This window comes from Microcoleus sp. S13C4, assembly GCF_036700865.1.
In the GTDB taxonomy this organism is placed as follows: Bacteria; Cyanobacteriota; Cyanobacteriia; order Cyanobacteriales; family Microcoleaceae; genus Microcoleus.
Map to the genome: position 1 here is coordinate 1 of NZ_JAUBPS010000044.1, position 57,671 is coordinate 57,671.

The window sequence follows — 57,671 nt, forward strand, 5'->3', positions numbered from 1 at the left end:
CGCGTCATTGGTTTTCTCACTGGATGGTCTTGGATTTTACATTCTTTATCTCTATCACATCTTTAAAAAAATGGTATAAGGTATGCGTCGAGAACTTCGACGGCAGAGACTTCGCGATCGCGAATCATTCGCGCTAGCTGATGGGCAGAGGCAAACGTCAGGCTACTCATAAGCAACAAACAGGTATTTCTCGATCGAGTCAATTATATTCACTTTTAGTTAATATAGTTAACTAATATCAAACGGCTTTGTCCCTAAATCGTGTTAATTGCAGAGACAAGGTAGATAAGGGAGATAAGCAACATAAGGATTTTAAGGAATTTAAGCCTTTTAAAAGTCCAAAACAAGCATTAAAAATTTTATTTTAAAAAACCGTATCTTCCCCGCCAAATAACTAAAATTCTTCAATAATGATTACATAAGTGAGGGAAAGAGCAAGTTGGGCAGGAATCAATTAGCCTATCAAAAGCTTAGTTCTCCTCAATAAAAAAAATGTGTAAATTGGAGAATCAAAAAATGTCTGTATTACATCGCATCAAATCCGGTACATCTGTTTTATTAACACTGGGAACAGTTGCCGGAACCGCAGCACCGATGCTAGCTCCCGCGCCTTCTTTTGCTCAGACAGCTTTTTCGGATGTTAATAATAACTACTGGGCAAAAGACTTTATTCAAGATTTGTCAGAAAGAGGCATTATCAAAGGATTTCCCGATCGCACTTTCCGCCCGGATGCACCCGTAACGCGGGCTGAATTTGCGGCAATGGTGCGTTCTGTGAAAAAGGCAAAAACCCGCGATGCTGTAAGGTTTGCCGATGTTCCGTCTAATTTTTGGGCAAGCGGGGCGATCGCCGAAGCTTACGAAATGGGATGGATGTCTGGCTATCCCGGCAATGTTTTCAGGCCGACACAGCAGATTCCTCGCGTTCAAGTTGTAGTCGCTTTAAATAACGGAATGGGCTATGAGCCTAGGTGCGATTTTCAAGATGTTCTCAGCTACTATAATGATGCGGGTGAGATTCAAAGTTATGCTGTCAAAAGCGTTGCTGCTGCTACTGAAAAACAGTTGGTTGTCAGCTATCCCAATCCTAAATCTCTCAAACCGAACAAGTCAGCAACGCGAGCTGAAGTAGCTGCTTTTATCTATCAAACATTAGTGAGTAGCAATCAAGCAAGAGCAATTAATTCTCCTTACATTGCTAAGATTGATGTTAACGAGTCTGTTGCTGTGAAAATTCCCAGTGGGGCGACTATTCCAGTCGAGTATGCAAAAGGCAAGATTTTGCTCGGCCCCAATGACAAATCTCCGATTACGCTGACTGTTGCTTCGGATATCACGGGTAATAATGGTCAAGTGCTAATACCCGAAGGCTCGAAAATTAATGGCGAATTGCGATCGACTGCTTCGGGGGTTCAGTTTGTGGCTCAAGAATTAAGTATCATCAACGGCAGCAGAGTGCCTCTCAATGCCACTTCGCAAGTGATTACTAGGAAAGAAACTGTTACTAAGGGCGTTAATGTTGGTAATCTGCTTAAGAATACGGCGTTGGGTGCAGCAGCAGCGGCGGCGATCGCAGGTGTTACGGGCGATCGGGCGATCGCGACTGAAGAGGTGCTCGGCGGTGCGGGAATCGGGACTTTGATTGGCGTGTTTTTGGGTCGAGATAAAGTTGATTTGTATGCTGTTAATCCCGACACCGATTTAGATTTGCTGTTGAATTCCGATTTGGTAGTTGGTACTGCCAGCACAGGAATTTGTCGCGCTCGATAGAGCCAATACTAGGAAATTTCCTCAAACCCCTCCCCTTGCAGGAGAGGGGCTTTAATTTGTGTATTTTATCTCGCTACAGGTGCATCTAATCAAATAATTAGCCAGGGATTTTCTTGAAGTGTGAATTCCTACGGACATCCCAAACTTTCTCGGGTAGAAACTCCCGTCACTGGATTGACACCATCTGCTTTCTCGCACAGGATACTCACTTGATAAGCGTCGATAATCGCGTCAGTAAAATCAGCGCCGGAAATTGCAGCATCAAAAAACCGAGTTCGAGTCATAATTGCCTCGGAAAAATTAGCATTTGTCAAATTAGCGCCGTCGAATGTAACTCTATCTGCCAAAGCACCGGAGAGGTTGGCACCTGACAAGTTGGCATTCAACAAAACTCCCTTAGTCAAAATCGCATTAGTTAAATCAGCACCTTGAAAATTTGTTCCCCGCATTTCCGCAGCGACAAATGTTCCCCCCGCTAAATCCGAGTTGGAAAAATCGCGATCGGACAAATTAATATTTGTGTAATTAATACTGGTTTTCGGCAGGGCAAATGCCGGAGTAGCACTCAGCAGCACCCACCCACAAGCCAAGACTAAACTTAAAATGAGGCTGAGGAAAATTCTGAAAACACCTTTCACAGATATTGCACTCATGGTAATTGACTCATGACTAATTAAAATCGTTTTACCCAATCTTCCCCAACGCGAAGCGTCAAGTCAGAATTGATTTCACCCGTAGAAGATGCTTCAATTTTACCGCCTCCTAATTCTTTTTGCAGTAGATTCGCTGCCTCTAAATCGCCTTGCTGAACAATAATTTGACTTTGACGCTGCTTGTCGGGCGAATCCTGCACTACAGATACATTAAAAAACCCCTTTTTTGTGAGAAAGTCAGCAACGTTTTTTGCGGTGGTCGGTTTGCTAGAAGCATTTTGGACGGCTATTTTGAGGTTTTTGGGCAAAACGGACTCGGCTGGATTGCGAAATCTTCCTTGTGCAAAATCCGGCACGCTCTGGTTGAAATATTGTGTCATAATGCGATCGAGCCCGATCGCATCTACCATCCAATAACTCCTCAAATCTCCTTGTTCTGAACTAGAACGTCCAGGCAACATTACCATTTTAAAATTATCTCGCTCCAATTGCAAACCGAAATTAGCCAGCGTTAATATTTCCTCATAATTGAGGTTTGTATCCACATATTTTTGCATCAATCGAACAATTTGTGGCAATCGCACCAATACTGATGGACTTGCTAGGCGGTTCCGAATAGCTTGAATTAAAGATTGCTGTCGCTGAATGCGACCAATATCTCCTAAACCATCGTTGCGAAATCGAGCAAATTGTTCTGCTTGTTCTCCGTTGAGAGTTTGCCATCCCTGAGCTAAGTTTATTTTTAACTTTTGGGCGGTATCTGTATAGGACATGGCGCGAGGTACAAATACCTCAATTCCGCCCAACAAATCGACTAATTCCCGAAACGCATTGTTGCTGACTCGCACGTATCGTTCAATTCTCGTATTGTTCAGCATACTGCTAACCAATCGCGTCGCCAAAGCTGCTCCTCCCGTAGCATTGGCTTCGCTAATTTTGCTTAAGCTAATTCCGGGAACTTCGACTTTAGTATCTCGTGGAACAGAAAGTAAACTAATAGATTTATCTCTAGGATCGAGGTGAAATAAGAGTATTGTATCGCTGCGACCCTCAAAAATCTTAGGGGAATTGGCTGCTGCTTCCGGCACGCCGTCAATTCCCAATATCAAGATATTAACTGACCGCGACAGTCGGTATCCAGAGCGGTTGGAGGATAGATAGTCAAAGCCAGTCGCCTCTAATACTCTATTGATAATTGGAGGTTCCACGGGAGCTAACAGGGCAGTAATTGCCCCCATTGTGGCCGAGATGGCAGCGGTGAAGACTAGGAAAAATAGCCCCACTATATACAGGAAGAATTTAGGCTTTTTTCGAGATGTTTGATCGACTGGTGTAACAAAGTCTCTTTTAAAAATTGACAAGTTTTTCATTGACTTGCTGTTGGTTATTGCAGTTTTTCAGCTTTGCAGTAAAACTTGGGCGGTGCTTCTGGAAAGTATTTGAGCATAGCCGGACACAGCCAGCCTTCGAGATTTTTCGATTCCCACCGATACCAGTTACCCCCGTACTCTGCTTTCAACCACAGCATTTCTGCTTGATATCCGGGAAATGGATTGGCTGAAAATAAAAGTCGGAAACCTTGAGCGGCATTGGGAATGTCTGCGACAAGCGCGTTAATCATTTCGGGGACGCCCTGAACAAAAGGTTCTCGGACAAGTCCGACTCTCTCGTCGTCAAAAACCCAGGTGTACTGTTCGCGATAGGGGTAAATTACCATCATGGCATTGGACATGGTATTCGCCTCTTTTCATTTCCTTTGTTTTGTCTGCAAAAATGCAAGTGTTGATACATTATATTCTGTTGCACGGAAGTTGTGCGCTATCCGCTTTGACAACCCTGTTTTAACTTAGGAATTTTCGCGGGTTATTTACAAATTTTATGCGGTTGGGGCGGATGGGCGAAATTTAGGGTCATGGGGTTTTAGAGCTGTTTTTTTTTGAGCTTTTTATTTAAGGTAAATAGTAGCAAAATTAAATAGGAATCAAGATGATTCATTGCAGAATTTTTACTCTTATTATGCCTATTTCTATAACCTTTACTACCTTTATAGTAAGGACAACTACTCTGTATTCATCCAAACTATGAGAACCGACACTCTAACTACAAACATATAACTGTTTGTAGCTGGGTGTGATGTTTCTTTTCTGGAAGCTCCAGCTCAAATTCTAGTCAGCTCAACTAGCGCCTTAGCTAAATATTGATACTGTGGCAAAGTATTGTACAACTGAGCCGAAATCCTCACCAACTGCTTACTAGAATCAGGCCAAGGAATCACCGGAACTTCTATTTTAAAAATCTCCCACAGCGCCTCTTGCAAAGGTGGAATTCCTCCCTTTGCAACCACATCAGACTGAGAGTCTGCCAGTGGCACAACAGCCATTGAACCCACCATATCATCAGGACAAGGCAGCGGCAAATCTAATTTCTCCGCCAATATTTTTCTGCCCGCCAATGCTAAAGCATGATTTTTTGCCCTCAATTCCGGCCAGCCGCCGCTTAACAAAGAACCCAGAAAATCAATAGCTATAGGCACGCACAAATAGGGACTGGGATCGACAGTTCCCATCCAGTCAAATTCTAATTGAAAGCGCGATTTATCAGCGCGGGGCGAATTAGCACCGTGACTGATCGTAGTTGGTCGAATGGCATCTTGCTTGTCGCGCCGCACGTACAGAAAGCCCGCACCTTTCGGCGCGCACAGCCATTTGTGGCAATTTCCGGTATAATAAGCCGCGCCAATTTCATCTAAATTCAGCGCTACCATTCCCGGCGCATGAGCTCCGTCTACTAATACATCGACGCCACGATTAGCTAACTCGCCGACTAATTGTTTGATGGGAAATATTAAACCTGTTTGGCTGACAACGTGGTCTAATAAGGCTAACTTTGTTTGCGGTGAAACGCACTTAATTATTGCTTCAATAATTTGCTCGGGTGACTCAATTGGAAAGGGCACTTCGGCTACTATTACTTTAGCCCCCGTACGTTCCGCTACAAAATTAAGTGTGTTGCGGCAAGCGTTGTATTCCTGATTTGTAGTTAGCAATTCGTCGCCCGGAGCAAAACAGAGCGATCGCAAAACTGCATTTACTCCCGTCGTCGCATTCGGCACAAACACCAAGTCATCCTCAGCCGCACCGATAAATGTTGCTAACTGATTTCTTGCATTATCCAACAAGGGTTCAAATTCCCGCAGTAAAAAACGCAATGGTTCTCTTTCCAGTTGTTCTCGAAAAGCGGTTTGCGCTTCCAGTACGGGAATTGGGCAGGCCCCAAAAGAGCCGTGATTGAGGAAAGTTATATTGCGATCGAGCAACCAATATGCGTTAATCATTAGTAATTAGTCATTAGTCATTAGTCATTAGTCATTAGTCAGTTAACTGTCAACTGTCAACTGTCAACCATTTTACCTTTTAATTGCTCAAACTCTTCTAATGTATTGCAATTCGATAACATTACTGCTTCTCGTTGCCCTACAGGTAGAGGGCTTGCGGAGATTTGATTTAACCACACTTGAAAGGAACGTCCCCCTTTGTCAATAAAACTTTGCAGACTGGGCAGAGATTGTTGGCGGTAGAAGCCACACAAAGGCTCCCAGCGCGAATTTTGATAAGGCACAACTGCTAAAGTTGATGAGGGAAATTCTGTTAACTGACTTGCCCAATTTTGAATAATCTGGGTATCCAACAAAGGCAAATCGCAAGCTAACAGTAAAATCCACTCGGCTGCTACTTCTGTCAATCCCTGAGTCAATGCAACCAAGGGCCCGGAGCCCGGATTGTACTCTACCAGAAATTGGGATGTTTCGCTTAAGGTCGATCGATAGCGATCGGGCCAAGCAGTCAGAACATAAACTGCTGGCGTTACAACTTCGGCAACTTCCAACGCCCGCTGCAATAGGGATTTGCCCTCAATTTCCAGCAGAGCTTTATCCCTACCCATCCGCGAACTTTGGCCGCCTGCAAGCACAATTACAGCAATTTTAGGATTTGTCATTGGGAAGAAGGAAGAGGGAAGAAGGAAGAAGGAAGAAGGAAGAAAAATTTCTCCATGTAGGGTGGTGTGTACAAAACCTGCTCAATGTAGATGCCCACTGCACACAAAACCTGATTAATCATTTTCAACTAAAAACACTAACGGCTTGGCTAACTTCCTCAAGCTTTTGCACGACTTGACCGCTACTCAATAAAGTTTCTGCCTGAATCAAACCCGAGTGCATATCTAAACAAACTCCGCTGCGCCACAGATAAAAGCCGCCGTTCCAGATAGCAGACTGCATCAATTCCGACGGTTTTCCCAACAACACTTCCTGCATTTGTTTGAATAACTCAGAGGCTGATTCAAAGGCAGGATTGGTGCTGCTAAAACCGTAATCTCCGTGGGCTAAAAGCACTCGCTCGAACTCGGCATCCGGCTTAGCAATGCCGATAATCGCAGTACGATCGCGCGGCAAATCGCAGCTTCCCTCCAATCCCTTGACAGTGGTATAATTTTTGATTCCCCGCAACTCAAAGGCTTTTTGAAACATACCTTCTGTCGGCGGGTGGACGTAGCCGGAGATGACGTTAACGTCGCCGGCATAGGGACACCACATCAACTCCATTGTCGAAAAAGGTGGTCGTTTGCCGATTTCGCGGCGATAGGGAACTAAAGCGGCGGCTTGAGGAAAATGCTTGGGGAGGTAAACAAAACCCAAACCCGTACTGTCAAAAACTTGCTGGACTTTTTTTAAACTCAGTTTTCTCCAGTCAACTCCCAAACCACGCCAAATTTCAATCAGGGGAATGCCTTCTTTGGTTGGCATTGTATCCCCCCCGTGCATGAGGGTTGGCACGCCAGAGGAGGCTAAAATTAGGGCTGTTAAAGGGCTAATGGGAGCCGTGCGCGATCGCCCGTCGTAAGCAACGCCAAACACGGCGACGGTAGAGACGGAAAACCCTTTTTCTCGGTTTGGGGGGGCAAGCATAGGCCCCAATTCTTCATAAGCATCGAGCATTCCCGCTAATTCTTCGCCGGTGGGCCGTTTAATGCGGTGGGAAATCATAAAAGCTCCGATTTGAGCCGGTGTTGCTTCTTGCAGCAGCATCATCCGCGTGGCTGCTGCTGCTTCGGAACGAGTTAAGTTTTCTCCTGTGTGTATTCCGCTGCCAATTTTTCGCAGCAATTCTCTAAATGCGTCACTCATAACTTTTGAAGTTGGTAATTGGTAATTGGTAGTTGGGAGTTAGTAATTGGTAGTTAGTAATTGGTAATATTTGAATCCGTTTAAATTTAAAATTCCCAAAATTCAATTCAAAATTATCGAATTAACTCCCTGATTTTTCTAGCTTGATTACATCCAATGGCGGCACAAATTCGCGTACCAGATTCCAGAAATGGGCGATCGGCGGAATTTGCATTCGATCGTGAGTTGTCACCAACACGACTTCGCGAGTCCAAGTCGGATCTGCTGCCAATTGACCGATCGCGGAAACCTTGGAAGTTGACCGATCTTGGGCGATCGACCGAATTGCTAAAGTGCGATCGCCCTTCGCGTCCACCAAAGCTGAATGCGGCAGCAAAGCAATCAATTCTCCCTGTCGCACCACACCCCGAAAAGCATCAAGAGTGTTGAGCTCCAAAACAGCATGAAGTTTAGCACCGATGCGTCCAAATTGTTCTTGCACCATCCGCTGCATTCCGTACCCGTCCTTAAACACCACTTGCGGGTAACAAATCAATTCCGGCCAAGGTACTCGATCGTACTGGGCCAAGGGATGACCAGCCGCCATCAACACCTCGATCGGCTCATTGTAGAGCACCTCAACCAACATTTCCGGGGCTTGAGTAAAATAGCGGTTGTTCATCACCACCGCTATGTCCACCAAACCGTCTTTGAGGACTTTCAGAGCTCGATCGCTCCCGAGGGAAGTCACCCGCAACTGCACGTCTGGATAGTCGCGGCAAAACTTTTGCAGCACAGGCGGCAAATAAGCAGCGCAAACCGAGTGAATCGCAGCCACGCAAAGTTCCGGCTGCTTTCCCGCCCGTAAGTCTCCCAATTCTTCAGCAGCATTTTGCCAAGTCTGACAGATTTTGCGAGCGTGAGGTAGGAGGCATTCTCCTCCCACAGTCAGTTTCGCGTGGGCTGTGCGGTGAAACAGCGACAAACCCACTTCCGCTTCTAATCCCTGCACTTGGCGGCTAATAGTCGATTGGGTAACGCCACACTTCCGGGCCGCTTGCTGAAAGCTACCAGTTTCAGCAACTGAAAGAAATGCTTGAAGCTGCTCTAAGCGCATGGAGGTTTAATTCGAGATGGTTTCAGAAATTTTACTGGAAGATAATCTGTGACATTAACCGATTTAGTAGCAGAATTTAGTAGACTTTGATACAGGTACAGATTAGTTTTGATTCCGTGCGAGACGCGGGGATGCTTCGCTCCAAGCATCAATTTCCTCCGGCAGGATTTCTGAGCCTCCAAGTAGAGGTCGATTCTCTTATGTTGAAGGGATTTCTGAATCGGCAAACTTATCAAAAAATAGATTCAATAAAGATGAGTTTATCGAATATTGCCAGCTTCTAGCTAAACTGTTTCCATGAACGTCACTCTAGTAATCTTCATCAAGGGAGTTCAATTGCTCTGTTTTTCCGTAAGTTGTGAATTCAAAAGATAGCCTTAAATTTCGTACCTCCTTGGGAATTATAGTACCTCACTCTCCCTAAACCTCTCAATAAATGTACGAATATTGCAGCCAGGTTAAAGCCTGCTCTGAACTTTCCTTCCCGGACTAAAGTCACTCTTGTTTTATGTTTTTTGTGTATAAACTAGAAATTAGCGGGTCAGCAACACAAGTGCAACTAGGATTGATCGCACAGGAAAGCCGAAATGCTGCCATTTATTAAGATTATGTCATTTAACCACAATTTTATTCCGCAAGATGGCTGTTGCCAGTGGCAACCCCAGTTGATGGGACTGCAGGCGGTCAGCGATGTGTTAATTGCCCTGGCTTATTATTCAATTCCAGCACTTCTGACATACTATGCCCGGAAGCAGCGGGACGTGCCTTTGAGCAAGGGGTTTCTCCTATTGGGAGCCTGGTTTTTCTGCGGTGGGACAACTCATTTGATGCAAGTTTGGATGCTGGTGCATCCCAGCTACTGGCTGTCAAGTTTGAGCGCCGCCTTGACCGCTATCATCTCTTTGTGGGCTTTAGCGTCCCTGATACCCGGCATTTCTCAATTCTTGGCTATGGGTGGAGCGGCCTCTTTTGCAGGAAATACGCCGCTGGGAACTGAAAAGGTCGATCGACCGCAAGCCGACTCTGCTATTACAAATTCCGTCCCATTGCCCACAACCGAACTCCAGCAAATTAACCAGCGATTGCTCGCAGAAATAACACAGCGCGAGCGAGTCGAGGAACTCCTGCTTGACGCTGTAGACAAGTTGCAAGAAAGTGAAGAACGCTTCCGCGTTTTTCAGGAATTATCCCTAGACGGATTTAACGTGTTCCGCAGCATTCGCGACGAATCCACAATTGTGGATTTTGAATGGGAATACGTCAATCCCGCAGCGGCAAAAATTCAACAACATACACCTGAAGAATTAATCGGCAAGCGATTGCTGCAAGTGCTGCCCGGCCATAAAGATAGCGGTTTGTTCCACCGTTACGTCGAAGTTCTAGAAACAGGAATTCCCCTCGATACCGAGATTTATTACAACAGGGAAGGCATTGTCGGCTGGTTTCGGATTATGACCGTTAAATTGGGCGATGGCATTGCTATTTCTTTTGGCGATATTACTAAGCGCAAGCAAGTAGAAGCATCCCTGCGCGAGGCGCTGCAAAAACTCACTTCTCATTTTGAAAATACGCCCCTAGCGGTGATTGAGTGGGATGAAAACTTTCGTCTCAGCGGGTGGTCGCCGGCGGCACAGAAGATTTTTGGGTGGGAAAAAATAGAAGTTTTAGGCAAGCATTTTAGCGAATGGAACTTTATTTCTAAGGGCGATTTGGAAGATGTAGAATCGGCAATTTATAATTTAAAAAAACCAGAAAATCGCTGCAATGTAGTTCGCAACAGCAATTATAATAAGTACGGTTCGTTGGTACACTGCGAGTGGTACAATTCGGCTTTTTACAGCGATTCTGGACAGTTGATATCGGTGCTGTCTCTGGTTTTGGACGTGACGGAACGCTTTAAATTTCTGGAAGTGCTGCGACAGTCTGAAGAGCGGTTTCGGATTGCAGCAGAAAGTGCCAGCGATTTGATTTATGAATGGGATATCGAGACCGACATCGTGCTGTGGTTCGGTCACGTAGACGAACATTTGGAGTACGCAAAAGGCGGATTTCCAAGGACAAGAGCAGCTTGGAACAGTATCTTGCACCCGATCGACCGCGATCGAGTTTTGGCTGCGGTCGATCGGTATTTGAGTGCGCCAGACAGTTCGGCCGCCCCATTTTTTCAGGAATACCGTGTTCAGTGCCAGCGGGGTGGCTTGCTCCACTGGATCGATCGGGGCAAAGCAGTGCTTGACAAACAAGGTAATCCCTGCAAATGGATCGGCGTGATTAGCGACATCACCGCTCGCAAAGAAGCCGAAGAACAGCGGAATTGGGCCTTGGTGCGGGAACAGGCCGCCCGTCGCCAAGCCGAAGCCAGCGAACAGTTGTACCGCGTCCTCGCTGAAGCCATCCCGCAAATAGTTTGGACTGCCAGAGCCGACGGCTGGTTCGACTACTACAACCAGCGCTGGTTTGAATATACTGGCTTGACCCTGGAGGAAACTCAAGGCTGGGGGTGGCAGTTAGCCCTCCATCCAGATGACCTGGAAGATGCTGTAGAAAGCTGGAAGACCTCGGTGGAGACAGGGAAGACTTACGAGGTGGAATACCGCTTTAAACGGGCATCTGACGGAGCTTACCGCTGGCATCTGGGCAGGGCATTGCCCGTGCGGGACGCTGAGGGGAAAATCCTCAAATGGTTCGGGACTTGTACTGATATTGACGATCGCCAGCGATTGGCCCAAACAGCCTATTTTAGCGCTCAAGCTTTGGCTTTGCTGTCGTCGGCTTCCCTGGATTACGAGAAGGCGCTGCAAGGTTTGGCAGATTTAACAGTACCTGGGCTGGGAGATTGGTGCTGTGTGCATTTGCTCGATGCCGACGGCTCGATCCGCTTGCAAGCAGTTGCTCACTCAGATCCGAGCAAAGTCGCTCTGCTGTGGCAAATCGATCGGCGTATGCCACTAGACCCCCAGGGACGGCACGGAGTAGCAAAGGTGCTGCGGACTGGTGAGTCGAAGCTCTACCCAGAAATACCGGAATGGGTGATCGAGGCGATTGTGCCGGACAGGGAACTGCAGTTGGTACTGCGCTCCCAATCCCAGGTGCTGTCGGCAATCTGCGTGCCGCTGATCGCTCGCGGGCGGACGCTGGGAGCGATTTCGTTGCTGTGCGGGGAGTCGGGCCGCCGCTGCGGGGAGAGCGATTTGGTTTTGCTGGAGGATGTGGCGCGGGATGCGGCGGTGGCGATCGACAATGCGCGGCTTTACCGGGAAGCAGCGGAGGCTAACCGGATTAAAGATGAGTTTTTGGGAACGCTTTCTCACGAGTTGCGGACGCCTCTGAACGCGATTTTGGGCTGGGCCCAGATGCTGCGCCAGCGCAAAATGAGTCCGGAAAAAACGGCTGTGGGTTTGGAGACTATTGAGCGAAACGCGCGGTTGCAGACTCAGATGATAGAGGATTTGCTGGACGTTTCCCGGATTGTAAGTGGCAAAGTGTGTTTGAAGCTGTGCCCGGTGGATTTGGCACGGATTGTAGAAACGGCGGTGAAGGCGCTGAGCCCTGATGCTGAAGCTCGGGGAGTTGAATTGGCGAGTTTTTGTGGCGAAGGGGTGAGCTTGGTGAGGGGCGATGCTACTCGTTTGCAGCAGGTGGTGTGGAATTTGCTCTCGAATGCTATTAAGTTTACGCCGCCGTCGGGTCACGTGGAAATCAAGCTCTCGGAGGATGGGGAACCGGGAGCAGCGGGTGGCGCCATATTGTCTGGGCCGTCTCCGGCGCACTCTGTTTCGATCGTTGTCAGCGATACGGGAATTGGCATCAGCAAGGAGTTTTTGCCGTTTGTGTTCGATCGCTTCCGCCAAGCTGACAGCACTTCTACGCGCAATTACGGCGGGCTGGGACTGGGATTGGCGATCGTCCGCCATCTCGTGGAACTCCACGGCGGCAGTGTCTGGGCCGAAAGTCCTGGGGAAGGACTCGGCTCGACTTTCGGAGTGCGGCTGCCAATAATCAATAACAACAGTTAACTGTTAACTGTTGTTATTGATTACTGGTTATTCGTTATTTTATTGATGCCAGGACTCTGCTCTTGAGTGTAAGATTCATTGGTAAAATAGTAATGGCTGTGCGGTTCGTTTTTAGGACTTACTCCATTCACCACTAAGCCCAGAACGTGCTGACTTGATTTCTTCAATAGCTCCTTGGCAAAAGCCACAGTACCAGAATTAAGAACACCAGGCCGCACTACCAATAAAATCCCATCTGCTTTATTCCCCAGAATCAGAGCATCAGCAGCAACATTCAGAGAAGGAGCATCAATAATCACTGCATCATAAGTAGCCGAAAATTGCTTAATCAATAAAGTGATCCGCTGTGAATCCAAGAGAGCCATTGGATTAGGCGGAATCACCCCGCAAGTCAGCACATCTAAATTATCCATGACTTGGGCTATCGCATCCCCAAACCCAGCTTGTCCGACTATGACATTGCTCAAGCCTACTTGATTGGGAAGTTCCCAAATCCGATGTTGAACAGGACAGTGCATATCCGCATCTACCAGCAAAACCTTCCGTCCTAATTGAGCTATAGCTACAGCCAAATTAGCGGATACAGTAGACTTGCCTTCTTGCGGTAGCGAACTACTGACAACAATCACTTTCAGCTCTTTATCAGAACTCAGGAACCTCAGATTTGCCTGAAGCATTCGGTAAGCAGCACTGCTCGAAGTATGAGGACTATCTCTAACAACAATCTGTCGGGGAGATAGCTCTAAATCCTGCGAAGCAGACTTAAGTAGCCAGGAATTGCGACGAGGATTTTTTTCAGGCTTTCTATGAAAAGGAATCACCCCCAGCAAAGTAAACCCAAATAATTCCCTCGCCTCTTCAATAGTTTTCACGGACTTATCTTGAGATTCTAAAACCAGCGCCGCAGCTACCGCCAGCAGAGTTCCCAACAAGCTGCCCGATACCAGCAATAAAGACTTGCGAGAAGCCACTGGTTCTTCGGGAACGCTCGGCTTTTGGATAATCCGAGCATTCCCCACTTGCTGATTTTCTGTAATCCGAATTTGCTGGAGTTTTTTTTGCAATTCTTCATAATCAGCTTCGGCTTCTTGAAGTTTTCTTTCTAGTTCCCGCTTTTCCTTCTCTAGCTTCGGCAAAACTTTTACCCGCTGCTTGTAGGCAGCTAGAGAATTTGATAGAATAGTAACTCGCTCCGCCAAACCCTGGCGTTCTACATCGACCTTGATAAATTCTTCTATCAGTTTGGGTTTCACGTCTCCTATCTGTAAACTTTGGTTGGGCAACGGCTGTTGGCCACCTAAAACTTGTTGTATTTGTTGGTCGAGTAAAGCTTTTATGGTAGCTTTTTTAGTTTCTAACCTAGTTATTATAGGCGAATTATCCACGTAGATATTTTGCTCAATTGCTAACTGCCGCTCTATTTGTTTGTATTCTTTGAGAGCTTCCTGCACAGTGCTAGATTGGCTGAGATTGCTGGCGGTCAATGCTTGCTGGGGATTCATTTGTAATTCGTCTTCAAATGCTTTAGACTTAGCACGGGCGTTGAGCAAATCAGACTTAGCTTGGTCAATTTGACTTTCTAGTCCTGCCATAACTGCAACTGCTGATTTAGCTTCTTCTTCAAGATTGACAACTTTATTATCTTCTTTAAATTTCCTCAATTCTGCCGCTGCTTTCCGCATAGCTTGGTCTGACTTAGGCAGTTTTTTTTCAATAAACTGTCGAACAGACACAGCTTCTAGGCGATTCACTTTTTGATTGTTATCTATATAAAACTTCATCAGGTTTTTTACGACATCGGCTGCTATTTTCGGGTTTTTGTCTTTGTATGAAACCGTTAGGATATCAGCTCCCCGAATAGTAGCTACGCTCAGCTTTTTTAAAATATCTTTGGTTTTCAGGGGGTGATTTTTTTCGTCTTTTAACTGAAGTATATTTATAGTTTTTTCGATAAGTTCGACAGAACGAATCAGTTCTATCTCGGTAGTTAGAGGGTTACTTTGCTCTGCCGCCGGAGTCAACTGTCCGATTTCTTTGCCCAATTCTGTTAAAGCAGAGCCTGGAGTTGTTTTCTTAAATAACAGCTTTCCTTCTGCTTCATAGATGGGCTTTTCCTTGAGCGTCGTGTAGGTGGCGAGTGCCATAACCGACACAAACACAGCTAAGGCGGGCAGCCACCTGCGCTTGAGAATGTGCCAGTATTCCTGAAATCCGATACCAGTTTCATTTGATTCCATCTGTTACTCCCGAAAAATGATTTTTTGTAAACAGTAACACCATAGGCTTTTAAACTCATTATTGAGAAGATCCATTGTATCACTTAAGTCAAGGACTGTCATGGTTTGAACAAATAGGTGGGCGCTCCCCATAACGACAAATTATATATTTTTATTAAAAACAAGTAAATAATTATAAATAAATTTACGAGGGATGCACCCATAATAGGATAAGATAAACGCAGAAACTAAGATAAAAAAATAATCTCAAAAACTCCAAAAAAAATTAGGAGACTGGACATATTCTTGGTAATCGCCTTAATGAAATAAATTGAGTGAGACCAGATTAAAAGGCTGATTCATTTCAGCGGGCCGGGTGGTAGAAAAAATAGCTCAGCCTTAGGTACTATCTCTAGTTGGGGTAAAGTTGTTGTATAATAACTAGCATGAATAAGAACATAAAAAAACTCAGCAAAGTTTTGGTGGGATTAAGAACTCGTCATTTTTTAATAATCGATGCAATTTGTTGGGCTATCGCACCCTTCTTGGCCTGGGAAATTCGTTTAGATGATACCTTGAGTCTGCCTCGCTACCTAAACAGTCTAGCGGTAGTTACAGTATTATTTGTAGCAGTCAAATTAGCAGTATTTTATGCCGGGGGCTTCTACAAGCGTTACTGGCAGTATGCGGGTCTGGAAGAAATGGCACAAATAGCGATGCTGATAGGTATATCCCTAGCAGTGCAAATTATCTTGTTCCAACAATTCTACCACTTAAATAATTCGCCGATCGCAAATCTGCCACGATCGCTGCCGCTACTAGACGCTATGATCGGCTTTTTGTTAGTTGCGGCCATTCGTTTCAGCATTCCAGCCCTCGAAAGATGGAACCAAAAACCGTGGAAAGTTCAGCAACGCGATCGCGTCCTGATAGTCGGTGCGGGCAGTGCAGGCACATCTCTGATGCAAACGATGCAGAGGAGCCCGGAGGTAGGACTCGATCCAATCGCTTTCGTTGACGACGACCCCAAAAAAATCAGCAAGCAGATTCGCGGACTGACTGTAGTTGGCAATCGTTATAACATTCCCGAAGTAGTGCAATCGCTCAATATCGGCAAAGTCATGATTGCCATCCCCTCAGCTCCAGGAAAAGAGATTAGGGAAATCGTAGAAATTTGCCAGTCAATTGGAACTCCAACCAGCACCCTCCCCGGCCTCAATGAAATCATCAACGGTCGCGTCAGTTTAGGTAGCCTCAGAAAAGTACAGATTGAGGACTTGCTCCGCCGCGCCCCCATCCAAACCGATACCCAGAAAGTCTTGGGATTGATTGGAGGCAAGAAAGTTCTCATTACTGGTGCGGGCGGCTCCATCGGCAGCGAACTTTGTCGGCAAATATTAAAGTCCGCTCCTGCGGAAATCATCATCGTCGGACACGGAGAAAATTCTGTATTCAACATTCAACAAGAACTAACAAAAGTCCTGTCAGAACTCAAAAAGACCAGCCCAACCCAAACAGATATTACTCGCGTTACAGCTTGCATCGCCGACCTTCGTTTGATCGATCGCTTAGAGTACGTTTTTCTCACAACGAAACCAGACATGATTTTTCATGCGGCTGCTCACAAACACGTACCCATGATGGAATTAAACCCGCCGGAAGCTATTACTAACAACGTGCGGGGGACGAAAAATCTGCTGGATATGGCATTGAAATACAATGTGGAACACTTTGTGATGATTTCCACCGACAAAGCGGTGAATCCAACTAGCATTATGGGAGCTAGCAAAAGAGTTGCCGAAATGCTGGTGCTGCAAGCAGCAAAAAAAAGCAAAAACCCCTTTGTAGTGGTTCGTTTTGGTAATGTTCTTGGCAGCCGCGGTAGCGTCGTACCCACTTTCCAGCGACAAATTGCTGAGGGCGGGCCGATCACAATTACCCATCCAGACATCTCTCGCTATTTCATGACAATTCCCGAAGCGGTTCAACTGGTTTTACAGGCAGCAATCATCGGCAGTGGTGGGGAAGTATTCATGCTTGAGATGGGGGAACCCATCAGAATTTTTGATTTAGCCAAGGATTTGATTCGGCTCTCAGGATATGAAGTAGGTAAAGACATAGAAATCGCGTTTACAGGGCTGCGACCTGGAGAAAAATTGTTTGAAGAACTGTTTATTCCTGGTGAGAAATACAACCGCACTAAACATGAAAAAATTCGGAGTCTTGGCAATGCCAGCCGCCTGGTGAAAGAAAATATTGACCAGGAAGTAGAAGCCCTTTGTCAAGCAGGCGATCGTAATGATGCGAATTTAATTGTCTTAATGCTACAGCAGTTAGTGCCTGAGTACATCCCAGGATATTTAACAGCCAATTTGCACGCAAATACAGCCAAAGAAAAAACCGATCAGGTAAAGATTAGTAGTCCAGCATCTGTTCAGCTAGAGAATGATTTGGGGGTGGCTCTTGCAAATGAGGAGTTTCGGATTCACTATCAGCCGATCGTCTGCCTGGAAACTAATCAGATAAGTGCTTTTGAAGCGCTGTTGCGCTGGCAGCACCCGACTCGAGGTTTGCTTTGGCCTGACGAATTCCTACCAGCCGCAGAAGAAACGGGCTTAATTGTTCCTATTGGCGAGTGGGTGCTGCGGCAAGCTTGCAGCCAGATGCGGATTTGGCAGTCGCAATTTCGTCTTAACTCTCCTTTAACAGTCAGCGTGAATTTGACTAGCAAACAGTTGTTCCACGCCGACTTAATCGAGAGGATTACCAAAATATTGAAGGAAACAAATCTTGATGCTTCTAGTTTGAGGTTAGAAATTCCTGAAGATGTTGTGACGGATAATTGTGAGTTAGCTGGGTCTGTGTTTGTCCAAATTAAAAATTTAGGAGTGCAAGTACAAATCGACCACTGTGGTCTTAGTGATGTATCATTAACTCAGCTCTACCAATTGACGCGACTTAAGTATGGGAAATTCGACAGTTTGAAGCTAGATTGTTCTTTAGTCAGCGGGCTAGATGCTAGCAACCCGAACTTAGAAATTCTTCGGAAAATTATTGCCATAACTCAAGAGTTAGGTATGGGCATGATTGCCACAGGAGTAGAAACTAGATGGCAAATAGCTGAACTCAAAGCTCTGAAATGCGTCTACGGACAGGGATACTTTTTCTCGAAGCCTGTAGAATGCGTGGCGGTAGGGAAATTGATTGGGGCTATGGCTGTTCATAGTTAATGGGAAATTTGTTAATTTTTTTTAGATTTCAAAAATACGATTTTGAATTGACCGACTAGCAAGCAGGCAATTAGCTACTAATGCAACAGTTGAAACCACTAACACTACGCCGAAATTTTTCCTGGACTTTCACGGGAAACCTCATTTATGCGGCTTCCCAGTGGGGGATGTTGGTGGTGCTTGCTAAATTAGGCAGTCCTGAAATGGTGGGTCAATTTACCTTGGGTCTGGCGGTGACAGCGCCTGTTATCATGTTTACTAATCTGCAACTGCGAGGTATCCAAGCGACGGATGCAAAAGGGGACTATGTTTTCAGTGATTATCTGGGTCTGAGGTTAATTGGAACTGGGTTAGCACTTTTGATAATTGCGGGAATTACGCTCAAAGCTGGATATCGCTGGGAGACTTCGTTGGTGATTTTGGCGATCGCCTTAGCCAAGGCCTTCGAGTCGATCAGCGACGTGTTTTACGGACTGATTCAACAACACGAACGGATGGATCGAATAGCGATCGCCCTAATGATTAAAGGCCCTTTATCGCTGTTACTTTTAGGCATCGGAGTTTCCCTGACTGGGAGTGTTGTAGGGGGAGCGATCGGATTAGCAGTTGCCTGGGGTTTAGTCCTATTCGGCTGGGATCTTCGCAATGGTAGATTAATTTTAAAGAATTCCTTGCATGGGAGAGAGAGAGAAGATTTATTAGTTGCCGATGCTGAAACTGCAACCAGCCAAAATCCCTTGTATCCCCGCTGGGATGGAAAAATTTTGGGCAAGTTAGTTTGGCTTGCTTTACCTCTGGGTTTTGTGATGATGTTGATTTCGCTGAATACTAATATTCCTCGATACTTTATCGAGCGATATTTGGGCGAACGGGAACTGGGCATTTTCGCTGCCATGTCTTACCTGATGGTGGTTGGACAGATGGTAGTGAGTGCGCTAGCGGAGTCTGCAAGTCCGCGACTAGCAAAATATTATGCAGCGGGAAATAGCATTGCTTTTCGCACACTTTTGCTCAAGCTGGTGGGGGTTGGCTTGATGTTAGGTGCGGGAGGCGTTTTTGTCGCCGCTGTTGCCGGCAAACCAATCTTAACTTTACTTTATAAACCGGAATATGCCGATAGAGCAGATTTGTTCCTATGGCTGATGGTGGCTGCGGGTATTTGGTACGTTTCTGCCTTTTTGGGTTATGGGATAACGGCAGCTAGATACTTTCGGGTGCAAATGCCTTTGTTTGTTTTGGTAACGGGGAGTTCTGCGATCGCTTGTTTCTGGTTAATTCCAGCACAGGGAGTCCGAGGGGCGGCGATCGCGCTGATCGTTGGGGCGATCGTTCAAGCAGTTTTTAGTTTGGCAGTCATTGCTTATGCACTATACAGACTCGACAGATATCAAGGAACAAAATCAAATATCGACTAAGCAGCCTCCCATCCGTATTCTTCATGTCGTCGGCGGCATGAATCGGGGCGGCATAGAAACTTGGCTGATGCACGTTTTGCGAAATATCGATCGCGATCGCTTCCATATGGACTTTGTGGTTCACACTGAGAAACCCTGTCCTTACGATGATGAAGCTCGTGCTCTTGGTAGCAAGATTATCCCCTGTCTCAGTCCTGCAAAACCTTGGCTGTACGATCGCAACTTTAAACGAATTTTACGCGAATACGGGCCCTATGATGTTGTTCACAGTCACGTTCACCACTTCAGCGGTTACGTTCTTTGGTTGGCAAAGCAGGTGGGAGTACCGATCCGCATCGCGCATAGTCATAACGATACTTCCGAGGTAGATGCTCATGTGAATTTTTTACGACGAATATATCTGAATTTAATGAAAGGAGCTATTTCACGTTATGCTACAACAGGTTTAGCGGCGAGTGGTTTTGCCGGGGCATCACTTTTTGGTCAAGATTGGTCAAAAGACCCCCGGTGGCGAGTGCTTTATTGTGGGGTTGATTTAACTCCTTTTCAAACCCCCGTGGATGGACTGGCATTGCGTCAGGAGTTAGGAATTCCAAAAGACGCGTTTGTTCTAGGTCATGTTGGTCGTTTTGAAGAACAAAAAAATCATTTATTTTTATTAGAAATTGCGGCAGCGGTTATTCAAAAAGAACCCCTTACTCGTTTGTTGTTAATAGGAGATGGTTCTCTGCGGCCTGTAATTGAGGATATAATTAAACAAATGGGGTTAACTCCTTATGTAATTTTGGCGGGATTGCGATCGGATGTTCCCCAATTAATGCAAAGTGTGATGGATGTCTTTCTCTTGCCATCCTTCCATGAAGGATTACCTGTAGTTGGTATGGAAGCACAAGCCGCGGGACTTCCTTTGATTTTATCGGATGTTATTACTGAGGAACTAGATCGAGTCAAACCCCTGATCAAACGTCTCAGTCTTTCTCAAGGCGCATCTGAGTGGGCGAAAGCTGTTTTAGAAAGTCCTTCTCTTAAGTTCCTCTATCCCCAAGCCGAAAGCCTCAAAAGTATGAAAAATAGTTCTTTTAATATTGCCTATAGTGTCCAAGAATTCACCAAAATCTATGACCCTCAATAACACAAATAGAGTCAACCCCGATCCCACCTGTCTATTGGCAATTGTTGCTCACTCTTGTGTCATTATATTTCTTATTGTATCTTCCTCATTCTATCAGGAATCCTCCTTACAAGCAGATACTCTCATTTATCCATGCTCCTGTTTTCTTCTTGGACTGACAGTTTGGGTGTTTTGGTCATGGTATATAGTAACCCAAAGTTTATTCAGTCCTTACATTCTCTTTTTCATATCGGCATTATTATTTAATGGTGGACAAGTAATTCTTGAAGTTTTTAATCTCAATGAAACAGGCATTTTACAGGGAGAATTTTCCTCGGAAACCATATTACTAACCATATTTCTTGTAGTGATAGGGTTAGCCCTTTTTCATTTGGGGGCTTTAATGAGTGCCTTTCAAATCAGTGTCGCCCCCATCCAAGTTAATCCTCAACAAAAAGCGGCTAATAATCCCAGAAAAGACAAAGAAATCAGTCAAGTCGGTTGGCTCTTTTTTTCAATCTCTTTTTTACCTTCTCTCTTGATTCTACAAAATTCGCTGAGGATCGTTCTTTCTGGCGGCTATTTTGCCCTTTACCAGCAAAATGAGGCTACCAGTTTTGATACGGCTCCGGCGATTTTAGCAGGGTTTCTGGTTCCATCGGCTATGTTTTTATTGGCTGGAAGTGGAAACAATGTCAAGGAAAAATATTTAGCCAGTATATTAATCTTACTCTACGCCATAATCTATTTTTTCTTAGGTCAAAGAAATGTCGCAGTCATGCCATTACTTAGTTTTGCTTGGTTATGGCATCAATTAATTCGCCCCATTTCTAAAGTTTTTTTAGGGAGTGTGGGTGCATTTATGCTGTTGATTGTTTTTCCTTTAGTGGGAGCTAGTAGAGATTCAAGAGGTGAAGACCGTTTATCTGTTGATACTTTGTTAAATACTTTCACCTCCATTAATAATCCTTTGGTCGCGGTGTTGTTGGAGATGGGTGGTTCGATGAATACGATCGCATACACGATCGAATTAGTACCAAGATTCCGAGAATTTCAATGGGGATCTGAGTATTTGTATGCTCTTCTTACCCTGGTTCCTAACCTGTTTTGGAAACTTCATCCTACCATAGCTCGTGGTGTTCCAGGGAGGTGGCTAACATGGGCTGTTAGGCCTGATTTTGCAGCCCGTGGAGGTGGTTTAGGATATTCTTTTATCGCGGAAGCTTATCTTAATTTTGGTTTGTTTGGAGCCCCAATTGCCCTTGGTGTATTAGGTTTTTTCTTTGCTAAATTAGTCCTCTGGGCCGACCGCTCACGGGACCCCGCGAAAATGGCAATGGTAGCTAGTTTTACTTCTTCTTTCCTTTTCTATGCACGTGCTGAATCTGCCCTAATGGCGCGTCCTTTAATCTGGTATTCTTTTATTCCTTTCTTTTGCGTATTTTTCCTTCGTAGGCTTGGTTCAAAGGGATTTATAAAATGAGAGTTAAGTTTTCTTAAGGAGAGACATCAAAGGAATTTGCTCGACTTGATTTCGTCTGAAAAACTTCTAATTTAACGGAACTTTTCATCTGCAAAATATTTCCTTTTGCTTGACAGTTGGCTACGCAGTCGCCAAACCAATAAATCCCTCCGGTCATTGTATTATGAATCCGATCATCCCTCATTAAGTTTTTATTAATCTTTATGTTCTCAAACATTCCATTCAGAATAATCGCCGCCCGATAATCTTCGTGAAAATAATCCTGAACTTGACCAGAGTTAATAATTAAATTTTCGGAAATATCTCCGGATTTAATAGGTGTTGATATATAAATCCCCGCTGCCAAAGAATTTTCAATTTTGTTACCAATAATGCGAAGTTTTGCTATTTCTATGTTGGGTGCCGCATTTCTCCATAAAGTAATACCATTGCCGAGACTATCACTCCTACGTCCAGTCCCATAAAAATTAGTAAAAGTAATTTGATTGCGAATAATATTCAAGTTAGAAATAGGAGCATCTGAATTTGGTTGTAGCGAAATACCAATGTTTGGATAATCCCCCCAGAGTTGACGCCAATCATTAATATTCAGGATAATTTTATTGTTAGTAATCATGCAATTACTAAGGGCAGGATTTGTTGTATTACCATAACCAAAGTATGACCATATTACCATACCTGTATGAGCGTTTTTGATCAAATTATCAGTAATTATTTGATGATTGGAACTTTGAGCAATTCCTGTGATATTTATTCCATAAATAAAACCTTCAATTACATTCTGTTTGACAATATGTTCATCTCCATGAATTTCAATGGCTGTTCTCGCTCCATAAGTACCTGCCCCGTCTCGGCTATCAAATGTATTATTCAATATTTGTACTCGTTTTCCGTGACTATAAATTGTTGAATGATCGTAATCTATTTTACCACCACCGATCGATTCAAAAATATTATCTTTAATCAGAACATCTGAGACAGATTCTTCTCCATTGACCGTAATTGTATTAACATTATTTTGATTGGTAAATCGACAGCGCTCAATATGAATTCTCCGCCCCCAAAAAATGCGTACAGCAAATCGGAATTTACCTCCACTAAAATCAGATGACAAAAAAACAGGGTTTTGAGAGGAATTGCCATCAATAGCAAGATCATACATGGCAAAATCTGACAAATCGGAATGGTATATTGCACCTGCTAAAATTGAGTCATAATTGCCTTGCTTATCTGCTAATTTAATAATAGTATTTCTATTGTTTTCTCCTTGGAAAATGATTTTAGTACGAATAATTAGAGCCTGAGCTTTAGAGGGATTAATTTTAACTATATAAGTCCCTTTGGGAAAAAAGACAATCCCTCCTCCTCTTTTATAAACGCGATCAATTGTAGCTTGAATAGCTTGAGTATCATCTGCGATTCCATTGCCTAATGCACCCAAATCTTTCACAGAAAATCGCTTCGGCAATGTAGTGGAAACCGGAACTGTCTTGATGTTCTGATGAATACTATTTTTCTCTGGAGGTTTTTTTTTGATGTGAGCAGATTCGAGAGAAGTTGCCCCAGATAAAAAATGCCATAAAAAACAGGAAAGAGTCCCCCCACAGAACAGGAGTAACAGAAGTGTCGGGATGGAATAATTGGGAAAATTAAATTTCATAAGTGTTATTTTAGGCTAAAATAATCTCCAAAATAATTTTTTAATATCTTAGAGAATCCATCTGTATCCATAAATGTTAATCACCCCCTTAATTATATGAATAAATATTACAATATTTATTAAAATTCCCGATCAGCGAGTTCCGATTGACGAGCCTGTATAATTAAATATTATTTACGTTTAACAAAAACAATGAAAGTTGTTGTAGCTCTGGAAGCTCGCTTTGAACGCACCCCAGATGGTGCAATTTGGACACTTGTAGGTTTTGCCTATTCGTTTTGGAAGCGATATCTGGATGTATTTGATCAAGTCTGCGTTGTCGCGCGTGTCAAGGATGTCTCTCATGTCCCTTCCGACTGGCAAAGAGTCGAGGGAGAAGGAGTTTCCTGTTTTCCAATCCCTTACTATATCGGCCCTTGGCAATATCTTATCAAAGCTTGGGCTGTTCAGCAAGCTGCCCAAAAGTCAGTAGGACATAGGGATGCTGTGATTCTCAGGGTAGGTGGCATGATTGCTTCCTGCATCCAACCAATGTTAGTGAAAACAGGTCATCCTTATGCCGTAGAGGTGGTAGCCGATCCCTATGATTCTTTTGCACCTGGTTCTATCAAGAGTCCTGTTCGACCTTTTTTACGTTGGTACTCTCCCCGTAGGTTGCGGGATCAATGTCTTGAGGCATCAGCGGCGGCTTATGTGACTCAAGACGCGCTACAAAAACGCTATCCTTGCCAGAATTTTTCGATCGGTGTATCCGATGTGGAACTGGGTGAAGAAACCTTCGTGTCCCAGCCCCGTTACTACCAGGAAAAAACAGCCCCCTTTACTCTCATTTTTGTGGGAACAATGGCTCAACTTTATAAAGCACCTGATGTGTTGATTAATGCTGTTGCAGTTTGTGTGCGTGACGGATTAGATATTCAGCTAATTTTGATAGGTAATGGTCAGTACAGAGGAGAACTAGAGGCACAAGCTCAGGCATTGGGAATAGGAGAAAGAGCAATTTTTCTCGGTCAATTACAGGCTGGGGAAGTAGTACGGGCGCAGTTAGATCGAGCAGATATTTTCGTTTTACCTTCCCATCAAGAAGGATTACCTAGGGCAATGGTAGAAGCAATGGCGAGAGCACTGCCTTGTATTGGCTCAACAGTCGGAGGCTTTCCAGAACTTTTGCCAGCAGAATATCTAGTACCCCCGGGCGATGTGGAAGCCTTGGCAGCTAAAATCCGGGAGGTGATCGCTAACCCTGATCGCATGGCACGAATGTCAGCGCGTAACTTAGAGAAAGCCAAAGAGTATACCGAGGAAGTTCTCCAACAGCAGAGGCTCATATTTTATCGCTACGTGCGAGAGCAAACAGAAGCCTGGATTGAAAAGAAAAACCAATCTATCTAAGAGGCTATATAACGATGCGAATGCTATTTGTTTGTACTACATCTGCTACTGCCAATGCTTTTTTGCTATCGATTGCAAAGTATGAACGGGATAAAGGGCATGACATCTCTTTTGCTTGCTCATTTGAGAGCTTTGCAGATGCCAAATCTGCTGTAGATAAATTGCGTGAGGCAGACTTCGTTGTTCATGAAATTCCCTTTGTTAGGAAAATTTTATTATCTAAAGATGTAATGGCTTTTTGGAGTTTGACAAAATTGATTCAGTCAAATAATTATGACTTGGTTCACACATTTACTTCTAAAGCTGGTTTCATAGGACGGGCGGCTGCGAAGGCTGCTGGATGTCCCAATATTATACATACAGTGCTTGGTTTCGAGTTCCAAAGATATAACTATGGAATGAAAAAGAAGATGTTTATTCTTTTAGAAAAAGTAGCTTCTCTTGCTTGCGATCGCATTTTGTTTATATCGGATTTCACCCACCAAGAAGCGATTCGATACCGCTTTAAAGACGAGTCCAAACTTAAACTTGTCGGTTTAAGTTTCGATTCAATTTCTCAGTTCAAAAATTTTAATGCAGATACAAAGAAAGTGAGGGAACAGTATGCGATCCCTCAAACTGATATGCTAGTCGGAAGCGTCGGACGGCTAGTTTATCAAAAAGGGATGGATACATTTATTCGAGCGGCTGCACTCGTTCTACAGAGATATTCATCTGTAACTTTTATTATTGCTGGTTCTGGATCGTTATTGCCTGAGTTGGAAGCATTAGCACATTCGTTAGGAATAGCAGAGAAGGTGAAATTTGCAGGAGCTTTAAATACTGAGCAGGTGATGCAGTTAATGTCTAGCTTGGATGTGTTTGTCTTGTCTACACGATTTGAAGGATTGGGGTTAGTGTATCTAGAAGCAATGGCATTACAATGCCCTGTGATTGGAAGCAGAATCTCACCAGTAACGGAAGTCATTAGAGAAGGTGAAACGGGACTGTTAGCAACAGTAGACGAGCCAGAAGATTTTGCTCAAGCGATCTCGCTGCTGCTTGACGACCCAAATATGCGCCAACAAATGGGGAAAGCAGGACCAGCCTATGTGGAGGGAAAATTCAGTGTTCAAGCAACATTAGAACGATACGATGAAATATATCAAGAAGTTGGTGCCAAGGAGAGGTAAATTAAAAAACTTATCTTGCAACCGAAGCATTATCAAGCTCCATAGCCAGTGGATTGCGCTTTGAATTTGGGCGGGCGTTGGGGATTGAATGGATATCTCCTTTATTCATACTCTCATTATGCAACGCTCTTTGATCGAAGTGTTTAAGCAAGAAGGAATCAGTCAGAGCAAATACCCAAAGATGCCAGAATTTTTACCTAAAACTCAACAATTTTAGAAACTTATGGATTCTTTCAACATTCTTTTCACCAGTGCAGGCAGAAGGGTAGCACTAATTCAATCCTTCAAAAAAGTTTTGAGCAATCTAGGAGTTCCTGGCACTATTGTCACGACAGATTCTCAGAAAAATTCTCCTGCTGCTTTCGCGGCTGATGTTTCAGAACTTGTTCCCCGCATTACCGATGCCAATTACATTAACATTTTGCTAGGAATTTGTGAAAAACATCAAATTAAGCTGCTGATTTCGCTGATCGACCCGGAACTTTATTTGCTCTCGCTTCACCGACAGAAATTTGAAGCGAAAGGCGTTACCATACTCGTCTGTTCTCCTGAAACAAATGAGATTTGTTATGACAAACGTAATACTTTTAAGTTTTTCAAAGAGATTGGTGTTCCCACCCCTGAATTGTTAGATGGAGACAAAATTCTCGCAGATTTTAACGCCTGCTATCCTTTTCTGATTAAACCTGCGAAGGGCAGTTGCAGTGTGGGAGTAAATCAGGTCAGAAATCCTAAAGAGTTGGAATTTTTTAGAGAGTACATTGCTAATGCGATTATTCAGGAATTTCTCATAGGTGAAGAATACACATTAGATATTTTAGTGGATTTCCAAGGAAAGGTGCGATCGGTGGTTCCCCGGCTCCGCATTGAAACCAGAGCTGGGGAAATTAGTAAGGGCATAACAGTGAAAAATGCCGCCTTGATTGAGGCGGGAAAAAAGGTGGCTGAGTCATTGCCCGGTGCGATAGGCTGCATTACGGTGCAATGTTTTTTGCTAGCCAGCGGTGAGATTAAATTTATTGAAATTAATCCACGTTTTGGCGGAGGATTTCCGCTCGCATTTCAAGCCGGTGCTAATTTCCCTCTCTGGATTATCGAAATGGTTTTGGGGAAGAACCTTGAAATTAAAATTGACGATTGGCAGGATGGAGTTGTCATGCTGCGGTACGACGAGGCAATTTTTGTAACAAAGGAAATGATCGAATGATTAAAATTATCGTTTTTGATGTAGATGATACTCTGTTCCCCGAACGCGAATTTGTGCGGAGCGGATTTCAAGCAGTCGGTGAGTGGATACTAAATAAATATGCGGTTCCAGGATTTTTTGAAGTCGCTTGGAAGTTTTTTGCACAAGGAAACCGAGGCAAAATTTTTAATTTAGTTTTAGCAGAAATTGGCATTGAGGATGACCCTCAAATAATTCAGGAACTCATCGAAATTTATCGAAAACATAAGCCGCAGATATCTCTGTATAGCGATGCTCGTTGGGCGATCGATTATTTTAAAGGCCACAAAAAACTAGGCGCGATCACAGATGGCTACCTAACCACTCAACGCAATAAAGTAGAAGCATTGCACATAGCAAACAGCTTTGATACTATCATTTACAGCGATGAATACGGTAGAGAAAACTGGAAGCCCAGCCCAGTGCCATACTTAAAAGTGATGGAATTAACGGGGTTTCAAGGCTCAGAATGCGTCTATGTAGGAGATAATCCTCACAAAGATTTCGTCACGGCAAAGAAACTGAGTTGGCGGACTGTTCAAATCGATCGCCAAAATGGAGAGTATTCCAAAACTCCAGCAGCACCGGGCTACGAAGCCGATCGCACAATTCTTTCCTTGGCTGAACTAGAGACAATTTTATGATCGATTCATGAACTTTGTCTTAAGTGCGGTAATAAAGCCGGTTCTGAAGTTGAGGGCGATAGCGAATTAGAGTTCTTCTTTTAAGAACCTAAAGTTGAAAAATATTCGTGAATGAATTGACAGATTTTTTAAGCTCAAAAGGATTGTAATCATGAATTCAGAAGGTGCTACCAAGAGTTTCAGTAAATACAGCAGACTGCTCAAGGCAGTATTAGATAGATTAGTGGCGGCGATCGCGCTGGCAGTTTTCTCTCCCGTAATATTAATGGTGGCGATCGCCATTTACATCCGCATGGGCGGGCCAATCTTTTTCTGCCAACCCCGTCCCGGTAAAAACGGTCGCGTTTTCAATTTCTACAAGTTTCGCACGATGACCAGCGATTGCGATGCTGATGGCAATTTGCTACCCGACGAACAGCGTCTCATACCCCTCGGTCAATTTCTTCGCAAAACCAGTCTGGACGAACTCCCTCAACTCTGGAACGTTATCAAAGGTGACATGAGTTTTGTTGGGCCTCGTCCTTTACTCGTCAGATACCTCGATCGCTATACTCCAGAACAAGCACGTCGCCACGAAGTTATGCCTGGAATTACCGGTTTGGCTCAAGTCAATGGTCGCAATGCTATTAGCTGGGATGCTAAATTTAAACTTGATGTTTGCTATGTCGATAATTGGACTCTGTGGTTAGATTTGAAAATTCTGTTTCTGACAGTATTGAAAGTCTTGAAAAGAGACGGGATTAACCAAGAAGGTTATGCTACAGCCCCTGAATACACAGATGTGCTTGACGATTCCAAAACTAACAGTGATATCCGGTAGCGGTTCCTTTATTAAAACGACTAAAGATTTTAGAGAGTCCTTTAAAAAAGACTTAAGCTATGAGCCCGGGGTTAAATCCCCGGGCTTCTCAGATTGCTAAGTTTATAACACACTAAAACGACACAAAGAAAAATATAATTATTTAGTGGGAGTGCGGGTCAATTTTTTACATATTCAGCCTAAAGAACTCCTCAAGTCAAACTTTTTTTTGCCTATCCATCTCCCAACTGAAGATAAAATGAACAAACAAATCCTCCTCTCAACACCTCACATGGGTTCCCTCGAACAGGAGTTCGTCAAAGAAGCCTTTGACACCAACTGGATCGCTCCTGTCGGCCCCCATGTGGATGCTTTCGAGCAAGAATTCTGCGAGGTAGTTGGCGCTAAACACGCAGCGGCTGTTAGTTCCGGTACCGCAGCTTTGCATTTGGCTTTACAATTAATTGGTGTCGGTTCAGGAGATGAGGTTTTTTGCTCGACTCTGACTTTTATTGCAACTGCTAGCCCGATTACTTATCTTGGCGCCAAACCAGTTTTTATCGATAGCGATCGCACTTCTTGGAATCTCAACCCCGATTTGTTCCGAGAAGCACTTGACAAACGAGCAAAAATTGGTAAATTACCCAAAGCTGTTGTGATCGTACACCTCTACGGTCAAAGTTGCGATCTCGACCCAATTCTGGAAGCTTGCAATGCTTATGAAATTCCGCTAATAGAAGATGCGGCCGAATCTCTAGGGGCTAGCTATAAAAATAGATCGCCTGGAAGCTTTGGTAAAATCGGCATTTTCTCATTCAACGGTAATAAAATTATCACCACTTCCGGCGGCGGAATGTTAGTTTCCGATGACCAAAAACTGGTAGAAAAAGCTCGTTTTTTGGCAACACAAGCCCGTGACCCCGCTCCTCATTACCAACATTCAGAAATTGGCTACAATTATCGTCTCAGCAATGTTTTGGCGGGAATTGGTCGCGGTCAATTACGGGTTTTGGAGGAGCGAGTTGAAGCGAGACGGCGCAATTTTGACTTTTATAAACAAGCTTTAGGAAACTTGCCTGGAATTGAATTTATGCCGGAAGCTGCTTTTGGAAAAGCTACTCGCTGGCTGACTTGTTTAACGATCGATCCGGCAGCTTTCGGTGCAGATAGAGAACAAGTTCGCCTAGCACTTGCTCAAGAGAAAATAGAAGCTCGTCCGGTTTGGAAACCTTTACACTTACAACCAGTATTTGCTAATTGCGAATGTATTGAAGGTGGGGTGGGCCAAGAGTTATTTGAATACGGGCTTTGTTTGCCTTCTGGCTCTAATTTAACTGATGAAGATTTAGAGCGGGTGACAAGTGCGATCGCCCAAATTCACAAAGAAAATCGATGATATAGCGGAAGGAAGTTCGGCTACGGATTTTGTAACGGATGTAACGGAGATCAGGAAGAAGAAAGATGCGATCGCTATTATATCCCTGACTTTTTCAAGAAGTTGGAGAGTTGGGTATTTAATCTTTTGATTAATTCTGCTGCCATTCTTGCAGGGCGATCGCAATTCCTTGTTTCAATCTTGGTTCGAGACTCTCTTGCTTAACTAAGTTTTCTAATTTCTGTCTGGCCTCGGCAGCACCTAGCTGTTTGAGCGCTGCCATGCAGTGCAGCCTGACGCTGCTGTCTGCGTCGCCCAACATTGAAATCAGAGCATCTAGCCCTCTCATATCTCCTAATTTTCCTAAACCTAAAGCTAAAGATTTTTTGCTAACTGCCTCCTGCACGGCCGGATGACCTGTTTTCACCAAATCAATCAGAATTTCAGCAGCAACAGCTTTTAATTCCGGCTTTTCTACTCGCCATAAAACAGTGACTATCTCTTGATAAACAGTAGAATTTATGTTAGTAAACTGCGCCATTAATGTCTGATGTAAATATGCTAAAGCGGTTGCGGTATCCATCCAGCTTAGGGCGCGCACCGTTTCGATTTGCAATTCAACGGGAGTTGTGGGCGATCGCAGCAATTCAAATAAAGCAGCCGCTGCAGCATCGGTTTTCACTCGCCCGATCGCGATCGCCACTTGCTGACAAACTTCTAATCGAATGTCCGAAAGCAAAGGTTTGAGCAAATTAACTAAATCTAATTCTGCATCTAAATAGGCGCGCGCGCCGAGAGCTCGCACGGCTTCTTTTCTGACTGCTGTCGCCGGATCTTTGAGCGCTGCTACCAGTATCGGCGGGATGCGGGAGTCGTGAAAGCAGCTCAGGGCGTCGATTGCGGCTGCCCGCACAGCAACTTGAGAGTCTCCGACTACGCTCAACAGCGGTACGATGGTTTCGGTGCGCCGAATTTGGGCGAGTGCTGCTGTTGCAAACTGTCGCGAGTCTTCTTGGAGTAGGAGAGTTGCGAGGGATTCTATGGCTGTCGGGCCGAAATTCCCTAGGGTTTCGGCGGCGATTTGGCTCAATTCTTCGTCGGAATTTTTGACCAATTCTACTAAAGCTTGAATCACTTCCGGGCGATCGAACTTTCCGAGAATACGGGCGGCGAACCACCGGGGTTCCGTGTCTGCGTCTTCGTCTTCAAGTACGGCAATTAAAGGTGCGATCGCGCCATTTCCCAGATTGGGCAATACTTTAGCAATTTCCCAGCGGTCTTGAAAATCGCCCCATTCCAAGGCTTGTATTGCTAAACTGACAGCTTGCTCTAAAATGTGTTGTTCCTGCGCCTTACTGCCGTTTGCTGTCACTTGCTGCAAGCATTCGACTAGCCCAGGCCAGTTTTGGCGATCGGCAGCGACTTGCGCTTTTTCTAAAATATTACACATGATTTTAAATTAAGTTTGATCGAGAAGCGAGGTTTTTTGCTGCTAGGTCAGAGCGGGAGGTACTTTTTAGGAATCTTTTGCTACAATTATCCATTTTTTGACATTTTTGTCAATCCATCATAACTGGTAAAATGGAAGTAAAGCATTAATTTAATCCCGTTAAGGCATCAAGGTATACTTTTTGTAATTAAAAACACTCAATATTACTAATTAAAAATTAACAAATGAAGAAACCTCTACTTTTAGTAAACCAGCACTCCCGAAAATGGCAAAACCTATTATCTCAAGCCACTGTAGAATTAGAAGCACTGGGTTTTGAGTTAATTGTAGAATCTACTGACCACGCCCGCGAACTTCCCGACACTATTCGCCGCTACCAAAATCGAGTTAAATTAGTAATAATCGGCGGTGGCGACGGAACTCTCAACAGCGCCATAGAAGGTTTGATAGACACCAAGTTACCCTTGGGTATTTTGCCGATGGGAACTGCTAACGACTTGGCACGCACTCTGGAAATTCCTACAGATTTATCCGCAGCTTGTCAAGTAATTGCCAGCGGTAAAGTTCGGCTAATAGACTTGGGTTGGGTTAACTGCCAACATTTTTTTAATGTGGCGAGTTTGGGATTGAGCGTGCAAATTAGCCAGCGGCTGACTAAAGACGTAAAGCAGCGTTGGGGAGTTTTCGCCTATGCTTTTACTGCTTTGTAGACCATTTTGTCACCGCGACCGTTTAGAGTACAAATTAAGGTAAAAGACTAATCTTTTAATGTTAAAACTATTCAAATTCCCATTGGCAACGGCCGCTACTATGGCGGTGGCATGACAGTTGCCGAGGATGCCACAATCGACGACGGGCGACTAAATTTGTATAGTTTGGAAACAAAAGACTGGTGGGAAATCATTGCTTTGCTGCCGGCTATGAGGCAAGGAAATCATACCAGTTGGCCTAACGTTCGCGCCTTGCACGCTCAATAATTTGAGGTTAATACTAGCAAACGCCGTCCGATTAATACCGACGGTGAAATCACAACTTACACGCCTGCAAAATTCCGAGTGATTTCTCAAGCTTTAGTAGTTATAGCTCCTTAATAACTCACAACTCATATATCACAAACAGGCTCTCCGGCCCGTGCTACAATCAATTTTATTGTGGAACAGGCCAGAGAGCCTGTTCACTTAATAATCGCCTCCAGCGCCGTATTGCCACGCTTCAACTAATCGGTGAAAATAGTATTGCTGTCCGGGTGCTAAATTTTTCACCTGCGGTTCTACGGCTTTCCCCAAAGGCTGCAATCCCGTATAAATTCCTAAATTTACATAATGAACCATCCAATCCAGCAAATTAGCTACTCCAACCTGCGGGATAATTTTCATAACTAATCCGGGATGGCTAACTGCTGTTTTAAACAGGGTTTTTGACAAAGCCGGAAACAGCACGATATCCTGGAGAAACGGTTTGAGAACCGGTTCTCCCAACTCTTCCATTACCTGAAAGACGGCCGCCAAAAGTTGATTGATTTGATGGGGGTCTATTTTTTGATTCATCCCAGCACTCATTGAACGCTGAAACAACCAGGTAACTGATAGATTCGGCTGATAGGGTTGCAAAAGTGCGAGGGAATTTTTGTCGAGACTATCGCTTGTCAAAGCTTCCTCAATTCCTAGAGTCAAGCGTGTGAGGTGGCGTACCATTGCCCCGAAACCGCCGAAGCTGAGGGGGGATTGGCTACCACTGCTATCTCCGACTGGGAGTATGCGATTCCAAGGCGTTTTTAGAGGACTTTGGCGATAGCAGGGGAAGAATCCGTAAAGTGCTCTTTGGAATTTTAACTGTTCGAGTTCGACGTTTTGATATTGGGGAAGTAAGCGCAAATAGTCTTCAAATAATGTTTCTAAACTGAATCTTTCTGTGTCGGCATCTATGTAGGTAAATAAGTAGGTGGTGCGACCGTCTCTGGCTGGAAATGCTTCCCAAAAATATTGGCACTGATTTTGCATTGGGGTGAAGGATGCAAATATATCGCCAGTGTCGTTTTTGGGGTATCCTTGAGCGCAACTCCCGACTACTAAACATACGGCGTCGGGTTTTTTGCCTTGTCTTGCTTGGCGGACAATGGGCGAAAAATGTCCCATTGCGTCTAAAAATAATCGGGTTTTAAATAAAGTTGTAGCAGCTTGGATATCGGTACTAACCGATTCTATGGCGACTCCATCAGGGTGAATTGTAGCTGTTTTAAATAATGTATTTTCACTTAATTTGCCGCCAGCTTGGAGGAATCGCTGCTTGAGGGTTTCGAGGAGGTAAACAGGATCTATTCCGATGTTTAGTACGCCAGAAATCCAGATGTCGGGGGTGTTGGCAAAGCTGATGCGGGCTGGGTTGTATTCGGTGGCTATTGCTTTTTCTATCTCTTCAACAGATAGCAAATTTAGTTCTAAGAATGCGTCTAATTCTTTGCGAGAAATGTTCCATTCTTGCTCGCGTCCTCTCAGGATGCCGCGTTCTAGCAAGGCTACTCGCCAACCCCGCAGGACTAAGGCTGTACCGATTAATATTCCTAGGGTTCCGCCGCCGATAACTATGTCGAAGTCGAGGGTTTCGAGGGGTTGTTGGCTGTGTTTGACTGCTTGCGGTGCTGGTGCGGTGTTTTGTTTGAGGTTTTCCCAGAGTCGATCGACCTTTCGCAGGCCTCCGAGGGCGTCTCCTGGCATTTGGGAGAGGATTTTTTCGGTGAGGGACATCGGGTTTTTATATTGAAGAGTGTTGGATTTTATCTAATTTAGCTTAGATCAACACTTCTGACAGTTTCAGGGCTGACGCATTAGGGCGCTTATTCCGGGTTTCTACGAATTTTAGGCTTAATAACGAGAAATATACGAACAAACCGGGTTTCTGGGGTGGCGAGTGCGATCGCCCAATAAGTTTTTATCATCCAAACGAGAAACCTGGTGTCTGAAAAAACCGGGTTTCTCCTTGGTAAGTCTGGGGAATTATCTTCAATCAGCCGTGCTTAATTCTTCAACTCGCAGCCGATCGCACAAAATTCGCTCGCACACAATAGCACCCGTCTCCGCACTCCTGCAAACTTCTAACTGAGCTTCTGGCAGCGCTTCAAACAAAAAACGTTCCCCTGGAAAAACCGTCCGCTCAAAATACCAATTAGGAATATTTGTAATCCGAGCAATTTGCACTTTATTAGTATTATTAAGATACCAACACAAAATGCGGGCTTGAGGTTCTGAAATTACCTGAGTCAGTGTCAAATTCATGTTTTTAACTTGTTTGGAAAAGTGTGCTATCGAAGAACAACTGGCCTAAGCTTACTATAGCATATCACCAGTTCAAAAAAAATTTTTAAACCTTTTTTTTAATTAATTAATAAAGACCCCCGAGGCAACCTTGGCGCCTTCCACGTGCTCCCAAGTAGGTGCAAAAGGCGGCATTGCTAAAGCGCAAGATTTCCATCCTCCCCGAACAGGTGCGTTCAACAATTGACAGTGACCGACTGAACCTCTTTGCACTTTATAGTGACCGCAAAAATTACACTGAGAAGTCGGATTGCAGTCGCGCTCCTTAATTACCAGATTCGGCTTGCTGTGGATGTTGTTGCGTTCGAGAGTTAGATTTTCCATCAAAGTATTTTTTAAATCTTCGCTCTCAAGTATGACAGCCGCATCTCAGTCCCTGCGTCTATCTCAAGGCTTAGTTCGCCTTTAAGATTTGTTTAGGGATCGATAGAAAATAGGTCATTTTTGACAATATAAAGCTAGGGAGCAATTGAATTTCTTTCGAGCCGCATTGGCGGCCCCGGCTTTAGCAACGATCGCGCTGGCATGGGATATACTTCCTCAGACAGAGCTAATTATCCTCGCCTAACTTGCTGAACAAATCGGCTAAAATTGTATTAGAAAATAAAAAACCTTCGGGATCGCTCAACCTCAAATTGCCCGAAAGCGGCAGTTTCGTCACCTCGCCTAAAGTTGCGTGAAGCGGAGCTATCCCGTAGGGAATCGCCTCATCCGCACTTATAATTTCCACCCATCCTTGCCGCCAGTAGGGCTGCAAACAATGCCAAATTTTATCAACCGTTTGCTGAGTAAACTTTTGAGTCAGCGCCGACAGGCTAACTCCTTCTGCTAAACGCAAACCTAGCATCAGCGTTTCTAACAAAATGTCATTTTCTGAGACTTGAAAATTTTGCTCAATTGCTGGTTCAATATCAGGCTGAGTTTCCCCCCCAACTTTTGGGGTAGCTTCAGAAGTGACAGAAGAGATCGATCGCACCCACTGATAATATTCTTGAGTTTTGCGAGGTCTAGTCAACCTTCGGCCTTCCACGTAACTCGCCGCCCCCATTCCCAAACCGTAATAAGGGCGATTTTCCCAATAAACGCGGTTGTGGCGGCACTGATAGCCCGAGCGAGCGTAATTAGAAATTTCGTAATGTTCGTAGCCAGCCCCCGTCAGAATTTCCCGTGCTAAACGGTACATTTGAGCAGCGGTTTCATCTGCTGGTAGCGGCTGCGCGCCTGCTTCAAAGTAGCGCCCGAAAGCAGTTCCCTGCTCAACAATTAAGTCGTAACTTGACAGGTGAGTCGGGGAAATTTCCACCGCCGATTTCAGGGAAGCTTCCCAGTTTTCTAAAGTTTGGTGAGGCAGTCCCGAAATTACGTCTAAACTGAAATTGACAATACCAGCCGAGCGCACTATTTCTACTGCTTCAAAAATTTCGGCTACCGAGTGTGATCGCCCGCAAGCTTGCAGCAATTCATCCTGAAAAGCTTGCACTCCCAAACTAACTCGATTTACTCCCGCCGCTGCATATCCCCGCAACTGTTCTAAAGAAAACGTACCCGGGTCTATTTCGATAGAAATTTCCGCCTCAGCAGCAATCCCAAATTTGCTGTCGAGAGTCTCTAAAATATTGCTCAACTGACTGACTGAAAGCAGCGAAGGCGTGCCCCCACCAAAAAAAACTGTTTTCAGAGATGCGCCTAAATTTTTAGTTTCTTGAATTTCTTGACACAGTACAGCAACGTATTGCACAATTGTGCCGGAATTTTCGCCATTTTTGCGATCGCCCACCACAAAAACCGGAAAATCGCAGTAGTAACAGCGGCGACGACAAAAAGGTATGTGCAGGTAAGCCGAACTCGGAATGCCGGAATTTGTCGCTTGCACACTTTTTTTTAATTCAAATGTTAAATAATCGGTGGTAGGGTTCATTACAGATCAAGCCGAAAGCGCAACTTCAAATCTAAAGTTTTAATTAAACTATCATGAATAATTATGTATATTATGACATTTTCTTAGCAAAAAAGCGCTGCGAACGATCGGCTCTTTTAATTTAACCTCGTACCATTTTTAATCGGTCACAATTCCCGAACAGCGCGCAGGGCGGTCTCTTCGCACTTCGTGCCTGCTTTCGGCCCGGCGTAGTAAATTCCGAGCGACTCCCTGGCACATCCCCTAAAGGGTACAACCGCGAAATATAAGTTTATGAAAATCCCTCAGTAAATATAGCGATATCCGACCAAAGCATGAAAACAAGTATCAGCACTGCAAAGATATAATGTGAATAAATTCATTAACCTAGAACTAATGCTAGACGCAATCATAATAATCTCATTCGTAATCGCAGGCGGAGGCATTGGCTATTACGGAGTCGAACTCCTGCCGAGCAACCTGCTACAGCAAGTTACAAATATACAAGGCTTAAGTTCTGTACTAGGTTCCTTTGGAGCATTAATCGGCTTCGTGATGGGATTAGTGGCTCAAACAACCTACCGGCGGCTGGAAAAACAAGTCCGCGATATGCCAGTGGAGATGCTGCTGACGCGGGCGATCGGCTTAATCATCGGACTGCTAGTAGCGAACTTAATGCTGGCTCCGCTTTTCCTGCTGCCCATTCCCCGCGAGTTCGGCTTCATCAAACCTCTAGTCGCCGTCTTGGGAAGCGTCATGTTTGGCTTCACAGGCGTCAGTTTGACAGACACCCACGGCCGCGCTTTCTTGCGACTGATCAACCCCAAAAGCTTTGACACGGTGTTGGTAGCCGAAGGTACTTTCAAACCAGCAAGTGCCAAAGTTGTCGATACTAGCTGCATTATTGACGGCCGGATTGAAAACCTGCTAGAAACAGGTTTCCTCGAAGGTCAAATTATCGTGCCGCAATTCGTTCTCCAAGAACTGCAACTGGTAGCTGATTCCGCCAACGATCAAAAGCGAGTGCGCGGGCGCCGCGGCTTAGATGTACTCAACCGCATTAAAGAAACATATCCAGAACGGATTCAAATTCACTCGGCTGACTACGAAGATCTTGCCACAGTCGATGCAAAATTAGTCCGATTTGCTTTGGATATCGACGGCATTTTGCTCACCAACGATTACAACTTATCGAAAGTAGCTACCGTCCAAAAACTGCCGGTTTTGAATATCAACGATTTGACTCATGCGGTGCGCCCCACTTATTTGCCGGGAGATACGATCGAACTAAAAATCCGCAAAGAAGGCAAAGAACCCTCTCAGGGAATCGGTTACTTGGATGACGGCACAATGGTTGTCGTAGAAGCAGGAAGCAGCTATGTCGGCGGCGAAGCCCGAGTCGTAGTCACCAGCGCCCTGCAAACCAGCGCCGGCCGCATGATATTCGCCCGCCCTCAAGAGTCCGTTATTGTTTGAAACAGAGTAACAATGGCCAGGGCAATCAGAATCAAATATTGCGATCGCTGTTCCCAATCTGCCCCGACTCTCTACCGCGCCCGGTATGACGAGTCGGGGCAGTGGTTTTTTTTGTGTCTTAAATGTTGGGAATCCGTAAGTGCAAACAATCCTTTCTACTTCTACGGCGGCACTTGGAAAGCCACCAAGAAAAAATAGCAATTACCAGCTTCTTCTTCTTTTCTCTTCCTTCGCGTCCTACCCTACGGGAACGGCTTTGCCGAACGCGTCTTCGCGGTTCAATCATATCAATATCTAATTCCGGATTATTCCAGTAATTCTGGAGTAAGTAAAATCAACCAATCTCGATCGCATCTTCATACAATGTCTCGATTGCACAGCTAAAATTAACGCTCTTCAACTGAACTTCTTGTCCTTGACTGTAAGGATAAAGCACCCACAAACCCTCTGCATTCCGGCGAAAACACTCTACACTAACTCTTTCTTGATTGATTAATACATACTCTTGCAAACTTTCAGAAGTGCGGTAATCGGCAAACTTTTCACCTCTGTCAAAAGCCGCTGTTGTCGGCGATAAAACTTCCACAATTAAGCGCGGGTAGCGAAGGAAATCTTCATCCGCATTTTTGTCTCGTTCATCACAACTCACCGCTACATCGGGATAGTAATAACAATCTGCTGCCTCAATCCGAACTTTCATGTCTGCCATGTAAGGTATGCAGCCACTCCCCCGAAGATGATTTCTCAACAGTGCAAACACATTTCCCGAAATGATGACATGAACTTTTTTTGCCCCTGCCATTGCATAGATTTCACCTTGTCTGTACTCGTGTTTGATCGGACTGACTTTCTCGCCTGCTAAATAATCTTCAGGAGAGACGTAGGTGTCGCTTTTACTTGCAACCATATAATTTTGAGGTTGGTGAGGATTACACAATTATAGCCGTAGCTTGCGGGGCCCGACGCGATCGCCCTTTTTCAGCTTTCCCCCAAAGTGTTAACGTCGGCGCGGGGCCGGAAGCCTCGCGCTATTGCCATTTTGCGGTTGCGGTTTTTCTTGCAGCTTCATTGTCAAACTAACCCGCTTTAACTTCTCATTCACCTCCAAAACCCGCACTTTCACAACTTGTCCGACTTTAACAATCTGTTTGGGGTCATCTACGAATCGATCGGCTAATTGAGAAACGTGAACCAAACCATCTTGGTGCACTCCCACATCAACAAAGGCTCCAAAGTTAGCTACATTCGTGATTATGCCTTCTAATTCCATCCCAACTTGCAAGTCGGAGATTTCTTTGATTCCTGCTTGGAAAGTAGCATATTTAAACTCGGCTCGCGGGTCTCTTCCCGGTTTTTCTAGTTCGGAAATAATGTCTCGGAGTGTTGGTTCTCCGACTTTTTCGGTGACATATTTCTTGATGTTTACAGTCTTTATTTTTTCCGATATTTGTGTTATTCCTGTCAGGGGCAAGTCTAAATCCTTGGCGATCGCCTGCACGACAGGATAACTTTCTGGATGAACTGCTGTATTGTCCAGCGGGTTTTCGCCGCCGCGAATGCGGAGGAAGCCGGCTGCTTGTTCAAAAGCTTTTGGCCCGAGTTTGGGAACTTTCAGGAGTTGGCGGCGATTTTTAAATGCGCCGTTTTCGTTGCGGTAATTGACGATATTTTTGGCAACGGTTGCCGTCATTCCTGACACAAATGTCAGCAGTTCTTTGGAGGCTGTGTTTAAGTCAACTCCGACGTAATTAACGCAGCTTTCGACTGTTTCGTCGAGTTTCTTTTTGAGCAGTTTTTGGTCAACATCATGCTGGTATTGACCGACTCCTATTGATTTCGGGTCGATTTTCACGAGCTCGGCGAGGGGGTCTTGCAAGCGCCGTCCGATGCTGACTGCGCCGCGGACGGTGATGTCGAGGTCGGGAAATTCGGCGATCGCCACTTCGCTTGCTGAATAAATCGATGCACCGGATTCATTCACCATGACTTTAATCGGTTTTCTTTCCATTTCTGCCAAAACTTCCGAAACAAATTCGTCTGTTTCCCGGGAAGCTGTACCGTTGCCGATCGCGATTAATTCAATTTTATATTTTTCAATTAAATGCTTGACAATTTTACCAGCTTGCTGTCGCTGAGCGGCCGCTTGGTGGGGGAAAATTGCTTGATATTCTAAAAATTGCCCGGTTTCATCGAGGGCGGAAACTTTACACCCCGTGCGAAATCCGGGATCGATCGCCAATGTGGGTTTCATTCCCGCCGGCGCCGACAGCAGCAACTCGCGGAGGTTGGTTTCAAAAGTGGCGATGGACTCGATATCAGCGACGGCTTTGTTGTGCGATCGCACTTCTGTAATTAACGAAGTCTTCATCAGTCGGTTGAAGGCATCCTTCAAAGTCGATCGATAAAACTCTTTAACTTCCGGTATCCTAGTTCTAATTTCCTGAGCTTCCAAATAAGCCATCACTGCGGATTCATCAAAGGCCAGTTCCAAATCTAAGACTCCTTCCGTTTCCCCGCGAAACAGCGCTAACATATTGTGCGATTGAACGCTTCTCGCAGCAACTTGGTAATTGCGGTACATTTCAAATTTAGTGCTTCCTTCCGGGAAATCATCTTTAATTTTCGAGACAAAGACTCCGGTTTTCATTAAAAACTCTCGCAAATAAGCCCGCAATTCTGCTTTTTCCGAAACCGCCTCCGCCAAAATATCCGCAGCACCTTTGAGAGCTTCTTCTGCTGTTTTAACTCCCTTTTCTTCCGAAACATATTTACCTGCTTCCGCCTCAAAATCTGCTGGTTTAGCCGTCGGTAAGTTCAGAGACTTGATAAAATTTGCCAGCGGTTCCAAACCTTTTTCCCTAGCAATTGTCGCTCGCGTCCGCCGCTTGGGTTTGTAAGGCAGATAAAGGTCTTCTAGTTCGTTTTTTTGCAAACACGATTCGATTTTAGCTTGCAGTTCTTCAGTGAGTTTACCCTGAGAGCTAATCGTCTCTAAAATAGACTTTTTGCGCTCTTCAATTTCCGTCAAATATGTGAAGCGGTCGGAGATATCGCGCAACTGAATTTCATTCAGCAAATCTGTGCGTTCTTTGCGGTAGCGGGCAATAAACGGAATAGTTGCTCCCTCTGCGAAAAGTTCCAGAGCATTATTGACTTGGGATAGTTTGATGGAAAGTTCTTGGGCAATTAGTTGAGGAATGTCGATCATAGTGCAGAAATTCGGGTCAGTCGATTTGAGATATTAGATTTGAGGTTGACTTCACGGAAGAGAGAAAGAAAAGTTTGAAATAAACGTTTTACAGGGTGTTGGCGCTCGTCCTGCAAGTATAAAAATGATGTTAGCATAAATGCAGTCATTTCTCAATATTATATGTTTCCTTTTAAATATCCTGTGCCGCAAACAGATCCGCCGCGATCGCCCAGAGAAACGCTGCCGACGATGTACGATTTACCCAGCGAAGACCCGGAGGAACCTGGTTTACCTGACGAATTTCACGATTTACAGCCGCAGTTGTTGAGCCTGACGTTTCGACCTCGGAATTATCCGGCTTCTGAGATATTTAGCGGCACCGACATGAACCTTTATTATGACGTGCAGCACATTCTGTGGCACAAGCGGCCGGATTGGTTTGGAGTTGTGGGAGTTCCCCGACTTTACGATCGCTCCGAACTGCGGATGAGTTATGTTACTTGGCAGGAAGGCGTGAATCCTTTTGTAATTGTAGAACTGCTTTCGCCGGGAACGGAAAAAGAAGATTTAGGGGAAAATACCGATGAGGAAAAGTTGCTACCTCAGTCGGGAAACACTGGGGGTAACGGGCAAGTTTTGGAGGCAGAGATGAAGGAGGAACCGCCCAGAAAATGGGATGTTTACGAGCAAATTTTGCGGGTTCCTGTTTATGCCGTTTTCAGTCGGTATACTAACAAATTGCGAGTGTTTGAATTGAAGGGCGGACACTATCAAGAATTAGAATTGCCCGAGTCGCGAGTGTGGATTTCTGACCTAAGTTTGGGCTTGGGTTTGTGGCAAGGAGAGTTTCAGGGAATCGATCGACTGTGGTTGCGCTGGTATGATGTTGATGGCAATTGGATTCTGACTGAAGTGGAACAGCAACGGCAGCGGGCTGAGTCAGCGGAAGCTCAATTGCAGTATTTAATTCGGCGGCTGCGGGAATCTGGCATCGATGCCGATCGATTTTTAAACGGTTAAATAGGACTGAAGTCCTGACTAAAAACTGGTTCGCCGTCAGGACTTTAGTTTTTTTTTACTTCAACATAAGACTCAAGGCCTCACTATACACCGGCTTTAACATTTGATCAAAACTTGATTGGTTGCGGCTTCCTTGTTTTTTGCTGGTTCTCTTGGGAGTCAACTCATCCGCGTAGGGAGATTGATGCAAATAAGCTTTACCGAAAGAACCGAAAAGTTGCAGTTTGTCAGCAATGACCGATTGCATGGCCTCGATAGCTTTTTCCATTATTTCCAACAAATCCGGATGGGGCTCAGAAATGTTACTTTTTAACACGTCCATATAAGCTTCGCGAACTTCCGTATTCACATTAAATTTAGATACTCCGAATTCAATACATTGATGAATCATTGAGTCCGGCAAACCGCTAGAACCGTGCATCACTAACGGCACTGAAACAGCAGCCCGGATTTTTTCCAGACGCGAAAAATCGAGTTTTGGTTGGCTTAAATATTTGCCGTGAACGTTACCAATCGTTACGGCTAAAAAATCTACCTTAGTTTCTTTAATAAACTCTACTGCTGCTACTGGATCGGTCATCCTTGCGGCTTTCTCATCGATTGTCAAACCTTCTTCCCTGCCACTAATTCTGCCGATTTCGGCTTCAACTGCCGCACCGTTAGCGTGGGATAATTTAGTCATTTCCCGGGTAAATATTAAGTTTTGTTCGTAGGGCAAAGGAGAACCGTCTGCCATAACTGATTTAATGCCGGCGGCTAGACCGATGTGAATGTCTTTTTCTGAGGTGCCGTGATCTAAGTGTACTGCGATCGGCACTAAAGATGTGCGGGCTGCTTTGATGCACAGCGCGACTAAAGGCGATTTTCCGTATAGGAGGGCGCTGGGGTGAAGTTGCAGTATCGCAGGACTGTCCAGCGCTTCGGCCGCATTGATGACGGCTTTTACTCCTTCTAGGTTGTAGACGTTAAAAGCGCCGATCGCATAAGCCTTCCTCCGGGCAGTGTTCAGCAATTCGCGAGTGGAGACGAGCATAATAGTACCTGCTTTAAAAACTTTTCTGAATGTTGATCATTCTATCAAAGTTCAAGGGCAAGCTCAGCGTAATTGGTGTTTATTTTAATTGCGAATTCTTCGACTAGAATTTATTCTGAATGTCGATCATTATCTCAAAGTTCAACGAGAAACTCAGCTTAATTTGTGTTTATTTTAATTGCGAATTCTTCGGCTACGATTTATGTGAAGTGCATTTATTCTTGGGTTGGGTAAGGTGCGCCTAGCGCACCCTACTATTTGTTTGGTGCGCCTAGCGCACCAAACTCCTTAAGTGATTTACTATTTTTGGGCGTTACCAGCGTGCAAACCGCACTCTTTTACGGTCGCTTCTTCCCACCACCAGCGACCTTCGCGTTCGTGTTGGTTCGGCAATACCGGCTTCGTACAAGGTTCGCAACCAATGCTTACAAAACCGCGTTCGTGCAACTTGTTATAAGGCACCTCCAAAGCGCGAATGTATTCCCAAACCTCTGCCGAAGACCAGTTTGCTAAGGGGTTAAATTTAATTAATTCATGGTCGGGAGTTGAGAATGCACTGTCAAATTCAATGACCGGAATACCGTTGCGGGTACTGGGACTTTGGTCTTTCCGCTGACCGGTAATCCAAGCATCGAGAGTATTCAGTTTGCGGCGCAGCGGCTTGACTTTCCGCACGCCACAGCATTCTTTGTGACCGTCTTGATAAAAACTAAACAATCCCTTTTCTTCTACTAGGGCTTGTACTTCTGCTGCATCGGGAAACATTACTTCTAATTTAATGCCGTAATGTTTTCTGACTTCATCCAAAAACTGATAGGTTTCTGAGTGCAATCGTCCGGTGTCTAGGGTGAAAACGCGGAAGTTTTTAGTAATTTTTGACGCCATATCGATCAGAACTACATCTTCAGCCCCGCTGAAAGAAATGGAGATATTGTCAAAATTTTCTAGGGCAAATTTGAGAATGTCTCGCGGTGTTTTTTGACTGTATTCTGCTTCGAGCGCGGCAATGTTGAGATTTCTTTGGATGGCAACCATATTTTCGGGTTTTCGGTGTTCTTTTCCTCTAGCCCTTTATTATAGCCGATCGCCGTCTCTCCCTCACCGACTAATTTGACACTCAAGCAATGTCGTCCGAGGCCCCCGGATTCATCAGTGAAGCGAGAAAAAAGCTCGGACTGCTCATCACCCGTCCCCGGATTTATCAGTGAGAGCGCTTTCTTCTATTCTAAAATCTAAAATCTAAAATCGATTGACCGCTTCTTGCAGCAGTCTTTGCTGCTGGGTCCCCAATCAAGTTCAAGGATGGCGATCGCCTCCTGGTAGTAGTTTTGATGAACCCAACACTCCTCTACTGGGTAAAATGGGACTGCCGAGCGATCCATTGAATTTGCCCCCCAATTATAAATCCTAGACCATAAAATTATTTAAATGTCCTTGTTACTATCCTCAATTTTGACTTGTCTCATTAATAAAACAATAGCGCTTACTAAGCGAACTTCTGCTGTTTTTTTTTCTACATGAATTACCTTAACACCCGTAATAAGACTGCTATAACTACTTTTAAAATGCTATCACTAGCGCTAATTTAAAAAATAGCGACTTTTTTAGGCACTGCTTTAAACTAGGTGAGTGGGAATAAAGCTAAAACAATATCATAGAAAATCCGGCTTTGGTCTTCCCCTCGCTCCTTCTACTAAGACCTGTTGGTTTCCAAACCGCGAATTACCAATGATTAATTACTAATTGCCGATTAATTTATTCAGGGTGATTCCGTTAGCCAAGTAAATTTTTCTCGCTTTTTATCTCTGACAGCTAACCTTCAGCCATAGGATCGGCTATATTGTATCTGGAAGTACATTAATTTGTTAGCAAAGCGGTCTAGTCTCACCGTCACCAGTCGCGGCCGCTTCTGAATAAACGTAGTCCCTCGTCAATAAGAGCAAGGAAGTGTGGAATTATGTCAAAAATTTTAGTAGTGGACGACGTTAAGAGCGAACTAGAAATCATCTGTCGCATTCTTCAAGATGCCGGACTGGACGTGATCCGGGCAGGCGACGGCGAAGAAGCGATCGCCATGATCCGCAAAACCCCTCCGGCTTTGGTCGTTTTAGATGTAGTGATGCCACGAATGAACGGGTTTGAAGTGATCAGAGAATTGCGGGGCGATCGCGCAACTGCCAAATTGCCCGTAGTATTTTGTACTCATAAAAACACCGAGATCGATAAAGCTTGGGGAACCGATTTAGGCGCGGACGCTTACGTTAGCAAACCCTTTGAACCTCAGCAACTCGTGCACATAGTGCAGCGTCTGCTTTCCGCGTAATCCGAATATAAAGTGATCGGTAGCTTTCCAAAAAATATTATACCGATAAACCCCGTTTTTTTTTGATAAACTGGGTTTTTGACTTCCATAAAAGTTTATGTTTAATGATAGCAACCTGCTTATTTGCCAACCGGCGATTTATTTAACAGAAAGATTTGACGCACCCAAACTGATGCAGAAAAACTAGATCGGCGATCGGCTTTAGGGTCAAAGCAAAATTATAATTTGTAAGCTACACTATAAACTAAAAATAAGCCATGAAAATAACGGCTCCCCCGGCTGGGGAGAATCAGACAAGTATAACAAAGCAATTTCTCCTGTTCGGTCAAGGAGACAGTCTGTTCGCCATAGACTTAGAGGCAGTGCGGGAAGTCCTTTCCCTCAAGGAACAACCGATTTCCCTGGTTCCTAACACCCTGCCATTTTTGCTGGGATTAACCAACTTGCGGGGCGAAATCTTAGCAGCAGCAGACTTCGGACTGTTCGTCGGTATTGAGTCGGTTGACATCTACCACCCAAACAGTCGCATCTTAGTTGTAGAAGCGCCCGATCCACGAGACGTGAGATTGTTGTCGAGAATCAGCCTGGGATTAGCCGTCTCCCGCGTCGAAGGAGTTTTACCTCTCAATCCCGATCGCATTGTCTCAGCCCTAGATGTCAGTCCCGACCTAGCTCCTTTTTTAAAAGGTCTGTACAATTCCCAAGGACGCTTGCTAATGATTGTCGATGTAGAAGCGATCGCCCATTCCGAACGCTGGTAAAAATCCAGCATACACATAAGTCTGCAACGGCTTTGCATCTATAAATTTAACTAACGATCGCCCGCATCCGATTTGCCAATCCTTAATTTTATGATCAAACTTCTCTATACCTGGATCGCAACAACTTTCACCCTGACATTGCCTGACTTGTCCCCATCGCTGGTAGCTGGGGCTGCTAATGTCATCATTTCTGGATGTTACTTTGCCATCGCTTGGCTAATCAGCTTAGCTATGTGGCGAAACCGTCAATTCGGGTTCGACATCTTCGCCACAGTCACAGCAGGCATATTTTGGACTTGCGCTTTCGGCCACAGCGGTCACGCCGCCGAATACATAGGACTGCCGCACTCTCCCGTGGTGCAAACTGTGTTCGATTGGATCACTGTAATTGCGGCGATCGCTTTTTTAAGTTTGTCCAACCGCTACGGCTTCTTAGTAGGTTCCACCCGCATCCTTAACGCTAAAAAAGAAACCGAACAAGCGCTGAGCGAAACTACCCAGCGATTTCACGCAATCTTCGACCAAGCTTTTCAAGCGATCGCATTATTGGAGGCAGACGGTACTCTGATCGAAGCCAATCAGACAGCGCTAAAATTGGGCAATTTCCCAGTATCAGAAGTGCAGGGGCTGAAATTTTGGCTGACACCAGGGTGGGCATCATCCCCAACAAACCAGCAGCGCCTAAAAACGAACATTCAACAAGTTTCGGTCGGTAATTTTGTCCGGGAAGAATACGAAATCACCGGAGCTAACAACCAGGTAACAGTAATTGACTTGTCGTTGAAGCCGCTGTTAAATGCAACAGGAGAAGTATTTCAAATCCTCGCAGAAGGCCGGGAGATTACCAAGCGTAAACAGGCCGAATTCGCCTTGCAGCAGCTAAGCGCCGAACTAGAGCAGCGAGTGAATGAAAGAACCGAGCAGCTCCTGCAAACTAACACACAATTGGGACAGGAAATTCTCGATCGCACCGCAGCCCAAGAGCAATTAAAAGCCTCAGAACAATTCTTAAACAACATCCTCAACAGCATCCCCGACCCCCTTTACGTCAAAGACCAACAGCACCGCTGGATAAAATTAAATGATGCCTTTTGTCAATACATAGGTCACAGCAGAGAAGAACTAATTGGCAACTGCTACGACCAGTTTTTGCCCAAAGAGGAAGCACAGAAATATCGAGAAAAAGACGAATTAGTTTTCTTGACAAATACCAGCATCGAAATCCAAAAAACTATCCAAGATCCAGCAGGAAACACCCGCTTTCTCTCCGCCAAAAAATCTACTTTTGTAGATACCGACGGCAGGAAATTTCTCGTTTCCGCGATGAGAGATATCACCAAGCGCGTGCAAATGGAAGAACAACTGCGGCACACACTCGCAGAAGCACAAAGCTCCCAAAGCTTGCTGCGTACAGTCATTGACGCCACCCCAGACTGCATCTTTGTCAAAGATCGAAACTCGCGCTATACCCTAGTCAATGCAGGTTTCGCCACCGCCTTCGGCAAAACTCAAGCAGAAATTATCGGCAAAGATGACGCAGAAATCGGCATATCGGTCGATCGAATCTTTGGCAGCTTCCAAGCCCAAACCGATTCCCAGAACCAAATCCAAAACTTCCGGGCAGACAACCATCTCGCCCCGAACTCCAACGACTTAGCCACCTTAGCCGACGGCAAAGTACACAACTTCGACACGCTGAAATTGCCCCTCAAAGATGCAGAAGGCAACATTTTAGGAATGCTCGGCTTGGCACGCGACATCACACAGCGCCGCAAATCTGAACAAGAACTATTGCGGTTCAAAGCAATTTTAGAAACCACAACAGACTGGGTAGGTATAGCCGACACCCAACAGCGCAGCATTTATCTCAACCGTGCAGCCAGAGAAATGTTGAGAGTTGGCGAGGGCGCAGATTTAGCCGGAGTCAGCATTTCCGACCTGACATCGCCCAAAAGTATCGACACTATTATCAACGTCGGCATCCCCGCAGCTTGCCGGGACGGGGTGTGGAGTGGGGAGACAATTTGGCAGAGTTTAGACGGCGAAGAAATACCAGTTTCTCAAGTAATAATTGCTCACAAATCCGAGAAGGGAGAAATAGAATTTCTCTCAACGATCGCCCGCAACATTACAGAAAGCAAGCGCACAGAAGAAGCCTTGCAGCAGAACTTGCAAATGCTCGACCTTGCCAGCGACGCCTTGATCGTTCGGGATATTGACGGCACGATTAATTATTGGAATCAGGGAGCCGAACGGATGTACGGCTGGACAAAAAAAGAAGCCTTGGGGAAAATCACTTATACTCTATTGCACAGCATTTTTCCCCAGCCTTTCGCAGCTATTTCGGCACAGTTAGAAGAGCAAGATTATTGGGAAGGAGAAGTAATTCATACCACAAATTATGATACAAAAATTACCGTATTTAGCCGCTGGAATTTGCAGCGAGACGAACAGGGAAAACCCAAAGCAATTTTAGAAACTAACAACGACATCACGGAGCGGAAGCAAGCCGAGATTGAAAAGCAAAGATTGATTTCGATCGTAGAAAGCAGCTCGGATTTTATTGGCACGGCAACCCTGGAGGGAGAGGCAACATACCTGAATCTCGCTGGAATGAAACTCGTAGGATTGCCAAATATTGAAGAAGTCAAAAGCAAAAGTGTTTATGAGTTCTTCTGTGCAGAAGATGTTAAGTTTTTCCAAGAAGAAATCCTGCCGCCTACTGTGCGAGACGGTTTTTGGCAGGGTGAATTCCGCTTGAAGAACTTTCAAACCGGCGAAAACATTCCGGTTGACTTCACCATATTTACCGTCAAAAACCCAGAAACTGGTGAGCCTATGGGGTTGGCAACAGTTACTCGCGATATCACCGATCGCAAACGTGCAGAAGAGATGCTGCGCGATCGCGAAAGACTATTCCGAGCCATTTTCGACCAATCGTTCCAATTCATAGGTCTGCTCAAACCGGACGGCACCGTTTTGGAAGCCAACCAAACAGCCCTGGCCGCCGCAGGCCTGCGGAGCGAAGAAATAATAGGCACTCCGTTTTCGGAAACCCTGTGGTGGCAGATTTCCCCAGAAACCAAGCAACAGATACGAGAAGCGATCGCCCTGGCCGCGGCCGGCGAAGTAGTCCGTTACGAAGTGGATGTGCTAGTTGCCAACGGTGCAGTGGCGACCGTTGACTTCTCCATCAAACCCATCACAGACGACAGTGGCAAAGTCTTGATGCTAATTCCAGAAGGGCGCGACATTAGCGATCGCAAAGCCCTAGAACGAGAATTAGTTTTGCGTCAAAGTCGCTTTGACGCATTTTTCACAGCCGCCCCGACCTCAATGTGTATTTTTGACGAGCAGTTGCGCTTCGTGCAAGTCAACGAGAAATTAGCGGCAACCACCGGCGTCTCAGTTGCCGAACACTTCGGTAAGACGGTGAGCGAAGTTATACCCGAAATGAGCGATACCCAAGTGCCGATGTTGCAGCAGATTCTCGCCACCAACCAACCGTTGTTAAACGTTGAGGTATCGGGATCATTCTTCAACGAACCGGGCGTCCTGCGAGATTGGCTGGCGTCATACTTTCCTTTGCCCGGATCTGACGGCAAACCCATCGGTATCGGGGCTGTGGCGATCGAAATTACCGAGCGCAAAAAAGCAGAAGAAGAGCGCGATCGATTTTTTACCCTTTCCCTAGACTTGATTTGTATTATAGGTTTTGAAGGCAAATTCATTCGCATCAATCCGTCTTGGGAAAAGACACTCGGCTACAAGGCGCATGAACTCGAAGACAACTATTATATCGATTTAGTCCATCCAGACGATCGGGAATCAACCCTAGAACAAGCGGAAAAAGTAGCCAGCGGCTCCGAAATAAAGTCTTATGAAAATCGCTACCGCTGCAAAGACGGTTCCTACAGGTGGCTGTCGTGGAAAGTGCGACCTGTAACCGAACAGCAGCTCATGTATGCAGTCGCTCGCGACGTTACCGAAAGCAAACAGGCGATGGTGCAACTGGAAAAAACAACAGCCCAATTAGCCAGTTCCGAAGACCAATTTCGCCAGCAAAGCAATCTCTTGGAACTGCTAATAAACAGCATTGGCGACGGCATAATTGCTGCAGACGAAAAAGGCAATTTTCTTTTGTTCAACCCCGCCGCCGAAGATATGTTTGGCATGGGTGCGACAGATGCTATTCTCAACGAATGGTCGGCAAGATACGGTTTATTCTTGCCCGATACCGTAACTCCCTTTCCCCCAGCCGAAATACCTTTAGCGCGCACGGTCCGAGGAGAAGCCGTTGACGACGTAGACCTTTTTACCCGCCACCCAGGCAAGCCAGAGGGCCTGTGGGTGAAAATTAACGGCCGGCCGCTCAAAGACGAAACCGGGGCGCTTAAAGGCGGCGTAGTCGTTTGCCGCAACGTCACCGAACAAAGAGCATCCCAGGAGCGAATGCAGCAGTTAGCCGAGGCACAGGAACGCTTGCTGCAAGAACTCAAAACGCGGCAAAATGCCCTAGACGAATCGGCGATCGTCAGCGAAACAGATGTTCAAGGCGTGATTACCTACGTCAACGACAGATTCATTGAAATCTCCGGTTACAGCATGGGAGAACTCCTGCACCGCAACCACCGCCTCGTCAATTCCGGCTACCATCCCAAATCCTTTTTTGAAGAAATGTGGGTGACACTTTCTCGCGGTTTGGTGTGGAAAGGGGAAATCAAAAACCGACGCAAAGATGGAGCGTTTTACTGGGTAGATTCGACGATCTCCCCCATTTTTGATACCAGTGGCACAATAGTCAAATATATCGCCATTCGTTTTGACATCACCGAGCGCAAAGAAGCAGAAGAACGACTAGAAAAATTGGCAGCAGAACGTAAAGCTGAAGCTGATTCTCTGACGCAGCAAGTCCTTAAATTGTTGGGAGAAATTAAAGGCGCGGCTCAAGGTGACTTGACAGTGAGGGCGGAAGTGACTAACGACGTTTTAGGTGCTGTCGCCGACTCTTTCAACTTCTTAATCGGTTCTCTGCGAAAGGTGGTAACGGGAATTCAAACTTTAGCTGAACAGGTAACATCTGCCACCGGCGAGTCAATTAACAATACCAGTCAACTCACCCAACAGGCAGAAATTCAAGCAGCAAAAATATCTGCCATCATGCGGGAAATCGAGCGGATTGTGAATTCGATTCGCGACGTGCGAGATGTTTCGGTGCGCGCCGAAACAGTCGCCCAGCAGTCTTCTCACACGGCTGAAGTCGGCGGTATGGCTGTCGATCGAGCTGTCGAAGGCATTAACGGGCTCCGGTTGACGATCGCCTCTACCTCGAAAATGATGAAGCGTTTGGGCGAATCTTCGCAGCAAATTGGCAAAATTGTGACTTCGATTTCTCAACTTGCTTCCCAAACTAATTTATTAGCTCTGAATGCTACTATTGAGGCGGCGCGAGCCGGCGAACAAGGTTTAGGCTTTGCAGTTGTTGCCGAAGAAGTGCGGAAGTTAGCAGAAAGATCGGCCGGCGCTACTGAGGAAATCTCCGAAATTGTCGGTACAATTCAAGAAGAAATCAGCCGCGTGATGAAGGCAATGGAATCGGGGACACTGGAGGTAGTGGAAGGCACTAAGCTAGCAAGCGAAGCTAAAACTCACCTCAATGCCATCATTGAAGTTAGTCGAGAAATGAATGCTTTGGTGCAGAATATAACTATCGCATCTGCCAAGCAAACTGTTTCGGCTGAGGGAATTGCTAACAGTATGCAGCAAGTCAACGAGATTGCGAATACGACCGCACAAAAAGGTGCGGATGTCAAAGCATCTTTGGACGAGTTGTCGGGTTCTCTGGGCCAATTGCAAAAGTCGGTGGCGAATTTCCGCAGTTAGTCAGTTGACGGTTGACGGTTGACGGTTGACTGTTGACGGTTGACTGTTGACTGTTGACTGTTATACATCACTAATAACTATCGTTGTTGCCGGGGCGAGTTGACAATTTTCCTGAATGCGAAGTTATAAATAATCGTGAACCCGCCCCGACAACAATTACAGTTAAATAACGGGACATATATATAAAAAAAACTGGCAACCGACAACAGTTAACTGTCAACCGTCAACAGTCAACCGACAACAGTCAACCGACAACAGACTAATATGAATGATGACGATTTAAACGAATTAATAGATGCTTTTACCGCAGAATGCGAAGAGTTTCTCCAGTCAATGGAGACGAATCTGCTGGCGATGGAATCTGCGGGTTTGAAAGAGCGACAAGCGGCAGTTAAAGAAATGTTTCGGGCGGCTCACTCGATTAAAGGTGCGGGTTCGATGTTGGGGTTTCAAAACGTGTCTGTCGCAGCTCACACGCTGGAGGACTGTTTTGTCATTTTGCGCGATCGCACAGACTTGTCAGCCCTGGAACCGACTACCGTGAGTGTTTTGCTGCAGGGGGTGGACACTCTCAAAAAGATTACGATCGAATGTGTTCAACACTCCGATGTCACAAGTCCGGATCAAACGGAAAACTTGGAGGCGATCGCCCAAATTTTCGCTCAGTTCCAGGCCAAGTACGGCAAGTCAGAACAGCCGCCAGTCCCCGCAGCCAGCCAATCGCCCGCCCCGGAAACCCTGAAACTGATTTTTGAACACGAAGTGCCGCCACTCTTCAATCGCCTAGAAACCGAGCTTTCGCAAGCTTCCGAGGCAGATTTGGCCAAAAGCGTCACCGCCCTCAACCAGGTTTATTACCAACTTTCCGGTTTGGCTGGAATGCTGCTATTGCCGGATTTTGGGAAAGTCGCCGCAGCCCTCAGCACTTTGATCGACTCTCCCGACTTGACTCTAGAACGGTTGCAATCCGAGGGTTGGGCGATCGCCCAAAACTTGCAAACCGCACGCCAACAAATATTGGAAGGAAGGGCGATCGACATCCCCGAAATCTCCCCCTCCCCGACTCCCCCCGACTCCCCCCGATTCCCCGACTCCCCGACATCCCCGACATCCCCGGAAATCTCCCCCTCCCCGACTCTCCTCACCTCTCCCTCTCCCTCCCCGACTCTCCCCGACTCCCCGACTCTCCCAGTCCCCAACCCGCAAAGGCCGACAATCCGGGTAGACTTAGAACGCTTAACTGAATTGGTGAATCTAGTCGGCGAATTAGTCATCAACCGTACAAATTTAGAACTTCAAGAATCCGAACTGCGCGGCGAAGTCAAGCGCATCCGCCGCAGTATCGTAGATTTGAACCAATTCGGCGGTCAGTTGCGAGAAGAATACGACAGACTGAGTTTTGCAGAGTGGAGAGGGGGAAACGGGAACTCTGGATTGGGAAAACTTGCAGCAGCAGAAACAGAATTCCCAATGATTGCTAACGGCAAATCCTCTCCGACCCATGCTCACTTCGATATCTTAGAGATGGATCGTTATACAGAATTCCACTCGACAGCCGCAGAAGTCATCGAAACTGCCCAAGCAATTTCTCACTCCGCCACCAAATTAGACACCTTAGCCATGAAATTCGAGCGCAGTACCGACCAACTGCGCCGCATTACCGAACAACTACGCAGCCGTGTCATGCAGTTGCGAGTCGTGAGTTTCAGTCGCGCCGTCGATCACTTGCCCCGAGCGATCCGGGAGATGTGCCTCACATACGATAAGGATGTCAACCTGCTGCTAGTGGGAAGAGATACCAAAATTGACGAAAGTTTGCTCGATGCTTTGCGCGACCCCTTAATACACTTAGTGAGAAACGCTTTCGACCACGGCATCGAAATGCCCGAAGTTCGGAAAGCAAGCGGCAAGCCGGCCAGCGGTCAAATTGAAATAGAAGCCCGCCACCAAGGCGGCCAAACTATTATTACGGTCGCCGATGATGGCAAAGGCATTGACCCGGAAATGATTCGCCGTAAAATTGTCACAAAGGGTTTGGCTACGGAGGAACAAGCTCAAGAATTTTCCATTGCCGAACTCTACGATTTTCTATTTTGGCCGGGTTTCAGCACTACAGAAGGGGTCAGCGACCTTTCGGGGCGGGGAGTCGGGCTCGACGTGGTGCGAACAAATTTGCGGACTGTGCGGGGAACTGTGAAGGTAGACTCTCGCCTCGGAAAAGGTACGAGTTTTATCATTAAACTGCCACTGCTGCTGTCGATTACTGATGCTTTGATGGTGAAGACCGATCACAATAAAATAGCAGTGCCGCTGGATGCAGTCGAGGAAATTCTGCACATTAAAGCCTCGGAAGTTCACATCGCGGGCAATCAGCCGATGCTGTGGTGGCGGGAGGAATTTATTCGTTTGGTGAGGATGCAAGATTTGCTCGAATACAGCGTCCTCCCGCCGGATGCCCCATCTCCTGACCCTTTGACCCAAGAGGAAATTCCCGTCCTGGTTTTGGCTTCTACCGAAGGAATGCTGGCGGTGGCCGTGGAACGGCTGATCGGTCAGCAGGAAATTGTGGTTAAACCTTTGCCACCGCCTCTATCCAAGCCTCGCGGCGTTTTGGGGACTACGATTTTGGGGGACGGGCGCGTGGTGAATATTCTGGATGTGGACGATTTGGTGGGTCAACCTGTGGTAAATAGTTCGATCGCCGCTGTCTCCGGTAAAGTGCAGGAGATGCCGTCAAGTCCGAGTCAGTCACCGCAGATTTTGGTAGTGGATGATTCCTATACAATTCGGCAGTTGCTGTCTCTGACGCTGACTCGTGCTCGCTACCGGGTGGTACAGGCTAAAGACGGTGTGGATGCCTTGGAAAAGTTGCAAAATGGTCTTAATTGCAGTTTGGCGATCGTGGATATTGAAATGCCCCGGATGGATGGATTTGAATTGTTGCGATCGATCAGATCGACCGAGCGGTTTGCTAAGATTCCCGTAGCCATGCTGACATCCCGTAGCGGGGAAAAACATCGGCAAATGGCAATGGAATTAGGCGCAAATCAATACTTCACCAAACCTTACAGCGAAGCCCAACTTTTACAAGCTATCCCCAAATTAATCCACCACTCAATAATTTAATCCACAATCTCAAATTTCCCATCAAATAATCCCTAATCTCAAACCAAACTTAGGGAAAAAGTAATTACACCCGCGAATAATAGTGGAAAGGTACGCAACCGAATCACCTACTAAAATCCAATAATCTTCAATCTAAAATCTAAAATCTAAAATCTAAAATCGAATGACTCACGCCAATTACAATCGCCGCTTTCGGAGCCAAAAACCAGCCACTGTTAGAATTGCCCCTAAAAAATTTGTTTCCTTTGAACTAGGAAATATTTACTATGCTGTTCCTATTGAACGAGTGGAGCGCATTGTTAAAAACTTTAATGCCTACGGCACTTTACCTAGCGGGAATAGTTTATTGCGGCATCAAGAAGAACTGATTACCATAATTAATTTATCCAAAATATTTCCCAGCAGTCCGAGCATTACTGAGTGCAAATACCTGATTATTTGTACCTTAAATAAAAGCGATCGGTTAGGGATTCCCCTTCCTGATATGCCAAAAATTTTGGAAATTACCGAAGAAAGCTTCTGCGAGATTCCCGAATTGTACCGTCAACAGCAACTGTCTCCGGTAATAGAAAAGTTAATTCGCGCACCTGATGGTTCCGAAGTTTTTTATCTGAATTTCGATTTATTTAGCGAAATGTAGGGTGTTCACTTTTCGAGGTATTATACCCTATAAATGGTATTTTTGCAAAGAAAAAGTTACTTATTTATGAAAAAACTCACAATAATGTCGATCGCCCTACTAATTTTTGCAGCAAATCTCGCATTGCCGAAGGTGGGTCTACAACTAAGTGCGATCGGGCAAATAGAAACACCCCAACCAATCCCAACACCCCAACCAATCCCAACACCCCAACCAATCCCAACACCCCAACCACAAACACCCCAACCAATCCAAACACCCCAACCAATCCAAACACCCCAACCAAAAGCAAACGACCCCAAAAAGCTCGGCTATGTATCCCCAGAATTTGCCGAAAATTTCTCCCAGCAACAAATCGACCAAATCAACGCCAACGTCGAAACGCTGCTGCTAACTCAAAGCTGCTCCCGCTGCGACCTCCGAGCCGTAAAATTAGTTAACCTTAACTTAAAAAATCCCATCCTTACAGGAGCAGATTTATCAGATGCCAACCTCAGTGGTAGTCGCTTCGAGATCTCAGATTTTGTCAACACCAATCTAGCTCGCACAAACTTAAGCGGAGCCGAATTAGTAGGAGCGAGAATCAGCAACGCTAACCTCAGAAAAGCTAACTTGACAAAGACAAATCTAGACGGTGCAGACTTGCGATTTTCCGACTTGAGAGATGCCAATCTTTCCGATGCCAACCTCCGCAATGCTAATATAGATGGCGCTAGTATCGATCGAGCAAGTATGGCCGGCACCACAATGCCAGACGGCAGGAAAAATAATTAATAATAGAGGTAGTCTTATGTCGCCGATTAAACAACGCCTTCTCGAAGCGATCGAACGGACTCCTGAGCCACTTTTAGAGCAAACGCTGGCATTTCTGGAATTTTTGACCAGTCGGACACAATCCGCGATCGCCCCAGACTTTGACTCAGATTTTGACTCAGATACCGACTCCAACGAGCAAATCCTCGCCGATCTGAAAGCCTCCCTCCACCAAGCCAAAGCGGGACAAACCTTTCCCATATCGGACCTCTGGGACGGTATCAATGTCTGATATGTCAGTCCAAGTCACATTCACGGTACTCTTCAAACGTCGCCTCAAAGGACTCGCTAAAAAGTATCGCCAAA

Annotated in this window: 42 protein-coding genes (1 of these 42 running past the window's edge); 24 read left to right on the top strand and 18 right to left on the bottom strand. The window is 45.4% G+C overall.

Annotated elements, in window-relative coordinates:
• The first annotated feature begins 516 nt into the window (after nt 1–516).
• Complete coding sequence (locus QT996_RS18605; RefSeq protein ID WP_333048233.1) at nt 517–1,770, top strand: S-layer homology domain-containing protein; 1,254 nt, start codon at nt 517–519, stop codon at nt 1,768–1,770.
• A gap of 128 nt (nt 1,771–1,898) precedes the next feature.
• Here QT996_RS18605 and QT996_RS18610 read toward each other — a convergent pair whose 3' ends face one another.
• The 7 genes from QT996_RS18610 to QT996_RS18640 form a co-directional block, all read right to left on the bottom strand.
• Nucleotides 1,899–2,423 (bottom strand): pentapeptide repeat-containing protein, encoded by a 525-nt coding sequence (locus QT996_RS18610; protein WP_333048235.1) that lies wholly within the window; start codon nt 2,421–2,423, stop codon nt 1,899–1,901.
• 20 nt (nt 2,424–2,443) lie between these two features.
• Entirely contained in the window at nt 2,444–3,793 is a 1,350-nt protein-coding gene (locus tag QT996_RS18615; RefSeq protein WP_333048236.1) for an LCP family protein, read from the bottom strand.
• Between the two features lie 14 nt (nt 3,794–3,807).
• Nucleotides 3,808–4,155 (bottom strand): DUF6717 family protein, encoded by a 348-nt coding sequence (locus QT996_RS18620; RefSeq protein ID WP_333048237.1) that lies wholly within the window; start codon nt 4,153–4,155, stop codon nt 3,808–3,810.
• A 426-nt stretch (nt 4,156–4,581) separates the two neighbouring features.
• Nucleotides 4,582–5,757, bottom strand: coding sequence for an aminotransferase class V-fold PLP-dependent enzyme (locus QT996_RS18625; protein WP_333048238.1), 1,176 nt, complete (start codon nt 5,755–5,757; stop codon nt 4,582–4,584).
• 56 nt (nt 5,758–5,813) lie between these two features.
• A complete protein-coding gene (locus tag QT996_RS18630; RefSeq protein WP_333048239.1) occupies nt 5,814–6,419 on the bottom strand; it encodes a molybdenum cofactor guanylyltransferase in 606 nt (201 codons plus the stop codon).
• A gap of 124 nt (nt 6,420–6,543) precedes the next feature.
• On the bottom strand, nt 6,544–7,608 hold the full coding sequence (locus QT996_RS18635; RefSeq protein ID WP_333048241.1) for an anthranilate phosphoribosyltransferase family protein: 1,065 nt from the start codon (nt 7,606–7,608) through the stop codon (nt 6,544–6,546).
• 121 nt (nt 7,609–7,729) lie between these two features.
• The gene (locus QT996_RS18640) at nt 7,730–8,704 is read right to left on the bottom strand and encodes a LysR family transcriptional regulator (protein ID WP_333048242.1); all 975 of its coding nucleotides are present in this window, start codon (nt 8,702–8,704) and stop codon (nt 7,730–7,732) included.
• A 587-nt stretch (nt 8,705–9,291) separates the two neighbouring features.
• Between QT996_RS18640 and QT996_RS18645 the strand changes: the two genes are divergently transcribed.
• Nucleotides 9,292–12,720 (top strand): PAS domain S-box protein, encoded by a 3,429-nt coding sequence (locus QT996_RS18645; protein WP_333048243.1) that lies wholly within the window; start codon nt 9,292–9,294, stop codon nt 12,718–12,720.
• A 20-nt stretch (nt 12,721–12,740) separates the two neighbouring features.
• Here QT996_RS18645 and QT996_RS18650 read toward each other — a convergent pair whose 3' ends face one another.
• The gene (locus QT996_RS18650) at nt 12,741–14,957 is read right to left on the bottom strand and encodes a polysaccharide biosynthesis tyrosine autokinase (RefSeq protein ID WP_333048244.1); all 2,217 of its coding nucleotides are present in this window, start codon (nt 14,955–14,957) and stop codon (nt 12,741–12,743) included.
• 425 nt (nt 14,958–15,382) lie between these two features.
• On the opposite strand from QT996_RS18650, the gene QT996_RS18655 reads away from it, so the two are divergent.
• The 4 genes from QT996_RS18655 to QT996_RS18670 all read left to right on the top strand — a co-directional run bounded on the left by QT996_RS18655 (nt 15,383) and on the right by QT996_RS18670 (nt 22,175).
• Nucleotides 15,383–18,166, top strand: coding sequence for a polysaccharide biosynthesis protein (locus QT996_RS18655; RefSeq protein WP_333048246.1), 2,784 nt, complete (start codon nt 15,383–15,385; stop codon nt 18,164–18,166).
• An 80-nt stretch (nt 18,167–18,246) separates the two neighbouring features.
• Nucleotides 18,247–19,581 carry an oligosaccharide flippase family protein gene (locus QT996_RS18660; protein WP_333048247.1) on the top strand — a complete coding sequence of 445 codons (1,335 nt, stop codon included), beginning with the start codon at nt 18,247–18,249 and terminating at the stop codon, nt 19,579–19,581.
• Nucleotides 19,529–20,713, top strand: a complete 1,185-nt coding sequence (locus QT996_RS18665) for a glycosyltransferase family 1 protein (RefSeq protein WP_333048248.1) — start codon at nt 19,529–19,531, stop codon at nt 20,711–20,713. The genes QT996_RS18660 and QT996_RS18665 overlap by 53 nt, the downstream gene beginning before the upstream one ends.
• Nucleotides 20,700–22,175 (top strand): O-antigen polysaccharide polymerase Wzy family protein, encoded by a 1,476-nt coding sequence (locus QT996_RS18670; RefSeq protein WP_333048250.1) that lies wholly within the window; start codon nt 20,700–20,702, stop codon nt 22,173–22,175. Before QT996_RS18665 ends, QT996_RS18670 begins: the two co-directional genes overlap by 14 nt.
• A gap of 13 nt (nt 22,176–22,188) precedes the next feature.
• On the opposite strand, the gene QT996_RS18675 is transcribed toward QT996_RS18670, so the two are convergent.
• Nucleotides 22,189–23,835 carry a glycosyl hydrolase family 28-related protein gene (locus QT996_RS18675; RefSeq protein ID WP_333048251.1) on the bottom strand — a complete coding sequence of 549 codons (1,647 nt, stop codon included), beginning with the start codon at nt 23,833–23,835 and terminating at the stop codon, nt 22,189–22,191.
• Between the two features lie 192 nt (nt 23,836–24,027).
• Between QT996_RS18675 and QT996_RS18680 the strand changes: the two genes are divergently transcribed.
• From QT996_RS18680 to QT996_RS18705, 6 genes are all read left to right on the top strand, one after another.
• A complete protein-coding gene (locus tag QT996_RS18680) occupies nt 24,028–25,227 on the top strand; it encodes a glycosyltransferase family 4 protein (protein ID WP_333048252.1) in 1,200 nt (399 codons plus the stop codon).
• A gap of 20 nt (nt 25,228–25,247) precedes the next feature.
• Nucleotides 25,248–26,399: a glycosyltransferase family 4 protein gene (locus QT996_RS18685; RefSeq protein WP_333048253.1), complete on the top strand. Its 1,152-nt coding sequence runs from the start codon at nt 25,248–25,250 to the stop codon at nt 26,397–26,399.
• A 223-nt stretch (nt 26,400–26,622) separates the two neighbouring features.
• Nucleotides 26,623–27,606 (top strand): ATP-grasp domain-containing protein, encoded by a 984-nt coding sequence (locus tag QT996_RS18690; RefSeq protein WP_333048254.1) that lies wholly within the window; start codon nt 26,623–26,625, stop codon nt 27,604–27,606.
• Entirely contained in the window at nt 27,603–28,268 is a 666-nt protein-coding gene (locus QT996_RS18695; RefSeq protein ID WP_333048255.1) for an HAD family hydrolase, read from the top strand. The genes QT996_RS18690 and QT996_RS18695 overlap by 4 nt, the downstream gene beginning before the upstream one ends.
• 151 nt (nt 28,269–28,419) lie before the next feature.
• Nucleotides 28,420–29,088 (top strand): sugar transferase, encoded by a 669-nt coding sequence (locus tag QT996_RS18700; protein WP_333048256.1) that lies wholly within the window; start codon nt 28,420–28,422, stop codon nt 29,086–29,088.
• A 238-nt stretch (nt 29,089–29,326) separates the two neighbouring features.
• Nucleotides 29,327–30,463, top strand: a complete 1,137-nt coding sequence (locus QT996_RS18705) for a DegT/DnrJ/EryC1/StrS family aminotransferase (RefSeq protein WP_333048257.1) — start codon at nt 29,327–29,329, stop codon at nt 30,461–30,463.
• 130 nt (nt 30,464–30,593) lie between these two features.
• On the opposite strand, the gene QT996_RS18710 is transcribed toward QT996_RS18705, so the two are convergent.
• Nucleotides 30,594–31,892 carry a HEAT repeat domain-containing protein gene (locus QT996_RS18710; RefSeq protein WP_333048258.1) on the bottom strand — a complete coding sequence of 433 codons (1,299 nt, stop codon included), beginning with the start codon at nt 31,890–31,892 and terminating at the stop codon, nt 30,594–30,596.
• 224 nt (nt 31,893–32,116) lie between these two features.
• On the opposite strand from QT996_RS18710, the gene QT996_RS18715 reads away from it, so the two are divergent.
• Together QT996_RS18715 and QT996_RS18720 are read left to right on the top strand one after the other, a co-directional pair.
• A complete protein-coding gene (locus QT996_RS18715; protein ID WP_333048259.1) occupies nt 32,117–32,602 on the top strand; it encodes a diacylglycerol kinase family protein in 486 nt (161 codons plus the stop codon).
• 69 nt (nt 32,603–32,671) lie between these two features.
• Nucleotides 32,672–32,869 (top strand): hypothetical protein, encoded by a 198-nt coding sequence (locus QT996_RS18720; protein WP_333048290.1) that lies wholly within the window; start codon nt 32,672–32,674, stop codon nt 32,867–32,869.
• Nucleotides 32,870–33,070: 201 nt separating this feature from the next.
• Here the strand turns inward: QT996_RS18720 and QT996_RS18725 are convergent, their stop codons facing one another.
• The 4 genes from QT996_RS18725 to hemW form a co-directional block, all read right to left on the bottom strand.
• Nucleotides 33,071–34,636 carry an FAD-binding oxidoreductase gene (locus QT996_RS18725; RefSeq protein WP_333048260.1) on the bottom strand — a complete coding sequence of 522 codons (1,566 nt, stop codon included), beginning with the start codon at nt 34,634–34,636 and terminating at the stop codon, nt 33,071–33,073.
• A gap of 255 nt (nt 34,637–34,891) precedes the next feature.
• Nucleotides 34,892–35,164 carry a DUF1830 domain-containing protein gene (locus tag QT996_RS18730; protein ID WP_333048261.1) on the bottom strand — a complete coding sequence of 91 codons (273 nt, stop codon included), beginning with the start codon at nt 35,162–35,164 and terminating at the stop codon, nt 34,892–34,894.
• Nucleotides 35,165–35,266: 102 nt separating this feature from the next.
• Nucleotides 35,267–35,527: a hypothetical protein gene (locus QT996_RS18735; protein WP_333048262.1), complete on the bottom strand. Its 261-nt coding sequence runs from the start codon at nt 35,525–35,527 to the stop codon at nt 35,267–35,269.
• Between the two features lie 226 nt (nt 35,528–35,753).
• Nucleotides 35,754–37,121, bottom strand: coding sequence for a radical SAM family heme chaperone HemW (gene hemW / locus QT996_RS18740; protein ID WP_333048264.1), 1,368 nt, complete (start codon nt 37,119–37,121; stop codon nt 35,754–35,756).
• 375 nt (nt 37,122–37,496) lie between these two features.
• Between hemW and QT996_RS18745 the strand changes: the two genes are divergently transcribed.
• Nucleotides 37,497–38,576 carry a PIN/TRAM domain-containing protein gene (locus QT996_RS18745; RefSeq protein ID WP_333048265.1) on the top strand — a complete coding sequence of 360 codons (1,080 nt, stop codon included), beginning with the start codon at nt 37,497–37,499 and terminating at the stop codon, nt 38,574–38,576.
• Between the two features lie 334 nt (nt 38,577–38,910).
• Here QT996_RS18745 and QT996_RS18750 read toward each other — a convergent pair whose 3' ends face one another.
• Together QT996_RS18750 and QT996_RS18755 are read right to left on the bottom strand one after the other, a co-directional pair.
• Complete coding sequence (locus tag QT996_RS18750) at nt 38,911–39,483, bottom strand: Uma2 family endonuclease (RefSeq protein ID WP_333048266.1); 573 nt, start codon at nt 39,481–39,483, stop codon at nt 38,911–38,913.
• A gap of 90 nt (nt 39,484–39,573) precedes the next feature.
• On the bottom strand, nt 39,574–41,784 hold the full coding sequence (locus tag QT996_RS18755; RefSeq protein ID WP_333048268.1) for a Tex family protein: 2,211 nt from the start codon (nt 41,782–41,784) through the stop codon (nt 39,574–39,576).
• A gap of 162 nt (nt 41,785–41,946) precedes the next feature.
• Here QT996_RS18755 and QT996_RS18760 point away from each other — a divergent pair, with 162 nt between their 5' ends.
• Nucleotides 41,947–42,786: a Uma2 family endonuclease gene (locus tag QT996_RS18760; RefSeq protein ID WP_333048270.1), complete on the top strand. Its 840-nt coding sequence runs from the start codon at nt 41,947–41,949 to the stop codon at nt 42,784–42,786.
• A gap of 55 nt (nt 42,787–42,841) precedes the next feature.
• On the opposite strand, the gene QT996_RS18765 is transcribed toward QT996_RS18760, so the two are convergent.
• Together QT996_RS18765 and QT996_RS18770 are read right to left on the bottom strand one after the other, a co-directional pair.
• The gene (locus tag QT996_RS18765) at nt 42,842–43,819 is read right to left on the bottom strand and encodes a class II fructose-bisphosphate aldolase (protein WP_333048271.1); all 978 of its coding nucleotides are present in this window, start codon (nt 43,817–43,819) and stop codon (nt 42,842–42,844) included.
• Between the two features lie 300 nt (nt 43,820–44,119).
• Nucleotides 44,120–44,854: a phosphoadenylyl-sulfate reductase gene (locus QT996_RS18770; protein ID WP_333048272.1), complete on the bottom strand. Its 735-nt coding sequence runs from the start codon at nt 44,852–44,854 to the stop codon at nt 44,120–44,122.
• Between the two features lie 922 nt (nt 44,855–45,776).
• Here QT996_RS18770 and QT996_RS18775 point away from each other — a divergent pair.
• The 8 genes from QT996_RS18775 to QT996_RS18810 all read left to right on the top strand — a co-directional run.
• Entirely contained in the window at nt 45,777–46,142 is a 366-nt protein-coding gene (locus QT996_RS18775; protein ID WP_333048274.1) for a response regulator, read from the top strand.
• A 257-nt stretch (nt 46,143–46,399) separates the two neighbouring features.
• Nucleotides 46,400–46,903, top strand: a complete 504-nt coding sequence (locus QT996_RS18780) for a chemotaxis protein CheW (protein ID WP_333048276.1) — start codon at nt 46,400–46,402, stop codon at nt 46,901–46,903.
• Nucleotides 46,904–46,993: 90 nt separating this feature from the next.
• Entirely contained in the window at nt 46,994–52,786 is a 5,793-nt protein-coding gene (locus tag QT996_RS18785; RefSeq protein ID WP_333048277.1) for a PAS domain S-box protein, read from the top strand.
• Between the two features lie 264 nt (nt 52,787–53,050).
• On the top strand, nt 53,051–55,912 hold the full coding sequence (locus QT996_RS18790) for a hybrid sensor histidine kinase/response regulator (RefSeq protein WP_333048279.1): 2,862 nt from the start codon (nt 53,051–53,053) through the stop codon (nt 55,910–55,912).
• Between the two features lie 163 nt (nt 55,913–56,075).
• Nucleotides 56,076–56,552: a chemotaxis protein CheW gene (locus QT996_RS18795; RefSeq protein ID WP_333048280.1), complete on the top strand. Its 477-nt coding sequence runs from the start codon at nt 56,076–56,078 to the stop codon at nt 56,550–56,552.
• 66 nt (nt 56,553–56,618) lie between these two features.
• Nucleotides 56,619–57,326 (top strand): pentapeptide repeat-containing protein, encoded by a 708-nt coding sequence (locus QT996_RS18800; protein WP_333048281.1) that lies wholly within the window; start codon nt 56,619–56,621, stop codon nt 57,324–57,326.
• A 16-nt stretch (nt 57,327–57,342) separates the two neighbouring features.
• The gene (locus QT996_RS18805; protein WP_333048283.1) at nt 57,343–57,597 is read left to right on the top strand and encodes a hypothetical protein; all 255 of its coding nucleotides are present in this window, start codon (nt 57,343–57,345) and stop codon (nt 57,595–57,597) included.
• Nucleotide 57,598: 1 nt separating this feature from the next.
• On the top strand, nt 57,599–57,671 hold the 5' end (the start) of the coding sequence (locus QT996_RS18810; protein WP_333048285.1) for a type II toxin-antitoxin system mRNA interferase toxin, RelE/StbE family. The gene runs 275 nt beyond the window's last position; the window shows 73 of its 348 coding nt (coding positions 1–73); it begins with the start codon at nt 57,599–57,601; the stop codon falls past the right edge of the window.

Bases quoted from the DNA above. Each gene is read 5' to 3' on its own strand.
- QT996_RS18695 (WP_333048255.1), top strand. From the start codon at position 27,603: ATGATTAAAATTATCGTTTTTGATGTAGATGATACTCTGTTCCCCGAA.
- QT996_RS18665 (WP_333048248.1), top strand. From the start codon at position 19,529: ATGCACTATACAGACTCGACAGATATCAAGGAACAAAATCAAATATCG.
- QT996_RS18750 (WP_333048266.1), bottom strand. From the start codon at position 39,483: ATGGTTGCAAGTAAAAGCGACACCTACGTCTCTCCTGAAGATTATTTA.
- QT996_RS18785 (WP_333048277.1), top strand. From the start codon at position 46,994: ATGATCAAACTTCTCTATACCTGGATCGCAACAACTTTCACCCTGACA.
- QT996_RS18645 (WP_333048243.1), top strand. From the start codon at position 9,292: ATGCTGCCATTTATTAAGATTATGTCATTTAACCACAATTTTATTCCG.
- QT996_RS18685 (WP_333048253.1), top strand. From the start codon at position 25,248: ATGCTATTTGTTTGTACTACATCTGCTACTGCCAATGCTTTTTTGCTA.
- QT996_RS18620 (WP_333048237.1), bottom strand. From the start codon at position 4,155: ATGTCCAATGCCATGATGGTAATTTACCCCTATCGCGAACAGTACACC.
- QT996_RS18760 (WP_333048270.1), top strand. From the start codon at position 41,947: ATGTTTCCTTTTAAATATCCTGTGCCGCAAACAGATCCGCCGCGATCG.
- QT996_RS18630 (WP_333048239.1), bottom strand. From the start codon at position 6,419: ATGACAAATCCTAAAATTGCTGTAATTGTGCTTGCAGGCGGCCAAAGT.
- QT996_RS18715 (WP_333048259.1), top strand. From the start codon at position 32,117: ATGAAGAAACCTCTACTTTTAGTAAACCAGCACTCCCGAAAATGGCAA.
- QT996_RS18775 (WP_333048274.1), top strand. From the start codon at position 45,777: ATGTCAAAAATTTTAGTAGTGGACGACGTTAAGAGCGAACTAGAAATC.
- QT996_RS18725 (WP_333048260.1), bottom strand. From the start codon at position 34,636: ATGTCCCTCACCGAAAAAATCCTCTCCCAAATGCCAGGAGACGCCCTC.
- QT996_RS18780 (WP_333048276.1), top strand. From the start codon at position 46,400: ATGAAAATAACGGCTCCCCCGGCTGGGGAGAATCAGACAAGTATAACA.
- QT996_RS18615 (WP_333048236.1), bottom strand. From the start codon at position 3,793: ATGAAAAACTTGTCAATTTTTAAAAGAGACTTTGTTACACCAGTCGAT.
- QT996_RS18770 (WP_333048272.1), bottom strand. From the start codon at position 44,854: ATGGTTGCCATCCAAAGAAATCTCAACATTGCCGCGCTCGAAGCAGAA.
- QT996_RS18690 (WP_333048254.1), top strand. From the start codon at position 26,623: ATGGATTCTTTCAACATTCTTTTCACCAGTGCAGGCAGAAGGGTAGCA.
- QT996_RS18660 (WP_333048247.1), top strand. From the start codon at position 18,247: ATGCAACAGTTGAAACCACTAACACTACGCCGAAATTTTTCCTGGACT.
- QT996_RS18745 (WP_333048265.1), top strand. From the start codon at position 37,497: ATGCTAGACGCAATCATAATAATCTCATTCGTAATCGCAGGCGGAGGC.
- QT996_RS18800 (WP_333048281.1), top strand. From the start codon at position 56,619: ATGAAAAAACTCACAATAATGTCGATCGCCCTACTAATTTTTGCAGCA.
- QT996_RS18610 (WP_333048235.1), bottom strand. From the start codon at position 2,423: ATGAGTGCAATATCTGTGAAAGGTGTTTTCAGAATTTTCCTCAGCCTC.
- QT996_RS18705 (WP_333048257.1), top strand. From the start codon at position 29,327: ATGAACAAACAAATCCTCCTCTCAACACCTCACATGGGTTCCCTCGAA.
- QT996_RS18795 (WP_333048280.1), top strand. From the start codon at position 56,076: ATGACTCACGCCAATTACAATCGCCGCTTTCGGAGCCAAAAACCAGCC.
- QT996_RS18625 (WP_333048238.1), bottom strand. From the start codon at position 5,757: ATGATTAACGCATATTGGTTGCTCGATCGCAATATAACTTTCCTCAAT.
- QT996_RS18670 (WP_333048250.1), top strand. From the start codon at position 20,700: ATGACCCTCAATAACACAAATAGAGTCAACCCCGATCCCACCTGTCTA.
- hemW (WP_333048264.1), bottom strand. From the start codon at position 37,121: ATGAACCCTACCACCGATTATTTAACATTTGAATTAAAAAAAAGTGTG.
- QT996_RS18790 (WP_333048279.1), top strand. From the start codon at position 53,051: ATGAATGATGACGATTTAAACGAATTAATAGATGCTTTTACCGCAGAA.
- QT996_RS18735 (WP_333048262.1), bottom strand. From the start codon at position 35,527: ATGGAAAATCTAACTCTCGAACGCAACAACATCCACAGCAAGCCGAAT.
- QT996_RS18805 (WP_333048283.1), top strand. From the start codon at position 57,343: ATGTCGCCGATTAAACAACGCCTTCTCGAAGCGATCGAACGGACTCCT.
- QT996_RS18680 (WP_333048252.1), top strand. From the start codon at position 24,028: ATGAAAGTTGTTGTAGCTCTGGAAGCTCGCTTTGAACGCACCCCAGAT.
- QT996_RS18710 (WP_333048258.1), bottom strand. From the start codon at position 31,892: ATGTGTAATATTTTAGAAAAAGCGCAAGTCGCTGCCGATCGCCAAAAC.
- QT996_RS18655 (WP_333048246.1), top strand. From the start codon at position 15,383: ATGAATAAGAACATAAAAAAACTCAGCAAAGTTTTGGTGGGATTAAGA.
- QT996_RS18755 (WP_333048268.1), bottom strand. From the start codon at position 41,784: ATGATCGACATTCCTCAACTAATTGCCCAAGAACTTTCCATCAAACTA.
- QT996_RS18730 (WP_333048261.1), bottom strand. From the start codon at position 35,164: ATGAATTTGACACTGACTCAGGTAATTTCAGAACCTCAAGCCCGCATT.
- QT996_RS18635 (WP_333048241.1), bottom strand. From the start codon at position 7,608: ATGAGTGACGCATTTAGAGAATTGCTGCGAAAAATTGGCAGCGGAATA.
- QT996_RS18700 (WP_333048256.1), top strand. From the start codon at position 28,420: ATGAATTCAGAAGGTGCTACCAAGAGTTTCAGTAAATACAGCAGACTG.
- QT996_RS18640 (WP_333048242.1), bottom strand. From the start codon at position 8,704: ATGCGCTTAGAGCAGCTTCAAGCATTTCTTTCAGTTGCTGAAACTGGT.
- QT996_RS18675 (WP_333048251.1), bottom strand. From the start codon at position 23,835: ATGAAATTTAATTTTCCCAATTATTCCATCCCGACACTTCTGTTACTC.
- QT996_RS18650 (WP_333048244.1), bottom strand. From the start codon at position 14,957: ATGGAATCAAATGAAACTGGTATCGGATTTCAGGAATACTGGCACATT.
- QT996_RS18765 (WP_333048271.1), bottom strand. From the start codon at position 43,819: ATGCTCGTCTCCACTCGCGAATTGCTGAACACTGCCCGGAGGAAGGCT.
- QT996_RS18605 (WP_333048233.1), top strand. From the start codon at position 517: ATGTCTGTATTACATCGCATCAAATCCGGTACATCTGTTTTATTAACA.